This is a genomic window from Pantoea sp. NSTU24 (genome assembly GCF_050157905.1).
In the GTDB taxonomy this organism is placed as follows: domain Bacteria; phylum Pseudomonadota; class Gammaproteobacteria; order Enterobacterales; family Enterobacteriaceae; genus Pantoea.
The window spans coordinates 1,366,882-1,424,298 of the sequence record NZ_JBKIWZ010000001.1 but is presented as its reverse complement, the minus strand read 5'-3'; the positions used below and the strand labels follow the sequence as shown (position 1 = coordinate 1,424,298).

50 protein-coding genes and 2 pseudogenes (1 of these 52 only partly in view) are annotated in these 57,417 nt (G+C 57.1%); 30 read left to right on the top strand and 22 right to left on the bottom strand.

Annotated elements, in window-relative coordinates; translation table 11 throughout:
- Window positions 1–68: 68 nt before the first annotated feature.
- On the top strand, window positions 69–935 hold the full coding sequence (locus tag ACLHDD_RS06920; protein ID WP_009089985.1) for a crotonase/enoyl-CoA hydratase family protein: 867 nt from the start codon (window positions 69–71) through the stop codon (window positions 933–935).
- A gap of 12 nt (window positions 936–947) precedes the next feature.
- On the opposite strand, the gene pdeR is transcribed toward ACLHDD_RS06920, so the two are convergent.
- The 5 genes from pdeR to ACLHDD_RS06895 form a co-directional block, all read right to left on the bottom strand.
- Window positions 948–2,933, bottom strand: coding sequence for a cyclic di-GMP phosphodiesterase (pdeR, locus tag ACLHDD_RS06915; protein ID WP_427103508.1), 1,986 nt, complete (start codon window positions 2,931–2,933; stop codon window positions 948–950).
- A gap of 159 nt (window positions 2,934–3,092) precedes the next feature.
- Window positions 3,093–3,383, bottom strand: coding sequence for a YbdD/YjiX family protein (locus ACLHDD_RS06910; protein WP_427103507.1), 291 nt, complete (start codon window positions 3,381–3,383; stop codon window positions 3,093–3,095).
- Entirely contained in the window at window positions 3,376–5,445 is a 2,070-nt protein-coding gene (locus ACLHDD_RS06905) for a carbon starvation CstA family protein (RefSeq protein WP_427103506.1), read from the bottom strand. The genes ACLHDD_RS06910 and ACLHDD_RS06905 overlap by 8 nt, the downstream gene beginning before the upstream one ends.
- Window positions 5,446–5,646: 201 nt before the next feature.
- Window positions 5,647–7,581 (bottom strand): exoribonuclease II, encoded by a 1,935-nt coding sequence (locus ACLHDD_RS06900; RefSeq protein ID WP_427103505.1) that lies wholly within the window; start codon window positions 7,579–7,581, stop codon window positions 5,647–5,649.
- Window positions 7,582–7,692: 111 nt separating this feature from the next.
- Entirely contained in the window at window positions 7,693–9,996 is a 2,304-nt protein-coding gene (locus ACLHDD_RS06895) for an FdhF/YdeP family oxidoreductase (protein ID WP_427103504.1), read from the bottom strand.
- Window positions 9,997–10,252: 256 nt separating this feature from the next.
- Here ACLHDD_RS06895 and ACLHDD_RS06890 point away from each other — a divergent pair, with 256 nt between their 5' ends.
- From ACLHDD_RS06890 to ACLHDD_RS06880, 3 genes and pseudogenes are all read left to right on the top strand, one after another.
- A complete protein-coding gene (locus tag ACLHDD_RS06890) occupies window positions 10,253–11,839 on the top strand; it encodes a PTS transporter subunit EIIC (protein WP_427103503.1) in 1,587 nt (528 codons plus the stop codon).
- A gap of 163 nt (window positions 11,840–12,002) precedes the next feature.
- Window positions 12,003–13,547 (top strand): methyl-accepting chemotaxis protein, encoded by a 1,545-nt coding sequence (locus ACLHDD_RS06885; protein WP_427103502.1) that lies wholly within the window; start codon window positions 12,003–12,005, stop codon window positions 13,545–13,547.
- A 142-nt stretch (window positions 13,548–13,689) separates the two neighbouring features.
- A pseudogene (locus ACLHDD_RS06880) lies at window positions 13,690–14,423 on the top strand (YoaK family protein).
- 138 nt (window positions 14,424–14,561) lie between these two features.
- On the opposite strand, the gene ACLHDD_RS06875 reads toward ACLHDD_RS06880, so the two are convergent.
- Both ACLHDD_RS06875 and ACLHDD_RS06870 read right to left on the bottom strand, forming a co-directional pair.
- Window positions 14,562–15,032: an anti-virulence regulator CigR family protein gene (locus ACLHDD_RS06875; RefSeq protein WP_427103501.1), complete on the bottom strand. Its 471-nt coding sequence runs from the start codon at window positions 15,030–15,032 to the stop codon at window positions 14,562–14,564.
- Between the two features lie 332 nt (window positions 15,033–15,364).
- Window positions 15,365–15,571 carry a hypothetical protein gene (locus tag ACLHDD_RS06870; protein ID WP_313651432.1) on the bottom strand — a complete coding sequence of 69 codons (207 nt, stop codon included), beginning with the start codon at window positions 15,569–15,571 and terminating at the stop codon, window positions 15,365–15,367.
- A gap of 451 nt (window positions 15,572–16,022) precedes the next feature.
- On the opposite strand from ACLHDD_RS06870, the gene ACLHDD_RS06865 reads away from it, so the two are divergent.
- The 9 genes and pseudogenes from ACLHDD_RS06865 to ACLHDD_RS06825 all read left to right on the top strand — a co-directional run bounded on the left by ACLHDD_RS06865 (window position 16,023) and on the right by ACLHDD_RS06825 (window position 24,348).
- Window positions 16,023–16,982 (top strand): LysR family transcriptional regulator, encoded by a 960-nt coding sequence (locus tag ACLHDD_RS06865; RefSeq protein WP_427103500.1) that lies wholly within the window; start codon window positions 16,023–16,025, stop codon window positions 16,980–16,982.
- Between the two features lie 352 nt (window positions 16,983–17,334).
- Window positions 17,335–18,789 carry an NAD(P)-binding domain-containing protein gene (locus ACLHDD_RS06860; RefSeq protein WP_427103499.1) on the top strand — a complete coding sequence of 485 codons (1,455 nt, stop codon included), beginning with the start codon at window positions 17,335–17,337 and terminating at the stop codon, window positions 18,787–18,789.
- Window positions 18,786–19,267: pseudogene (locus tag ACLHDD_RS06855) on the top strand (CMD domain-containing protein). Before ACLHDD_RS06860 ends, ACLHDD_RS06855 begins: the two are co-directional and overlap by 4 nt.
- A complete protein-coding gene (locus ACLHDD_RS06850) occupies window positions 19,264–19,830 on the top strand; it encodes a peroxidase-related enzyme (RefSeq protein ID WP_427103498.1) in 567 nt (188 codons plus the stop codon). Before ACLHDD_RS06855 ends, ACLHDD_RS06850 begins: the two are co-directional and overlap by 4 nt.
- A gap of 9 nt (window positions 19,831–19,839) precedes the next feature.
- Window positions 19,840–20,577 (top strand): amino acid ABC transporter ATP-binding protein, encoded by a 738-nt coding sequence (locus tag ACLHDD_RS06845; RefSeq protein WP_427103497.1) that lies wholly within the window; start codon window positions 19,840–19,842, stop codon window positions 20,575–20,577.
- Between the two features lie 19 nt (window positions 20,578–20,596).
- Window positions 20,597–21,412: a transporter substrate-binding domain-containing protein gene (locus ACLHDD_RS06840; RefSeq protein WP_427103496.1), complete on the top strand. Its 816-nt coding sequence runs from the start codon at window positions 20,597–20,599 to the stop codon at window positions 21,410–21,412.
- Window positions 21,413–21,491: 79 nt separating this feature from the next.
- A complete protein-coding gene (locus ACLHDD_RS06835) occupies window positions 21,492–22,181 on the top strand; it encodes an amino acid ABC transporter permease (protein WP_427105183.1) in 690 nt (229 codons plus the stop codon).
- A 16-nt stretch (window positions 22,182–22,197) separates the two neighbouring features.
- Window positions 22,198–22,890, top strand: a complete 693-nt coding sequence (locus ACLHDD_RS06830) for an amino acid ABC transporter permease (RefSeq protein ID WP_427103495.1) — start codon at window positions 22,198–22,200, stop codon at window positions 22,888–22,890.
- A gap of 561 nt (window positions 22,891–23,451) precedes the next feature.
- Window positions 23,452–24,348, top strand: a complete 897-nt coding sequence (locus tag ACLHDD_RS06825; protein WP_427105182.1) for a LysR family transcriptional regulator — start codon at window positions 23,452–23,454, stop codon at window positions 24,346–24,348.
- Window positions 24,349–24,354: 6 nt separating this feature from the next.
- Here ACLHDD_RS06825 and ACLHDD_RS06820 read toward each other — a convergent pair whose 3' ends face one another.
- The 8 genes from ACLHDD_RS06820 to pspF all read right to left on the bottom strand — a co-directional run bounded on the left by ACLHDD_RS06820 (window position 24,355) and on the right by pspF (window position 33,271).
- The gene (locus ACLHDD_RS06820) at window positions 24,355–25,467 is read right to left on the bottom strand and encodes a CMD domain-containing protein (RefSeq protein WP_427103494.1); all 1,113 of its coding nucleotides are present in this window, start codon (window positions 25,465–25,467) and stop codon (window positions 24,355–24,357) included.
- A 215-nt stretch (window positions 25,468–25,682) separates the two neighbouring features.
- Window positions 25,683–26,471, bottom strand: a complete 789-nt coding sequence (gene fabI, locus ACLHDD_RS06815; protein ID WP_111139472.1) for an enoyl-ACP reductase FabI — start codon at window positions 26,469–26,471, stop codon at window positions 25,683–25,685.
- A gap of 140 nt (window positions 26,472–26,611) precedes the next feature.
- Complete coding sequence (gene sapF, locus ACLHDD_RS06810; protein WP_111139473.1) at window positions 26,612–27,415, bottom strand: putrescine export ABC transporter ATP-binding protein SapF; 804 nt, start codon at window positions 27,413–27,415, stop codon at window positions 26,612–26,614.
- A gap of 1 nt (window position 27,416) precedes the next feature.
- The gene (gene sapD / locus ACLHDD_RS06805) at window positions 27,417–28,412 is read right to left on the bottom strand and encodes a putrescine export ABC transporter ATP-binding protein SapD (protein WP_427103493.1); all 996 of its coding nucleotides are present in this window, start codon (window positions 28,410–28,412) and stop codon (window positions 27,417–27,419) included.
- Window positions 28,413–29,303: a putrescine export ABC transporter permease SapC gene (sapC, locus tag ACLHDD_RS06800; RefSeq protein ID WP_427103492.1), complete on the bottom strand. Its 891-nt coding sequence runs from the start codon at window positions 29,301–29,303 to the stop codon at window positions 28,413–28,415. It lies immediately after the preceding gene.
- Entirely contained in the window at window positions 29,290–30,255 is a 966-nt protein-coding gene (gene sapB / locus ACLHDD_RS06795) for a putrescine export ABC transporter permease SapB (RefSeq protein ID WP_427103491.1), read from the bottom strand. The genes sapC and sapB overlap by 14 nt, the downstream gene beginning before the upstream one ends.
- Window positions 30,256–31,878, bottom strand: coding sequence for an ABC transporter substrate-binding protein SapA (sapA, locus tag ACLHDD_RS06790; protein WP_427103490.1), 1,623 nt, complete (start codon window positions 31,876–31,878; stop codon window positions 30,256–30,258).
- Between the two features lie 391 nt (window positions 31,879–32,269).
- Window positions 32,270–33,271 (bottom strand): phage shock protein operon transcriptional activator, encoded by a 1,002-nt coding sequence (gene pspF, locus ACLHDD_RS06785; protein WP_427103489.1) that lies wholly within the window; start codon window positions 33,269–33,271, stop codon window positions 32,270–32,272.
- 165 nt (window positions 33,272–33,436) lie between these two features.
- Between pspF and pspA the strand changes: the two genes are divergently transcribed.
- The 6 genes from pspA to ACLHDD_RS06755 are packed head-to-tail and all read left to right on the top strand — an operon-like array spanning window position 33,437 to window position 37,451.
- Window positions 33,437–34,102 carry a phage shock protein PspA gene (pspA, locus tag ACLHDD_RS06780; protein WP_427103488.1) on the top strand — a complete coding sequence of 222 codons (666 nt, stop codon included), beginning with the start codon at window positions 33,437–33,439 and terminating at the stop codon, window positions 34,100–34,102.
- Between the two features lie 34 nt (window positions 34,103–34,136).
- On the top strand, window positions 34,137–34,364 hold the full coding sequence (gene pspB / locus ACLHDD_RS06775; RefSeq protein ID WP_427103487.1) for an envelope stress response membrane protein PspB: 228 nt from the start codon (window positions 34,137–34,139) through the stop codon (window positions 34,362–34,364).
- Window positions 34,364–34,714: an envelope stress response membrane protein PspC gene (pspC, locus tag ACLHDD_RS06770; RefSeq protein ID WP_427105181.1), complete on the top strand. Its 351-nt coding sequence runs from the start codon at window positions 34,364–34,366 to the stop codon at window positions 34,712–34,714. Before pspB ends, pspC begins: the two co-directional genes overlap by 1 nt.
- Before the next feature lie 52 nt (window positions 34,715–34,766).
- On the top strand, window positions 34,767–35,015 hold the full coding sequence (gene pspD, locus ACLHDD_RS06765; protein WP_427103486.1) for a phage shock protein PspD: 249 nt from the start codon (window positions 34,767–34,769) through the stop codon (window positions 35,013–35,015).
- Entirely contained in the window at window positions 34,996–36,393 is a 1,398-nt protein-coding gene (locus ACLHDD_RS06760) for a YcjX family protein (protein WP_427103485.1), read from the top strand. The genes pspD and ACLHDD_RS06760 overlap by 20 nt, the downstream gene beginning before the upstream one ends.
- On the top strand, window positions 36,390–37,451 hold the full coding sequence (locus ACLHDD_RS06755; RefSeq protein ID WP_427103484.1) for a YcjF family protein: 1,062 nt from the start codon (window positions 36,390–36,392) through the stop codon (window positions 37,449–37,451). Before ACLHDD_RS06760 ends, ACLHDD_RS06755 begins: the two co-directional genes overlap by 4 nt.
- A 43-nt stretch (window positions 37,452–37,494) precedes the next feature.
- Here ACLHDD_RS06755 and ACLHDD_RS06750 read toward each other — a convergent pair whose 3' ends face one another.
- Window positions 37,495–38,913: a hypothetical protein gene (locus ACLHDD_RS06750; RefSeq protein WP_427103483.1), complete on the bottom strand. Its 1,419-nt coding sequence runs from the start codon at window positions 38,911–38,913 to the stop codon at window positions 37,495–37,497.
- Window positions 38,914–39,196: 283 nt separating this feature from the next.
- Between ACLHDD_RS06750 and tyrR the strand changes: the two genes are divergently transcribed.
- On the top strand, window positions 39,197–40,762 hold the full coding sequence (tyrR, locus tag ACLHDD_RS06745) for a transcriptional regulator TyrR (protein WP_427103482.1): 1,566 nt from the start codon (window positions 39,197–39,199) through the stop codon (window positions 40,760–40,762).
- 299 nt (window positions 40,763–41,061) lie between these two features.
- Here tyrR and tpx read toward each other — a convergent pair whose 3' ends face one another.
- Entirely contained in the window at window positions 41,062–41,565 is a 504-nt protein-coding gene (gene tpx, locus ACLHDD_RS06740; protein WP_427103481.1) for a thiol peroxidase, read from the bottom strand.
- Window positions 41,566–41,708: 143 nt separating this feature from the next.
- Between tpx and ycjG the strand changes: the two genes are divergently transcribed.
- Window positions 41,709–42,692: an L-Ala-D/L-Glu epimerase gene (gene ycjG / locus ACLHDD_RS06735; protein WP_427103480.1), complete on the top strand. Its 984-nt coding sequence runs from the start codon at window positions 41,709–41,711 to the stop codon at window positions 42,690–42,692.
- Here ycjG and mpaA read toward each other — a convergent pair.
- Window positions 42,667–43,374 carry a murein tripeptide amidase MpaA gene (gene mpaA / locus ACLHDD_RS06730; protein WP_427103479.1) on the bottom strand — a complete coding sequence of 236 codons (708 nt, stop codon included), beginning with the start codon at window positions 43,372–43,374 and terminating at the stop codon, window positions 42,667–42,669. The genes ycjG and mpaA overlap by 26 nt on opposite strands.
- Before the next feature lie 152 nt (window positions 43,375–43,526).
- On the opposite strand from mpaA, the gene ACLHDD_RS06725 reads away from it, so the two are divergent.
- The 3 genes from ACLHDD_RS06725 (at window position 43,527) to ACLHDD_RS06715 (ending at window position 46,679) form a co-directional block, all read left to right on the top strand.
- Entirely contained in the window at window positions 43,527–45,146 is a 1,620-nt protein-coding gene (locus ACLHDD_RS06725; protein ID WP_427103478.1) for a peptide ABC transporter substrate-binding protein, read from the top strand.
- A gap of 118 nt (window positions 45,147–45,264) precedes the next feature.
- On the top strand, window positions 45,265–46,248 hold the full coding sequence (zntB, locus tag ACLHDD_RS06720) for a zinc transporter ZntB (RefSeq protein WP_427103477.1): 984 nt from the start codon (window positions 45,265–45,267) through the stop codon (window positions 46,246–46,248).
- A gap of 284 nt (window positions 46,249–46,532) precedes the next feature.
- Window positions 46,533–46,679, top strand: a complete 147-nt coding sequence (locus ACLHDD_RS06715; RefSeq protein ID WP_427103476.1) for a hypothetical protein — start codon at window positions 46,533–46,535, stop codon at window positions 46,677–46,679.
- 41 nt (window positions 46,680–46,720) lie between these two features.
- On the opposite strand, the gene ttcA is transcribed toward ACLHDD_RS06715, so the two are convergent.
- Window positions 46,721–47,656: a tRNA 2-thiocytidine(32) synthetase TtcA gene (gene ttcA, locus ACLHDD_RS06710; protein WP_427103475.1), complete on the bottom strand. Its 936-nt coding sequence runs from the start codon at window positions 47,654–47,656 to the stop codon at window positions 46,721–46,723.
- An 855-nt stretch (window positions 47,657–48,511) separates the two neighbouring features.
- On the opposite strand from ttcA, the gene ACLHDD_RS06705 reads away from it, so the two are divergent.
- Window positions 48,512–48,700 carry a hypothetical protein gene (locus ACLHDD_RS06705; RefSeq protein WP_427103474.1) on the top strand — a complete coding sequence of 63 codons (189 nt, stop codon included), beginning with the start codon at window positions 48,512–48,514 and terminating at the stop codon, window positions 48,698–48,700.
- 467 nt (window positions 48,701–49,167) lie between these two features.
- Here the strand turns inward: ACLHDD_RS06705 and ACLHDD_RS06700 are convergent, their stop codons facing one another.
- Window positions 49,168–49,824, bottom strand: coding sequence for an MgtC/SapB family protein (locus tag ACLHDD_RS06700; RefSeq protein ID WP_427103473.1), 657 nt, complete (start codon window positions 49,822–49,824; stop codon window positions 49,168–49,170).
- Between the two features lie 184 nt (window positions 49,825–50,008).
- Here ACLHDD_RS06700 and ACLHDD_RS06695 point away from each other — a divergent pair, with 184 nt between their 5' ends.
- Window positions 50,009–50,284, top strand: coding sequence for a putative hemolysin (locus ACLHDD_RS06695; protein WP_427103472.1), 276 nt, complete (start codon window positions 50,009–50,011; stop codon window positions 50,282–50,284).
- A gap of 31 nt (window positions 50,285–50,315) precedes the next feature.
- Here the strand turns inward: ACLHDD_RS06695 and ACLHDD_RS06690 are convergent, their stop codons facing one another.
- Window positions 50,316–51,308, bottom strand: coding sequence for a 2-hydroxyacid dehydrogenase (locus tag ACLHDD_RS06690; protein WP_427103471.1), 993 nt, complete (start codon window positions 51,306–51,308; stop codon window positions 50,316–50,318).
- 145 nt (window positions 51,309–51,453) lie between these two features.
- Between ACLHDD_RS06690 and ACLHDD_RS06685 the strand changes: the two genes are divergently transcribed.
- Genes ACLHDD_RS06685 through ACLHDD_RS06675 form a run of 3 tightly spaced genes read left to right on the top strand, consistent with a single transcriptional unit; the run spans window position 51,454 to window position 54,625 of the window.
- Window positions 51,454–54,084, top strand: coding sequence for a YdbH family protein (locus ACLHDD_RS06685; protein WP_427103470.1), 2,631 nt, complete (start codon window positions 51,454–51,456; stop codon window positions 54,082–54,084).
- Window positions 54,081–54,269 carry a YnbE family lipoprotein gene (locus tag ACLHDD_RS06680; protein WP_427103469.1) on the top strand — a complete coding sequence of 63 codons (189 nt, stop codon included), beginning with the start codon at window positions 54,081–54,083 and terminating at the stop codon, window positions 54,267–54,269. The genes ACLHDD_RS06685 and ACLHDD_RS06680 overlap by 4 nt, the downstream gene beginning before the upstream one ends.
- Window positions 54,270–54,280: 11 nt before the next feature.
- On the top strand, window positions 54,281–54,625 hold the full coding sequence (locus tag ACLHDD_RS06675) for a YdbL family protein (protein WP_427103468.1): 345 nt from the start codon (window positions 54,281–54,283) through the stop codon (window positions 54,623–54,625).
- 52 nt (window positions 54,626–54,677) lie between these two features.
- Here the strand turns inward: ACLHDD_RS06675 and ACLHDD_RS06670 are convergent, their stop codons facing one another.
- Window positions 54,678–55,277 carry an FMN-dependent NADH-azoreductase gene (locus ACLHDD_RS06670; RefSeq protein ID WP_427103467.1) on the bottom strand — a complete coding sequence of 200 codons (600 nt, stop codon included), beginning with the start codon at window positions 55,275–55,277 and terminating at the stop codon, window positions 54,678–54,680.
- Between the two features lie 256 nt (window positions 55,278–55,533).
- Between ACLHDD_RS06670 and hrpA the strand changes: the two genes are divergently transcribed.
- A protein-coding gene (hrpA, locus tag ACLHDD_RS06665) for an ATP-dependent RNA helicase HrpA (RefSeq protein ID WP_427103466.1) crosses the window boundary here: on the top strand, window positions 55,534–57,417 show its beginning. Its footprint extends 2,019 nt past the window's final position; 1,884 of the gene's 3,903 nt are visible here — the first part of the coding sequence; its start codon is at window positions 55,534–55,536; its stop codon lies off the right edge, out of view.

Genomic DNA, 57,417 nt, shown 5'->3' with positions numbered 1-57,417 from the left:
CTGTCCTCACTCTGCATTACGCTGATGTCGCGTATTTAACGCATCAAATATAAACAGAGGATGAGACAATGACAGTTATTAACCAACCAACCTGCAGATTATTTACTGAAGCTGGCAACACCACGCAGTTAGTCGCCTATTACGAAGAGGGGCGGCGTACCATGTGGATGATGTTACGTGCGCAGCCTCGCCCGAGCTTCAACCATGAGCTGATTGAGGAGATCATGAACCTGAGCTACGCCGCACAGCGTTCCGGTCTGCCAATCGACTTCTGGGTCACCGGATCGCTGGTGCCGCAGATGTTCAATGCGGGTGGCGATCTGCGCTTCTTCGTGGAGTGCATTCGCAACAACCGGCGTGAAGCACTGCGGGCTTATGCACGTGCCTGTGTGGACTGCATTCATTCGGCAGCCCGGGGCTTCGATACTGGCGCGGTAACGCTGGCCATGATCGAAGGCAGTGCGTTAGGCGGTGGATTTGAGGCGGCGCTGGCGCACCACTTTATTCTGGCGCAGAACAACGCGCGTATGGGCTTCCCGGAAATTGCATTCAACCTCTTCCCGGGCATGGGCGGTTACTCTCTGGTGGCGCGTCGTTCCGGCATGAAGCTGGCAGAGGAATTGATCTGTGAAGGGGAGTCGCACAGTGCAGAGTGGTATGAAACGCGCGGCCTGGTGGACAAAGTCTTCCAGCCGGGTGACAGCTATCGTGCCACACGCACTTTTATCGATACTTTACGGCCTAAACTCAACGGCGTCCGGGCGATGCTGAAAGCACGTCAGCGCGTACTGCAACTGTCGCGCGCTGAGCTGATGGATATCACGGAAGACTGGGTCGATTACGCGTTTACCCTCGAACCCAAAGATATTGCCTACATGGAACGCCTGGTCCAGCTGCAGAACCGCCACAGCGCATCACTGCGTAAAGCGGGTTAATCCGGAGTCGCGTTAAACGCGGGCAGGATGCTTAGCCAGCCAATGCCCAAATTGCTCCGCGGGCATTGGTTTTGCGTAATAGTAACCCTGTCGCCCGTCCACCCCACTTTTAAGGACAAAGGCTTCTTCATCCGGTGTTTCGATTCCCTCCGCAATAACCTGCAAATCGAGCGCCTTGGCCACGGCGACGATGGCACGAACGAGTGATTGTGAAACCGGTTGCTTATTGATATCGCGAATGAAGCTCTGGTCGAGCTTAATGGCATTGATCGGCACACGTGCCAGCTGAGAAAGCGAAGAGTAGCCGGTGCCGAAGTCATCCAGATGAACCTGAGCGCCCAGCTCCTGAAACTGCTTCATCAGCTTCAGTGCTTCAGTCTCATTTTCAATCAGGCAGCTCTCGGTCAGCTCGATATCGATAGGGCATTCCGTCAGGCTGGCCTCCTGCAGCGCCTGTTTCAGGTCGGTATAAATGCTCTGGTCGATCAGCTGGCGAGCCGAAACGTTGACGGCGACACGCAGAGAAATACCCTGCTGACGCCAGACGATAATCTGCTTCAGTACATTAAGCATGACCCAGCGTCCCAGTGGCACAATCAGCCCTGACTCTTCAGCATAGGGGATGAAATCAGCCGGCGACACCATGCCACGCTCAGGTGAGTTCCAGCGCACCAGCGCTTCGGCGCTGCGGACCTCTCCATCGCTGTCTACTTTCGGCTGATAATGTACCAGCAGGTGATCGAGTTCCAGCGCCTTGCGCAGGTTGGTATCCAGCCACAGGTACTCAAAAACCCGCTGATTCATCTCCGCCGCAAACACGCAGAATTTGCCGCGACCGTTCTCCTTCGCGTGATACATGGCGGTATCCGCATTGCGAATCAGGCTTTCCCGATCTTCACCATGCAGCGGCGCGTAGGCAATGCCAATGGAGCAACCGCTGTAGACTTCGATGAGGCCGATACGGAAAGGCTGGCGCAGGCGTTCAAGGATGCGGGATGACATTGCCTCCAGCGCCGCCTGGCTGGTGTGTTCCGCCAGCACTACAAACTCATCGCCACCCAATCGTCCCAGCGTCTGATCTTTGCCCAGACAGCTCAGAATAGCCAGGGAAACGGCCTGCAGTAGCTGATCGCCGAACATGTGACCGTAGGCGTCATTCACTTTTTTAAAATTGTCGAGGTCAAGATAGACCACACCAGTTTCATCGCTCTCTGACCGCTCCAGCGCCAGACTAATCTGCTGATGAATGGCGTTGCGATTCGGCAGGCCGGTCACCGTATCGGTGTTGGCCAGCACCCGTAACCGCTCCTGAGCACGTCGCTCTTCGGTGATGTCTGTACCTGAACAGATGAGGAAGATTTCATTTTTGCCACTGCCGCTGTGAACAAACTTATTACGAAACAGAAACAGTCGCTGTCCCTTTTTGGTTTTGACCCAACGCTCAACTTCATAGGAATTGCCGTCGCGAAAGAAACCCGCAATGTTGCGCCGCGACTGAGAGGCTTCCTGTTTCGTCATAAAGAGCTGAAAAACGTTTCGGCCAATCACCTCATGCTCATTCAGGCCGGTGTATTCCTCACTCAGACGGTTGAATCGCTGGATATTGCCGCGCTGGTCCAGAATGACAATCACCGAGTTGGCTTCAGAAACCACCTGTTCAGCGAAAGAGAGTCCCAGGGTTAAGTCGCGGGCCACTGCAGACGTGTCGCCCCAGGCGGAGGCGGTACCTGCCCAGGAGGACTGATTAACTTTACGTCCCACAAAATGCATAGGCACATCAATGCCCTGCAGCGTCATGGTCAGATTGATGCTTGAAGTAATGACCGGCATGGCACGGATCATAGCCGCCTGGCCAGGTGTCAGCGGCAGGGCAATATTGGTTTGTGATGACTCATCTTCGGCAAAATGCAACGCATCGCTGTCCGCGGTCAGACGCCAATGAGGGCTGGTTGTACCAAACAGGGTGTACAACAACGTTTGCCCTTGTTCATCGGTCATGGAAACTTCCTCCGGGAAGTGCTCTGCATACGTTATCTCATTATTTTAGCAACAGTATTCATCATCTCGCGCCAGCACAAGATGCAAATGAAATATATTTTCCTGTCCAGATAAGAATGGCACAAAAAAGCCCCGCCGATGCGGGGCTGTTAAGCGCGTTCAGCAGGGGCATTTTCCCAGTTTACCGGCTTGGCTGGGGAAACGCGCATCCAGGCAATAACGGTGGAAATCGCGTTCGTTCATCGGTAACTGATCAGGATGCTGCTGACGCATATACTGCAGGTATTTTTGATAATCCTGAACCCCGACCATTAAGCGGAAGCACTGTTGCAGACCGCGCCATAACCCCCGCCAGCTGAAGGCCCGGGATGCCGGCGTAGCAGCAGGATGGCAGCGGATAATCTGCCATTTTCCCTGCGGCCGCCGGACCTGATATATCGCATCAGACATGACGCACCGCCTTATTGCGCAGCGTCACTGAGGATTCCTGAACGGTCGGCCGATCGCTGCGCAGCGCCCGGCGAATGACAAAAAAGGCAGAAATCAGCATCGTAACCGCCACCAGCATAAAGAAGGCGCACAGTCCGGCGTTGATCTGATTGCTGAACACGATAGTCTGCATATCGGCCACGCTTTTGGCGGGCGCAATGATCACGCCTTCCTCCAGCCCTTTTCGGAACTTAGCGGCCTGCGCCAGGAAACCGATAGCCGGTTTTTCATGGAAGATTTTCTGCCAGCCCGCCGTCATCGAGGTGATAAACAACCAGACCGTCGGCAGGATGGTGACCCAGGCGTAACGCTGCTTCTTCATTTTGAACAGCACCACAGTGCCCAGAATCAGTGCCATTGAGGCCAGCATCTGATTGCCGATGCCAAACAGCGGCCACAGGGTGTTAATACCGCCCAGCGGATCGACGACGCCCTGATAAACAAAGAATCCCCAGCCTGCAACAGCGACAGTGGTGCCCGCCATATTGCCCAGCCAGGAGCGGTTATTTGCCAGAGAGGGCACAACCGTTCCCACCAGGTCCTGCACCATAAAGCGGCAGGCGCGGGTGCCGGCATCCACCGCGGTCAGGATAAACAGCGCTTCAAACAGAATAGCGAAGTGATACCAGAACGCCATCATCGCGCGGCTGTTGAAGATTTCGGTGATGATATGGGCCATACCCACCGCAAAGGTCGGCGCACCACCGGCCCGGGACAGAATCGAACCTTCACCCACATCGCGTGCAATACCACTCAGCATTTCGGGTGTTACGACAAAACCCCAGCCGTTGATGACCTGTGAAGCGCTTTCTACGGTGGTGCCAATCAGCGCGGCAGGCGAGTTCATGGCAAAGTAGATACCCGGATCCAGCACCGAGGCACAAATCAGTGCCATGATCGCGACAAAGGACTCCATCAGCATGGCACCATAGCCAATAAAGCGAATGTGGCTCTCACGCTCGACCAGTTTTGGTGTGGTGCCGCTGGAAACCAGCGCATGGAAGCCAGAAATCGCCCCGCAGGCGATCGTGATAAACAGGAACGGGAACATCGCACCAGCAAAGACCGGGCCGGTGCCGTCGATAAAGCGGGTAACGGCCGGCATCTTCAGCTCTGGCAGGGCGAAGACGATCCCCACGGCCAGACCGGCAATAACGCCGATTTTCAGGAAGGTCGACAGATAATCACGCGGAGCCAGTAACAACCAGACCGGCAGTACTGAGGCGATAAAACCATAGATGACCAGTACCCAGGTCAGCGACGTCCCTTTCAGTGTAAAGAAGGGGCCCCAGTAAGGATGCTGCGCGACGTCGCCACCATAGATAATCGCCGCCATCATCAGCACAAAACCAATCAGCGAGACCTCAGCGATTTTCCCCGGGCGGATAAAGCGCATGTAGACGCCCATAAACAGCGCGATAGGAATCGTGGCCGCAATGGTAAAGAGCCCCCACGGGCTGTTCGCCAGGGCTTTAACCACCACCAGCGCCAGCGCCGACAGAATAATGATCATCACGCCCAGCGCACCGAGCATGGTCACCACACCGGCAAACGGCCCCAGCTCCTGCCGGGCCATTTCGCCCAGCGATCGGCCATCGCGGCGGGTGGAGATAAACAGGATCAGGAAATCCTGCACCGCGCCCGCCAGCATGACGCCAACCAGAATCCAGATGGTGCCGGGCAGGAAGCCCATCTGCGCCGCCAGGATCGGACCAACCAGCGGCCCGGCTCCGGCTATCGCCGCAAAGTGGTGGCCAAACAGCACCCACTTATTTGTCGGGACATAATCGAGTCCATCGCTCAGTCGCTCGGCGGGTGTCATCCGGCGATCGTCAAGTTCGAAGATATTGCGGGCGATAAACAGGCTGTAGAAGCGGTAAGCGATGCTGTAACAGGCGACAGCGGCTATCACCAGCCAGACTGCGTTGACGTGTTCGCCGCGGCTGAGGGCCAGCATGGCGAAAGCGCCCGCGCCGATTAACGCCACCACTAACCAGATGACACTGGTTTTGACGTTTTTCATGACTAACTCCTTGTGAGGACCGAGAGGGAAGCGATCGAAAACAACGAGCTAAACTTAATGTAATGGAATGTAAGTGAAAGTTAATCAGTGGAGAAGTGTGAAGCGGGGTACAAATTTAACTTTTTTGCAATACTGTCAGGCGGGGAGCGGGCGGGATAACCAGCGTTATCCCGCCCGGAGCAGGGGGCAGTGACCTGCCGGTCAGGCGGCGGGACGCGCCACGACGCTGCGGGTTTCCATGCGGACTTCGGCGATAGTGACATCAATCACGTCAGTGACACGGTAAACTACGTCGCCTTTAATCTGCACGCTGCCGTTCTCCTGGCTGCAGACCAGCTCATCACGCACCGCGTGAATGAACGGTGCCGGGATAAAGGCCACCGCGCCATTTTCCAGCAGGCGAACGCGCATACCGCCGCGCGACACATCGATGATCTCGGCGCTGAAGCGACGATCGGTGGCCGCGAAAGGCGCCAGATAGCGCGCATAGAGCCAGTCACCCACATCGCGCTCTGCCATCCGGTTCAGACGGCGACGCTCACTCATCGTGATCGTGACGGCCTCATCCGGGCGGGAGGCCTGCTCGCCACGGATAATCGCTTTCAGCAGACGATGGTTCACCATATCGCCGAATTTACGAATCGGGGAGGTCCAGGTGGCGTACGCCTCCAGTCCCAGCCCGAAGTGCGGGCCTGGCTCGGTGCTGATCTCTGCAAAGGTCTGGAAACGGCGAATGCGGCTGTCCAGGAACGGGGTCGGCAGGGCGTCAAGTTCACGACGCAGCACGCGGAACCCTTCCAGCGTCGTAATCGCCTGCGCATCTGCCGTTACGCCGTGGCTGGCCAGAACGGCAGCCGCCTGCTCGGCATTAGTGGTGTCGAAACCGGCATGGACGTTGTAAATTCCGAAGCCGAGGCGATCGCGCAGAACCTGTGCCGCGCAGATGTTGGCCAGAATCATCGACTCTTCAACGATGCGGTTAGCGATGCGGCGCGGTTCAGCCACAATCTCCAGCACTTCACCTTGATCACCCAGCAGGAAGCGGTAGTCGGGACGATCTTTAAACACCAACGCGTGTGTCTGACGCCATTCGCTGCGCGCCAGGCAGAGGCGATGCAGCAGACGAATCTGCTCTGCAATTGCCTCGCTTTCCGGCTGCCAGCTGCCGCTGTTTTCCAGCCAGTCAGAGACATTGTCGTAGGCCAGCTTCGCTTTGGATTCAATCCAGGCGGCAAAAAACGTCACGTCATCGCCCAGTGAACCATCCGCTGCCACGGTCACACGGCAGGCAAGGGCCGGACGGCGCACATCAGGACGCAGCGAGCAGACATCATCAGAGAGCTCGCGCGGCAGCATCGGGATATTAAAACCTGGCAGGTAGTTGGTGAAGGCGCGCTGGGCAGCGACCTTATCAAGCTGACTGCCTTCAGCGACCCAGGCGGTAGGATCAGCGATAGCAATGGTCAGACGCAGGGAGCCATCTTCCAGCGCCTCTGCAAACAGTGCATCGTCCATATCCTGGGTGCTGGCGCTGTCGATGGTCACGAAACTGAGCGCGGTAAGATCTTCACGCGTCAGATTTTCGTCCAGCATCTCGCCAAAGCTGACGTCGGGCGCTTCACGCTCCAGGTTATGACGCGACAGCGTCACCCACCACGGTGCCAGGTGATCGTCGGCTTTGACAATAAAATCGGTGAGTTCGGCGTAAAAGCCGCGATCGCCTTTCAGCGGATGACGACGCATCTCTGCCACGGCCCAGTCGCCATTTTCGAATTGATGGCTGACATCGCGCGCCGGGCGACACTGAATCGCATCTTTCAGCAGGGGATGGTCCGGCACGATCGACAGGCGATCGTCTTTCTTCTGCACCCGGCCGACAAAGCGGCTCAGGAACGGCTCAACCAGGGTTTCCGGCTCAGCGCTCTCGCGATCTTTATCGCTGTGGATCACCGCAACAATACGATCGCCATGCATTACTTTCTTCATCTGCGGAGGCGGAATGAAGTAACTCTTCTGGGCATCGACTTCCAGGAAGCCGAAACCTTTTTCGGTGCCTTTAACGACGCCTTCAGCACGAGGCGTTTGCGAATGGAGCTTCTCTTTCAGCTGCGCGAGCAGCGGGTTATCCTGGAACATAATTTTTCGTTTCGTGGCCTGATTGCGGCTGACAGTTTTACGCGATTCGACGCCGCGCGGCAAGGCAAAAAGCCGGACGAGCCGGCTTTTCAGGACGCGGTGAGACCGCTGTCAGGCGATGCGCTGATCGGCCAGCGCCGATGACAGTTCCAGCTTCACCGGTACAGATTTAGACGTTGGTGTACCACTGCCGTCGCCGAAGCTGTTCAGCGGCACCAGCGGGTTGGTTTCCGGGTAATAGGCCGCCAGGTTACCGCGCGGAATATTGTAGGGAACCAGCTTAAAGCCGCTGACGCGACGGGTGATGCCATCGTTCCACAGCGTTTCGATGTCCACATTCTGGCCTTCCGTGAAGCCCAGATCGGCCATGTCGTCCGGGTTGATAAACACCACTTCACGCTGACCAAACACGCCACGATAACGGTCATCAAGGCCGTAAATGGTGGTGTTGTACTGATCGTGTGAGCGCAGCGTCTGCAGTGTGAAAGGCACTGCCTGATCAAGCGTCGGGAAGAGCGAATCCGGCAGGGATGAAGCGCAGAACTCCGCTTTCTGACTTGGCGTATTGAAGCGTAACTCCGCCGCCGCGTTACCCAGATAGAAGCCACCCGGAATATCGCATTTAGCGTTAAAGTCAGCAAAGCCCGGAATAGTGGCGGCGATATGCTCGCGGATCAGATTGTAATCACCCGCCAGTTCGCGCCATTTCACCTTGTCACTGCCAAGCACGGCTTCAGCGATACCGGCCACGATCGCCGTCTCTGAACGCTGTGTATCCGCCAGCGGGATGCCGATCCCTTCAGAGGCGTGCACCATGCTGAAAGAATCTTCGACCGTGATGAACTGATTGCCGGTCGCCTGCCGATCGCGCTCGGTACGGCCCAGCGTCGGCAGAATCAGCCCTTCGTGACCCGGCACCAGATGGCTGCGGTTCAGTTTAGTGCTGATATGCACGGTCAGGCCACAGCGTGACAGCGCCTCTTCAGTACGGGGTGAATCGGGTGCCGCCGCCGCCAGGTTGCCGCCCAGTGCGATCAGCACTTTGACTTCATCACGCAGCATCGCGTTTAGCGCCTCAACGGTATTGTGGCCTGGCGCGCGCGGTGGTTCGAAGCTGAAGTGGTTACCCAGCGCATCCAGGAAGGCCTTAGCCGGTTTCTCATCAATGCCCATCGTGCGGTTACCCTGCACGTTACTGTGCCCGCGCACCGGGCAGAGGCCAGCGCCTTTTTTGCCCAGCTGACCAAACAGCAGCTGCAGGTTAGTGATCTCCCGCACTGTATCGACCGAGTGCTTGTGCTGGGTAATCCCCATCGCCCACGTACAGATCACCCGGTCTGCGCTTTGATAGATAGCTGCGGCTTCGCGGATCTGCGCCTGTGTCAGGCCGGACTGCGCCACAATCTGCATCCAGCTGGTGTTATCCACGGCGTCGAGATAGGCCTCAATGCCGTGGGTTTTAGCGTTGATAAAGGTCTGGTCAAACAGGCCAGGTTCGCCCGCTGCCAGACGCGCGCGATGGGTCTCCAGCAGAGATTTCACCATTCCGCGCACCGCCGCCATATCTCCGCCCAGGTTCGGCTGGTAATAGGCCGAGCTGATGTTACCCGCTTTGGACGTGACGACTTCCAGCGGCTTCTGCGGATCGGCAAAGCGTTCCAGACCGCGCTCGCGCAGGGTATTAAAGGTGACGATCTTCGCACCGTGGTCGGCCGCATGACGCAGACTGTGCAGCATACGCGGATGGTTGGTGCCGGGGTTCTGCCCGAAGACAAAAATGGCATCAGCGTGATCGAAATCATCCAGACGAATGGTGCCCTTACCCACGCCGATACTGCGCTTCAGGCCGGTGCCGCTGGCTTCATGGCACATGTTAGAGCAGTCGGGGAAGTTATTGGTGCCCATCAGGCGACCGAACAGCTGATAGAGCCAGGAGGCTTCATTGCTGGCGCGGCCGGAGGTATAGAGCTCCATCTGATTCGGATGATCCATCGCACTGATGTGTTGTGCAATCAGAGCAAAAGCCGCATCCCAGCTGATCGGCTCGTAGTGATCGGTTTCGGCGTTGTAGCGCAGCGGATGGGTCAGACGGCCCTGATACTCCAGGAAGTAGTCGCTCTGCGTGTAGAGCGTGGTGACGCTGTGTTTAGCGAAGAAGTCAGGATCAACAACGCGGCGTGTCGCTTCCCAGGTGACCGCTTTGGCCCCGTTTTCGCAGAAACTGAAGGTACTTTTGTTGTCATCGCCCCAGGCGCAGCCCGGACAGTCAAACCCGCGGGCTTTGTTCATGCGCATCAGATTGCGCATATTTTTCAGAGCCGCTTTGCTGTCAAGAACGAAACGCGTGGTGGCTTCCAGTGATCCCCAACCGCCCGCAGCGGCGCGGTAAGGTTTTATTTGGCGTTTAAATTTCATAAGTGCAGGCTTTTATAATTGGCATTATTGTTTGGTGTTTGTTATCAGGTTATAGCCTGATGGTGAAAGGAAGTCTGCAGCTATCCTCAAATCTTGTCTAATTGATTGACATAATGGTGCGATAGCTGGCGTTTATCGTACAGGCGCCCGAAGTGTGATGCTGGTCAGACTTTGCCCGTTTTTAACCTGCTGATAACAGGAGTTCTCGCCACATCAGACACATACTTCCTGTTTGCATCCAGCGAGGCGTAATCCGATGAAACAGCTGACCAGCCAGATCCATGCGTTCGGCAAAGCATTAATGATGCCTATCTCAGTTATCGCGGCCGCAGGCATTTTTCTGGGGCTGGCGGCGGCGATGCAGAACCCGGCCGTCACCGGCGAAGCGTTTGCCCAGATGCAGGTACCGCAGTTAATCATTGGCTTTATCCGTAAAGTGGCCGGCGCGCTGTTTACTAATCTGCCGCTCTTCTTTGCCGTAGCGACCGCTATCGGACTGGCAAAGGCGGAAAAGCCGACCGCCGCTTTTGCCGCCGTGATTGGCTACATCGTCATGAATGTCGGCATCAGCGCCACCCTGGCGGCCAGTGGGATCACCGCTGCCACCACGACACCTGCCGCCCTGCAGCAGGCGGGACTGGACCAGACTGCCGCAATGATGATGTCGGCGGAATATATCAACATGCTGGGCATCTTTACCTACAACATGAGCGTGCTGGGCGGGGTAATCGCCGGACTGGTGACGGTGGTGCTGCACAATCGCTTTTACACACAGCAACTGCCCACGGCGATCAGTTTCTTCAGCGGACGGCGGTTTGTGCCGATTGTCACCGTGGTCTGCCTGCCGCTGGTCGGGGTACTGCTGGCGCTGATCTGGCCAACCATAGGCAGCGGCATCGCCTGGATAGGTCAGATGATCGGTAAAAGTGGCCAGTATGGTGCGTTTCTGCTGGGCACATTCGAGCGCATTCTGATCCCCACCGGCCTTCATCACATTCTGAATGAAACCGTGCGATTTACCCCCATCGGTGGCATGGCGGTCGTGGATGGCCAGACGGTGGTCGGCGCGCTGAACATCTTCAATGCCTCGCTGACGCATCCGGGATCAATTTCAGATGAGACGCTGCGTTCCGCCACGCAGTTTCTGGCTCAGGGTAAAATCCCCGTCATGATGTTTGGATTGCCCGCCGCGGCGCTGGCGATCTACCACACTGCGCGACCAGAGCATAAACAGCGGGTCAGGGCGCTGGTGATGGCCGGCGCGCTGACGTCGTTTACAACCGGCATTACAGAACCGCTGGAGTTCTGCTTTATCTTTGTTTCTCCCGTGCTCTATCTGCTGCATGCATTTCTCACCGGCCTGTCGTTTATGCTGATGTCGATGCTGCATCTGATGATTGGCAATGTGCAGGGCGGCATCATCGACCTGGTCGTATTCGGCATGCTGGGCGGCGCAAAAACGCACTGGTGGTGGACGCTGGCGCTGGGAGCAATCTATGCACCTGTTTACTACTCTGCATTCCGGCTGGTGATCACCCGAATGAATGTTGAGACGCCGGGCCGCGAATCGGAGGATGAAAAACCGCAGCAGGTGGCCGCTGATGAGCGCACCCAGGTCATTATCAGTGGATTAGGCGGGGAGGCCAACATTGAGGATGTCGATTGCTGCTTTACCCGGTTGCGGGTAAGGGTGAAAGCCATGAATGAGGTCGTCGATCAGACGCTGATGAGTACCGGTGCCAACGGGGTCAACCGCGTCAGTGACCATGACGTTCAGGTGATCTATGGCCCGCAGGTCGAGAAGATTGCAAGTGAGGTTAAACGTGCGCTGGGCGTGGCCTGAACCGGCCTGAATGCCTCGGCACGGGCCGCTGTCCGCGCCATTCTGCCGGACCTGACCGGCCTGTGCCGTTATGCTTAATGTAACTAAAGAAAGGGCGCCCCTAATGGGAGGCGTTTTTTTGCCGATATAGCGACACTGTCCTCTTTATTTTCGGAACGTTGTGATGTCGTTAAAAAAATCCTCCCTGATTATTTTCTCTTTTCTGCTGGTGCTGTTTCTGGCCAGCGTGGCGATCAGTACCTCCTTGTTGTTTCAGAGCAATCACTCCCTGAATGCGGTCAATAAAGAAATTCGCGTGGTGCTTTCGGTGATCGACCCGATCAACCACAGCCGTACGCTGCGTGTCCGCCTGATGGAATATATGAAAGAGACGGAAGGCAGCGATGCCAGCAATCCCGCCACGCTGGACAGCGTACGGACTGTCGCCGGTAAAGCGGATGCGGCCTTTGAGGCCTACATGAATGCTCCGCGCCTGCCGGGCGAAGAGGCGGACGCGGAGGCCTATCGTCAGGCTTATCAGGCGTATCGCCAGCAGGGACTGCAGCCGTTAATTGAGGCGGCAGAGGCACACGACCAGCTACGTTTTAAAAACCAGATCGCCACCGTGATTCGCCTTGATCGCCAGTATGAGATCATCCTGGACCGGGTGCTGGCGCAGCATGAGGCTTATGCCAGGAAACTGAACAGCGATGCGCAGAGCCACTTCTCGACGGGCGTCATGCTGCAGGGACTGTCGGGTGTGCTGTTCTTTGCCATCATTATCGCGATCTATCTCTTCATGAAACGTTATGTGCTGGCACCCCTTAACGATGCGCAGGCGCACTGCAAGCTGATTGCGGCAGGCGTACTGGATTCCGTGGTGCCGGTTAAGCCTGGCTCGCGCAGTGAAATCCAGTTGCTGATGGGATCGCTGGAGCAGATGCGCAGCGCGCTGACCGCCATCATTCTTCAGGTACGGGATTCCACCCGTTCCGTCTCTACCGCTTCGCAGGAGATTGCCGCAGGCAACATCGATCTGGCCTCGCGGACCGAGCAGCAGGCTGCGGCGCTGACCGAAACCGCGGCCAGCATGGAGCAGCTGGGTGCCACGGTGAAGCAGAATACTGAAAACGTTTTCGAAGCCTGCCGTCTGACCAGTGAAGCGGTGAAGAACGCAGAGAGTGGCGAAAAAGTGTCGCAGGACGTCGTGGTCTCTATGGGACTCATCAACACCAGTTCGAAGAAGATTGAGGAGATCACCACGGTCATCGACAGCATTGCTTTCCAGACCAACATTCTGGCGCTGAACGCCGCCGTCGAAGCGGCCCGCGCGGGCGAGCAGGGACGCGGTTTTGCAGTGGTCGCGGGCGAAGTGCGCAATCTGGCCCAGCGCAGCGCCACGGCCGCTAAAGAGATAGGGAGCCTGATTGCCGAATCGGTTTCAATCATCCGCACCGGCTCTGATCAGGTCAGCCGCACCGGCGAGGCGATGAATGCAATTATCTCCTCGGTCGGCCGTGTGAATGAGCTGATGGAACATATCTCAACCGCGTCGGATGAGCAGAGTCGGGGCATCGGTCAGATCGAACAGGCGGTGACCGAGATGGACGGTGTGACCCAGCAGAACTCGGCGCTGGTGCAGGAGTCAGCCGCCGCGTCCGCCTCGCTGGAGGAACAGGTGCAGTATCTGACGCAGTCGGTCGCCACGTTCCGTCTGGCAGGCCAGTAACCCTTACGTCTGAGCCTTAGCCGCGTGAGACCGGGCTGCGGTTTCACGTGGCAATAGCGTAATAAACGCGCAGGTTGATTCAGTAACTTGTGGCCGGGAAAGGATCGGCGTAAAACAGGGCTTTCATCGTTAAGGGGGCGTCATGCTAATCAGCACCGAAAGTGCCCGCAGCAGCAGCGCCGATACCCGTCTGGCCTGCACGCTGGCCGCCACCGCAGGCGCGCTGAACACCGCCGCCTTTGAGATCGTCGGCTTTTTTTCCGCTAATATGACCGGTAATGTTTCGCTGCTCTCCGATCAGCTGGCCAAAGCGAATGCGGGACCGGTCCTCTTTTTCTGTCTGTCGTGCTGCTTTTTATAGCGGGCTCCGCCTGTTCGACGCTGATCATTAATGCGGGGCAGCGCCGGAATATCCGCACCATTTATGCCTTTGTCATTCTCACTGAGGGTGCCGCGCTGATGATACTGGGGGGCGTGGTGCCGCTCTTTTCCCCTCGCGCTACGGGGGTGGTGTTAATTACCAGTTTGAGCTTTTTAATGGGCCTGCAAAATGCGGTCGTCACCCGAATCTCCAATGCCCGGGTACGTACAACCCACGTTTCCGGCACGGCGACGGATATCGGCATTGAGCTGGCAATGCTGTTTGAAGTGCTTCGGCGCAAAGCGTCACCTAAAGAGACGCCGCTCTATTTCAGCCGCCTTCGCCTGCACTCTCTCACACTGCTGGCGTTTCTTGCAGGCGGGGTTGCCGGAATAGGGCTTTACAGGCTGCTCGGTAATGACTTTCTGCTGCCGGTGGGGGGCGGATTAATCTGTCTGGCGCTGAAAACGATTTTCACCCGAGGGGGGAAACAAAAAGGCGAGGCGAGTGTTTAAGGCAGGCGTTCAGACTTTTCGCCCGGGAAGCGTCGCGGCCTCCTGACGATCGTTCACGCAGTAGCCGCGTCTGCTGACGTCACGCGGTTCACCTGAGGGACATCAGCAGGGGGCTTTCTGTTCAGTGGAGTACAGTCATCAGTCGAAGACACCGTTGATTACTGCGGTCACGATAGCCGTACTCAGGGCGATGAGAACTAAATCGTTACCCACAGCCCGCCACTCGTAGCCGGGATAATAGGGCAGTTCATTAACCATCGACGCCGGCAGGCTTTTCTTCGCGATGCCTGGCGGTAGCGGTTTACCTCGCGCAACATTTTTGGCAATGCCCGGCGGCAGGGATGGGTAACCGACCAGACCAGAGTTTACCGCAAGCGTTCGTGCCCGGGAGAAGGAAAGGTCCGCGCTGACACGATCAGGTTGGCCGTGGTTTTTACGTTCCTGTTGTCTCTCTTTCGGCTTATCGTCATGACGTCCCTGATTGCCGTGAGCACCCTTATTTTCATGATGGCCATTGCCATTGCCGGGATTTGCATAAACTGGCGAAGCAGAAACGGCGACACCCAGAACCAGCGCCACGAGTGAAACCAGAGGGCGATGCTTTTGCATGAGTCTGACTCCTCAGGATGAACGTATCACTTTTATTAATAGATTATGAACAGAAATCACGCCGGGGGGAAATGTGATCAGGCGCGATGAAAAAATGGCGCTGTGTGGCCAGACACGCCTCTGCAGCCTCCCGAATAGCCTGTTGCGCTGCAGGAAAGCGGTAAGGGCGTCTCTTCAGCCGGGATGGTCAGGTATCGCTATCTGGCCCCGCTTTCCTCCGCCGGTAGCCTGTCAGGGCCGGATATGCGCCGGCTAATGATCCGGCGGGGGCGGGAGCGCTGAGCAGCATACCAGACGCAAGGCTGGACGCATCAGGGCCAATGAACTGGCCGTCAGCTGATACGCTGACGCTGCTCACGACGATACTTATGATAATCTTCATCGCACTCAACAGAACAGAAAGCCGTATCAGCCACCACAGATTCATCTTTGCACCAGATGCACATGCCGTCGGGACTCACGACTTTTGGCTTACGTGCTGCCAGGGAGGCCGCAAGATGCGCCTCTTCACGCTCCTGAGCTAAATCTATCTCATCCATAAATAACCCTAACCTCTTCAAATTTTAATTATTAAAACATAAATCGTTATCTGCAAAAAATATTCATACGACAGAATAGCCTGATCGCTGCCGCAGCTTCAGCAGAGGGGGCCGCTTCGCAGAGAAAATCTGCCTGTTTGCGCATAACAGGATAGCGGCATCTGGCGATAAGGCGACACTTAAAATACTGGCGTCCCACAACGTCTGCCCCTGCACACCCTGTTTATGTGTGAAGAGAAGCAGTCGTTCACCCACTGCCCTGAAACATTACCCCTTAGCGTTATGTTTGCCTCAGGCGTCTGGTCTGGCGAGAAGCGGATACAGTGCACAATGGCGACCGCTGCGGTTTTTTCTCCTGGTGGCTAATTCGCTTAACTCTCTCTATGATGGCATTTTTTCCCGAGGTTTATCGGGGCCGATCAAATCAATGAGTCAGGAAAGTACCCTAGCGATGACTTTATTAAATGACCTCGATCTGCGTCAGCTGGAAGCTTTCTCAGCGGTAATTTCTGCGGGCAGCGTTACCGCAGCCGCTAAAGCGCTGAACCGTTCACAGCCCGCCGTTTCCCGTCTGATTCAGGAGCTGGAGCAGTCGCTGGGTTATCCCCTGTTTATTCGCAATGGTCCGCGCATTCATCCATCAGAAGAGGCGTTACAGCTGCATCAGTATGTGCAGAAGGCGCTGCTGTCATTGCAGCAGATCCGCTTACGTGCGCAGGAAATTGCCCACCAGCAGCATCGCCCACTCACTATTGCCGCAACCCCCGCGCTGGCTGCCGGATTGCTGCCGCAGGCACTGTCCATGCTGACGCTGCAAAACAAAGTACACATCATCAGTGAATCCGCCGTACAGATCGCACATGCGGTGATCACCGCCGAGGCCGATATCGGCTTATGCAGTCTGCCACTGGAGCATCATGCGGTAGATCTGCACTGGATTGGGCAGGCACACTGCGTGGTGGCGTTGCCGGAGGATGATGTGCTGGCAGCGAACAGTGAGCTGTCGCTGAGCCAGCTGGCAGGCCGTCGTCTGATTGCCCCGTGGAGCCCGCAGCGTCTGCGTGGACGCTATGAAAACGCGCTGAAGAAGGTCAAAGCACCGCTGCTGGAAACCATCGAAACTAACGCCTCGGCAAATATTCTGGGCTGTGTGCGGGCGGGATTAGGTGTAGCCATTCTCGAACCGGTTACGGGATGGGGGATGCCGCTTGCCGGTGTGGCGATCCGTCCGCTGCAGGAAGCGATCCCCTATTTTTTTGGCGTGATCACCCCTCAGGGCCGTCAGATTTCCGCTGCATCGCAGGCGCTGGTGGACGCGCTGGTGGAGGCCGCCGCGCAGCTTCTGCCAGGGTTTGAACGACTGGCTGCCAGTGAACATCCTCGCATTATGCGCATCATCAACCAGACCTGATTCCGCCTTATACTCCCGCGTCTTATTTCCGGCCAAAACCGAATCGGCCATTTCCTCGCGTTACCGGCAGGCGGATTTGGCTGAGCGTCTGGTCAATAATCTCTAAGAAATCAGTGCTTATATCGTTTGCTGCATAAGATATAAGAAATCCATTGGTCAGTGTCTGAGCGCAGATCTTGACTCCGGTCAGGGGCAGGTGGATTATGCGAAAACTTACTTCTTACTATGCGTTTTAATGATTGTTAGTGGTTAATTATGTTTTTTGTTAATGATGAAAACCACAGCAGTCCCGGCGTGTTTTAACGGTTTTCGCCTGCTCATGGGCGATCGCGGACATCAGGGAAATCTCGCTATGACGTATGCCGCCAAAGGTCTTGCCGCGCTGGAAGCTCAGCTTCAGCAGGATCTGGAATTTCTGGAACTGCCTGCCAAATCCTGGGTACCGGAACGCAGCTTTGAGCATGCACCGGTGCGCGATGTGGTGGTGATCGGCGCGGGTATGTGTGGCCTGGCCGCGCTGGCAAAGTTACGGCTGACCGGCATCAGCAACGTGGTGGCCTATGATGCTGCTCCTGCCGGACAGGAAGGGCCGTGGGTCACCTTCGCGCGCATGGAAACGCTGCGTTCGCCGAAAACGCTGCACGGCCCGGCTCTGGGTCTTGCGCAGTTGACTTTCCGCGCCTGGTTTACGGCACAGTGGGGCCATGAGGCCTGGCAGGCGCTGGACAAGATCCCCAAGGCGCAGTGGATGGATTACCTGATCTGGTATCGCTTTGTATTGAATCTGCCGGTGCAGAACAATGTGCGCGTCCGCAACATCGCGCAGGCTGGCGAGCTGATTGCGCTGGATCTGGATGGCGCCGAAACCGGCCGCGTCTATGCCCGCCGTCTGGTGCTGGCTACCGGGCGTTCAGGACTGGGTGGCTTTGCCGTACCGGATTTCCTGCAAGGCATCGATCGCCGCTTCTGGGCACATTCCGCCGATGATATCGACTTTGCAGCGTTACAGGGCAAACGTGTTGCGGTCATTGGCGCAGGGGCATCATCGATGGATAACGCAGCCACGGCACTGGAGCAGGGCGCGGCTGAGGTCGACCTGCTGATTCGTCGTAAGGCGATGCCGCGTATTAATAAGATGACAGGCATCAGCAGTCAGGGTGTGGTGCACGGTATGCATCACCTGCCGGACGCGTGGAAGTGGAAGTTCGTCGACTATACCGCGGCGACACAAACCCCGCCACCGCGTGCTTCCACCCTGCGCGTATCCCGTCATGATAATGCGCGTTTCTTCCTTGACTGTGGCATTAACGCCGTCCGGCAGGACGCGGAAGGCTTGCTGATTGAGACTACGCAGGGCGCACTGCGCTACGACTTTCTGATCGCCGCCACCGGCTTCACCAACGATTTTCATGGCCGCCCGGAGTTTGCTGCTATCGCACCGCATATCCGTAGCTGGTCCGACGGTCGCTATCAACCAGAGATGGGACCGGCGCGTCAGAACATGCTGGACGCGCCGGATCTTGGCCCATCGTTTGAGTTTCGCGAGTTGACGCCCGGTGCCTGCCCGATGCTGGCACACATCCACTGCTTTAACGATGCCGCGATGCTGACGCACGGCAAAGTCTCCGGTGATATCCCGGCCGTCAGTGCGGGAGCCGATCGTCTGGTGCGTGGCATTGCCGCCTCGCTGTTTGCCGAAGATGTTGAGCAGCATTTCGCCAGTCTGCACGCTTACGACACCCCGGAATTACAGGGCGATGAATGGGTGGATTCAACCCCAGCACTAAAACAGGAGAATGCACTTTGAGCGACGCTATAGATCAGGCAGCCGGTTTGTCCCCGACGAGGCGTTATACCAGACGCGCCGCCTGCGTCCCGAGTTTGTTGACGGCGCCGAAGCATGCCGACAGTCTGTGCTCACCCCGCAGGACGATCAGGGATTGTCCGCGGCGCTGCGCCTGGCGCTGGCGCAGCGCATGGCGGTCCTGAACGACGATGTCCCGCTGCAACAGGCTTATCAGGCGCAGCTGGCGGAACTGACTCCGTCTGAAACGCTGCTGGCACTGGCTGCTGGCAGCACCGTGACGGAAGAGCCGCTGGCCACCCTTGCCCATCATACCGACAGGGTAACCCGGCAACCTGACCAGGCGACTGAACAGCACATCCGCCTGCTGGAGCAGGCCGGCCTGACCGCTCCGCAGATTGTCGCGCTGTCAGAACTGATTGCGTTTGTTAACTTCCAGACCCGCGTTACGGCTGGCTTACGTCTGATGAGGTCCGCATGATTCCGTCGGTTAATCTCAAGCCGCTGCACTGGCATCCCTATATCACGCCAGTAGAGGTTGAACAGGCGACCCCAGCGCAGCTTGAGGCAATGAAAGTCACGCCATCTAACAAGAAAATTTCTGAGTATGTCCGCACGCTGGTTCACGATCCGGAGAGCTACACCGCCCGTACCGGATTGTTCAACGCAATTATGTATGTTGAAGCGGGGCTGGACCGTGCAGATCGTGAACTGGGCGCGCTGGGGGCGTCAATCGTTAACGGTTGCCGCTACTGTGCAGTGGTGCATGCGCGTCGTCATGCACAGCTGGCCAGCAGTGACGCAGTGGTCAGCGCGATCTACTTTGACAGAGCGGATGTATTGGGTGAACGCGACGCCGCGATCTATCACTTTGCCCGTCGTTTATCTGTCACGCCGTCCGAAGCCACCCCGGACGATGTCGCTGCGCTGCGCGCTGTCGGCATGAACGATCAGGAAATTATCGACCTGATCCACGCTATCGCCATCTTTGGCTGGGCCAATCGTCTGATGCATGTGCTTGGCCATGCTGACCTGAACAAATAAGGGCTGAGGATGTTAGAACTCAAGAATATTGCGCTGGCCTACGGCAGCAATCCGATCCTGAAAGGGGTCGATCTGACGGTAAAACGGGGCGATGTGGTGTCGATTATCGGGCCAAGCGGCACAGGTAAAACCACCTTACTGCGCTGCATTAATTATCTGGCGAAGCCGTCAGCCGGGACCATTCAGCTTGATCAGATCCGGATGGATTACCCGTCACCCGATAAAGCGGCAATCCAGGCGATCCGTCTGCGCACCGCGATGGTATTTCAGCAGTTCAACGTTTTTAAAAACATGACCGTGCTGGAAAATGTGATGGACCCGCTGATTGTCATACAGCGTAAAACGAAACAGCAGGCGCGCGACATCGCCCTGCAGGAGCTGGAGCGTGTGGGCCTCGGGGCAAAGCGCGATCACTATCCCTCACAGCTCTCGGGTGGCCAGTTGCAGCGTACCGGTATTGCCCGCGCACTGGCGGTGCGTCCGGATGTGATGCTGTTCGATGAACCGACCTCATCGCTCGATCCCGAGCTGGTGGGAGAGGTGCTTAAAGTCATTAAGGACGTGGCGTCATCCGGCATTACCTCGCTGCTGGTGACGCATGAGATGCAGTTCGCTAAAAGCATTTCGAATCGCATCGTGTTTATGGACCAGGGTGTGGTGGCTGCGCAGGGAACGCCTGCAGAGATGTTCGATAACCCGACGCTGCCACGCCTTGCCCAGTTCCTCAACTCAGAAAAAGTATTCTAATAATTAAGGAAACAGAGAGATGCCTGCAATCAAAACCTCATTACGTCGCCTGGCCGCACCCGGTATCATCGCACTGGCCCTTATCAGCGGTAATAGCTTTGCGGACGCCGTACGCACCATCAAAATTGCTACCGCCGCCGAATCCAAACCGCTGTCATGGGGCGCGATCGGTCATGAGCCAGAGGGGTATGAACCGGACGTGCTGAAAGCCATTAACGCGAAACTGCCACAGTACAAATTTGTCATGGAAGGTGCAGCGGACATCGCGCAGGAAACCGGTCTGGTGACCGGCAAATATGACATGGCAACAGGCGGCTATTATAAAGCGCCTGCACGCAGCAAACAGTTCCTGATCCCGGATGCCCCGATCGGTGCCAGCCTGATGAAGATTTACAGCCGCAGCGACAGCAATATCAACGGGATGAAAGATCTGGTTGGTAAAAATATCGTGCCGGTAACCGCAGGCGGGGGCGTCTATAAATTTGTTACTCAGTGGCAGCAGGATAACCCCAACGACAAAATCACCATCAAAGCGTCGAGCGCGGGGGTGCCTTATCCGGACCGTCTGAAAGAAGTACAGAATGGTAAATATGACGCGCTGATTCTGCCCTCAAACCTGGGTGAGCAGACGGTGATCGACAACCAGAAGCTGGCGATCAAAGCCAGTGAGCCGGTGGTCATTAACAACACCTACGTGCTGATCCACCGTTCTGCTGAAAACCAGGCGCTGAATGATGACATCACCAAAACCCTGAAGGCGCTGAAGGCGGACGGTACGCTGGATAAACTGGCGCAGAAATGGTTTGGCGAAGACGTTACGAAGTACATGAAGTAACAGATTCACTGCGCCCGGTACTGAGCCGGGCGCAGGCTATCCTTTTTAGCAGGAGTGTTTCCCCGTGAATCTATCTTCCATGATTCCAGAACTGCTGTCAGCGCTGCCTTTAACGCTCGGCATCATGTTTGTGGCAATGATTGCCGGCTTCTTTCTGGCGCTCATTGCGACCTGTTTCCGTGTGCGCCGGCTTCCCGTCCTCAGCCAGCTGGCCGATCTTTACGTTTCTTATGCGCGCAGCGTGCCCGTGGTACTGCAGCTGTTTGTCGCCTTCTACGGCATGCCCCTGATTACCGATAAGCTCGGCCTGGGTGACGTCTTCTCAGCCAATGTGGCGGCTATGATTGGCCTGAGCCTTTACCACGGCGGTTATCTGTCGGAAGTTATACGCCCGGCCTACCTGGCGGTAGAGCGGGGTCAGCACGATGCCACCGACAGCCTGGGTTACAGCTTCCGCCAGAAAATGCTGCGAGTTGTCGGCCCGCAGGCGGTGCATTTTGCTCTGCCGGGCTATGGCAATGCCATTATCTACCTGATTCATAATGTGGCGCTGGTGATGTATATCGGAGCCGCAGATGTGATGGCGACTGCACACCTGATTATGGAACGGGACTACAACCAGTATCAGTTCGGGACCTATCTGGTGCTGGCGGTGATCTATTCACTGCTGTGCGGTGTGGCCTGGCTGATTGTCCGCTTCTTTGAAAAACGTCATGCAAAGTACAGCTCAGGGTCTGCGCCGCGCGTGAAATTTACCACCAGCGTCTGAGAGAGGAAGAAAATCCATGTTTGATGCTGAGGTTTTGCTGCCCGACTTCTGGAGCATTCTGGATGCCGTGCCGGTGACGCTGCTGATGGCGGTGACGATATTTATCTGTTCGACACTGCTGGGCGGACTGTTTGCGTTTATTGAGCATCGCCGCATTCCGGTGCTGCGTCAGCTGGTCATCACCTATAAAATCGTTTTTAAAGGCGTACCGATGGTGGTGGTGATCTTCCTGGCCTATTACGGCCTGCCACCGGCGCTTCACGTTGTTGCCACGCTTTTTGGCATTGAGGTCAATGCCCATTCACTGCCGAATTGGGTGATCATCATTGTGGCACTGAGCGCCTGCGTGGCGGCGTTCCAGGCTGAAGTGTGGAAAGGGGCGCTGAACTCCTTCGACAGCGGCCAGTCGGATGCCGCCCTGTCGCTTGGCTACAGCAGCGGGCAGTTATTTCGTCGGGTAATGTTTCCGCAGATTATCGTGGCAGCTATCCCCGATCTGGCGAATGCGTTTATGGTCATCATGAAAGCCCTGTCGCTGGCGTTTGCCATCGAAGTCGTGGATATCTTTGCTCAGGCACAGTTAACCGCTGCCCTGAACTTCTACTATCTCGAAGCTTTCCTGATTGCGGTGGTGTTCTACATGGTGATTGCCTGGGTTGTCACCAAAATTGCCGACCGGATTGAGGCCGCGCTGCGCGTGCGCACCTGATCGTCAGCATGTTGTCTTAAACGGCAGCGCCGTGGGTGTCAGACCGGACAGTTGACGCGCTGCGCCGCCTTCCCGTAGCGGAATAACCCGCCTGAAGCCTCCGGTTTCCGGCGGGTTTTGTGCAGCCCCCCGGTTGCTGCCTGTCGCCATTCTCTCCTCACTCTTCTCTCTGATCCTGCACGCCCAGGCCATGACCTTATCCGCCTGATATCCTCTTCTGCCCGAACGCTGCCGGCGTGCCGCTCACTCCCTGAGGCAGGACACCGGGCCGGGAACGAATGACTCTGTTATCGGCTTCGCATCTGGGCAATCGGCGCTGAACGGCTGCTGTTTAAGATTGGGTGTCGTAATGAGCGTTCCACGGCGTCAGCGACTGTCGCAGATGCGCTTTGTGTGCTGGGGTGGCAGGTTACCCGCGCGGCAGTTTGAAGCAGGGTGATATTCGGCATACTATGAACGTCATCATAGTCGTTAAACGTATTAACGTATCCAGTACCCCGGTTGGCCATAAAAGATGGCTGGCTGAAAGATGAATCCTTACGTCACTGATGGTAAAAAAACATCGACATCAAACAATTGATTTACTTGTGTAATCTGGAGCGTGAACGCCATTTCGGGCGGGCCGCTGAAGCCAGCTTTGTCACACAGCCTACACTCTCAATGCGCCTGAAAAATCTGGAGCGCGAGCTGGGCCTGCCACTGATCAACCGCAGCAATAATTTCGCCGGCTTCACCCCAGAGGGGGATCGCGTGCTGGCATGGGCACGGGAGATCGTGTCCGTCTATCAGGGGCTCAAGCTGGAAGTTGAATCGCTGAAACATGGCGTGAACGGCACGCTGCGGGTGGGCGTAGTGCCGCAGTGCAGTATGGCTCTGCCGCTGCTATTGAAAGCGGTGCAGGCGCGTTATCCTCAGCTCGACTACCGGATTGCCGTTCTGAGCGCGGATCAGCTACTGGAAGCGCTGAACAGCCACACCGTAGACGTCGGCATCGGCTTTTTTGAAATGGCGACACTGCGGGAGCTTCATTTTCAGGCGGAGATGCTGGCAGATCAGGGTGTGGAGGCCATCTTTCATCCTGACCATTTTCCCATGCTGGCCGGGGAAACGCCGCTGTCGCTCGCTGAACTGGCGCAACAGCCCCTCTGCCTGGCCGAGCCCACACGTTACTTCCGTCGCTATCTCGATATGGCGTTTCGCGAAGCTGCGCTGGTGCCGAGAGTCATTGTGGAAAGCGCTTCAGTGATGCAGCTGATGCAATGTGCGCAGGTCGGCCTTGGATTACTGGTGTCGCCGGTCGGACATCTGCTGCCGGCTTCACTTCAGGGACTGCAGCAGCGCGCGATTACGTTGCCGCCCATGGCACGTCAGGCGGCGCTGGTCATTGCTGAACCCGGCCGGGCCACCCCACTGGCACAGCACTTCTTCGACGAGGCGCGTGCGCGGCTGCCGCTGTAACCGCGCTTATTGTGCTTCGCCAAGCGCATAGAACAGCCGACTGTTCCAGTTGCCGATGGCGACACGCTGGATCAGGGCGAATATGTCATCTGCATCCCAGCCTGCCGCCATCAGCGGTTGCAGGTGGGCTGCACTGACACGTTCGGGAGAGCGTGTGAGCTGCGCTGCCAGCGCAACAATCTGCTGCTGCTCGCCAGTGGCACCAGCCTCATCAACCCCATTAATCAATATTTCACTCCCCGGCAGCAGGCGGAATGCCCAGCGGCTGCCGAGAATGCGGGCCGCGGTTGCCTCCGCCAGGACAGGGTCCTGAGGCAGATGCTGACAGAGTTGCGTCCAGCCGCAGAGGGCGGACGGGTCGTGGGCCAGCAGCCATACGGCCTCCTGCATGCCCGGCAGTGTCTGGCAGCGTGTAATCGCCGCGAGCTGATCTGCGCTGGCATAGCGTAACTCCAGCGGCTTTAGCGCGGGCTGCCAGCGGCCAGGCTGGTCAAATCCGGTGGTGTCTGCATCGGGTGGTGCGGTACTGCCGGGCAGCCAGCGAACGGGCTGAGCCTGCAGCGCCTGCAGACCGGCCACCACCCGGGCCTGATAACTGACAAAACCGATCACCTGGTTCAGTGTCACAATATCGGGTTCCGTCAGGCCAACGGCATCCAGCGCTGCAATCGCGCTGGCGCTAATCAGCCCGGGCTGCATCGCCAGCTGGCGCGCATACTGTGTAATCTGCGTCAGACGATTATTGCTCTCGCGTGAAGAGTCGGGTCCGGGCAGGGGATTCAGTCGCGCAGCGTAGTGATTACACAACCGCTGCACCCCCGCGACCTGGGCCACCGTCAGCGCAATGCTGAGGCGATCATAAAGTGTTAACGTGTGAGTGAGTGAGGTTAAAACGCGATCGGGAAAAAGACGCTGCGCCAGATCGCGACCCGCCAGCAGGGCAGGGTTATGCCTCTTCAGCAGCGCCTGCATCTCAGCATCATCGGCGTGGCAGCCCAGCAGGAAACGATCGTCAATATAAGCGGCCTCGGGCACCAGCGGCGCGGCCTGAGAAGTACGTGGACTGGTCTGGCTCTCGTAAAACCAGTGGTTATGGCCCGGATAGCGGCGTTGTTCCATGATCAATCCTTTTGCAGATTCGGGTTCGGTATGCAGGCGACAGAATCTGAAAATGTGCATAAACCGAAGGGCAGGCTTATCGTCGCTGATGGCCAGGCTGGGGCAAAAGAATGATCGGTGATAATTAATAGCGTTACGGTATAACGGCAGGAAAATCAGGCAGGATGGGGGGCAGAAGGGAAGAAAAGGGCGAGTCAGGCTCGCCCTCCAGGCACTTATTTCAGTTCCAGCTCGTTCATCGCGGCAATGCTGAAGCCGCCATCAACGTGTACCACTTCACCAGTGATGCCGCCAGCCAGATCAGAGCAAAGGAACGCTGCTGAGTTGCCGACATCTTCGATGGTCACAGTACGGCGAATCGGGGTAACCGCTTCGCAGTGTGCCAGCATCTTACGGAAATCTTTGATGCCTGAGGCTGCCAGGGTGCGGATAGGACCCGCTGAGACGGCGTTAACACGCACACCTTCCGGACCCATGGCGTTGGCCATGTAACGCACGTTGGCTTCCAGAGACGCTTTCGCCAGACCCATTACGTTGTAGTTCGGGATCGCACGCTCAGCGCCCAGGTAAGAGAGCGTCAGCAGCGCAGAGTGCGGGTTCAGCATCTCGCGGCACTCTTTTGCCATCGCCACGAAGCTGTAGGCACTGATGTCATGCGCGATTTTGAAGCCTTCGCGGGTAACGGCGTTCACATAGTCGCCAACCAGCTGTTCGCCAGGAGCGAAACCGATAGAGTGAACGAAACCGTCAAATTTCGGCCAGGTTTTTGCCAGTTCAGTGAACAGAGATTTGATGCTCTCATCTTCGGCTACGTCACATGGCAGCACGATGTCTGAACCCAACTCTTTGGCAAACTCTTCCACACGACCTTTTAACTTGTCGTTCTGGTAGGTGAAAGCCAGCTCTGCGCCCTGTTTGTGCATCGCCTGTGCAATACCGTAGGCGATGGAAAGTTTACTGGCAACGCCAGTAATCAGAATGCGCTTACCGGAAAGAAAACCCATAGCTGTAATCCTTATGGTCATTGTAGTTGGCGGCCGCATGGTTAAAAAGTAAGCGACCGACGTTAATCGACGTGCGGATTCTAGCACGTCTCTCATAAATCAGGTAAATCGGCCCGCAATTTCCGCGATATGCGGCAAAATCAACGCTCGCGCCGCCAGGCTTCGGCACTTAACGCCTCGCCAAAGTGGCTGCTGATTAGCCGCCGGGTCAGATCGTGCAGCGGAGAGGCCAGTACGTCTGCGGTGCCGCCGCGTTCTACCACTTCGCCCTGATGCATCACCAGCACTTTGTCGCTGATGTGCTTCATCATCCCCAGATGCTGGGTCACATAGATGTAAGCGATGCCATGCTTTTCCTGCAGTTCCAGCATCAGATTCACCAGCTGGGAACGCATCGTCATATCCAGCGACGCCAGGGCTTCGTCGGCGACAATCACTTTAGGTTGCAGGATCAACGCACGCGCCAGGCCCAGACGCTGCTTCTGACCGGGTGCCAGCATGTGCGGATAGTATCCGGCGTGATCGCGCAGCAGTCCCACCTGGCGCAGGGTGGCGATGATACGCTTCTCGCGCGCCTCCGCGTCGAGGTCGGTATTCAGCCGCAGCGGAAACTCCAGGATCTGGCTGATACGCTGGCGCGGGTTCAGCGAGGTGGACGGGTCCTGAAAAATCATGCGGATGCGCTGGCTGCGATAGCCATAATCGCCGAAGGTCAGTGGATGATCGTCTATCAGAATCTCCCCTTCGGTGGGTGCAACCATGCCGCTGAGCATTTTCGCCAGCGTGGACTTGCCGGAGCCGTTTTCGCCGATGATCGCCAGCGTCTGACGCTCACGCAGGGTAAAACTGACTGATTTCACCGCCTCAACGTGCTGACGACGAAACAGGCCCGTGCGATAGCGAAAGGTTTTACTCAGATTACGCACTTCCAGCAGGGTCTCCATGCTACTGGCCCTCCATATTGAGCGGAAAATGACAGGCATAGAGGTGCGTCTTGCTGCCGGTCAGTCGGGGCGTTTCGATACATTTACGCTGCGCATAGGGGCAGCGCGGCCCCAGACGACAGCCAATCGGCAGGCTCTCCAGTGACGGAATCGCGCCCGACAGCGTATTCAGGCGGCTCTTGTGCGGCAGGGCGCGACCAAAATCGGGCATCGCCCGGATCAGCGCCTGGGTATAGGGATGGTGCGGCGTGCTCATTAAGTCTTCGCTTTGCGCGGTTTCCACCGTCTGACCGCAGTACATCACGTTAATGCGGTCAGCCCACTGGCTCATGGTGCGAAGATCGTGACTGATCAGCAGTATCGTGGTGTTGTTGTTCTGATTCAGCCGGCTCAGCAGGCGGAAAATCTGCGCCTGGGTCGTGGGCTCCATGGCGTTGGTGGGCTCATCGGCAATCAGCAGGCGCGGCTGGTTTGCCAGCGCGATGGCGATCATCACTTTCTGGCACTCGCCTTCAGTCAGCTCATAGGGAAAGCTGCGCATAATATCTTTATGATCTTTGATGCCGACGCGGTGGAGCAGTTCGATGGCGCGGGTTTTACGCCAGAACCAGAAACGTTTCAGCCAGGGCCCTTTGTAAGTCCAGCGCGGGATAACCTGCATCAGCTGACGACCGATGCGCTCTGAGGGATCAAGACAGGACTGCGGTTCCTGAAAAATCATCGACACGTTGTGTCCGATGATGCGGCGGCGCTCACGTGGCGTCAGGCGCAGAAGATCGACATCATCGAAGACCATGCGGTCGGCGGTAACGCGCCAGTTATCATTGGTTACACCGCAGATAGCCTTGGCCACCAGACTCTTACCGGAGCCGGACTCGCCCACCAGCCCGCGGACCTCGCCTTCGCCCAGTGTCAGATTTACGCGATCTACCGCCTTGACCGGCCCGTCAGCGGTCATAAATTCAATGGTCAGATTACGGATATCGAGTAACGGCATTTATTCCACTCCCGCTTCGACGGCGCGACGGATGCCGTCACCCAGCAGGTTAATAATTAACACGCTGACCATCAGTGCCACGCCGGGCAGCATTACGGTCCAGGGCGCGACGTAGATCAGCTCCAGCGAATCGCCCAGCATTGCACCCCATTCCGGGGAGGGTAGCTGGGCGCCCAGGTCGAGGAATCCCAGCGCCGCGATATCAAGAATCGCCATTGACAGCGCACGGGTGACCTCGGTGATCAGCATCGGTAAAATGTTCGGCATGATGGCATAGCGCAGAATGTTGCGCCCGCTGGCCCCATCCAGGCGTGCTGCCACCACATACTCTTTTTCCAGCTCGTCGTGAACAGCGCTGTAAATTTCACGCACCAGACGTGGTATCAGTGCCAGCCAGACCGCCAGCAGCGCATGCTCCAGCCGTGGCCCGAGAAACGCCACCACGATAATTGCCAGCAGCAGTGAAGGGATAGAGAGCAGGGTATCCAGCACATGGTTCATCACTGCCGAGCGGATCCCGTGCGTCATTCCGGCCAGTACGCCCAGTACCAGCGCACCCAGGGTGGCGAAAATCGTAACCAGAATTGCGGAGCCGACCGTCGGACCTGCGCCGCTCAGCAGGCGGCTCAGGACATCCCGCCCCAGATCGTCCGTTCCCAGGAAGAAGGAGACGTCGCCGTAGCGTGACCAGGAGGGCGGCAGCAGCTGATAGCCGAGAAACTGTTGATCGATGCCATAGGGCGCAAACAGCCCGCCAAAGAGGCAAAGCAGCAGCAGCGCGCCGAAGCCATACAGCCCGACCATGGAAATCGGCTTACTGTAGAAATGCTGCCAGCTCCGACGAAAAGCACCTGGCAGGCGTTTCTCGGCGTAGATATTATCGACGGGCATACCATTCCTTATGTTTCAGCGGATTCAGCGCCGCACCGATGACGTCAGAGATCACGTTAACCAGTATCACCAGCCCGCCGATCACCATCACACCGGCGGAGATCGCCGCGTAATCCTGCTGACGAATGGCATTGATCAGCCAGCGACCCAGACCAGGCCAGTTAAAGACCATCTCGGTGATCATCGCCAGCGTCAGCATGGTGGAAAACTGCAGGCCCAGACGTGGGATCACCGGCGGCACGGCATTGTGCAGGACATGGCGACGGATCACCGTGAAGCGCGACAGACCGCGCGTGGCGGCCGCTTTGACATAGTTCTTATCCATCACGTCGCTGGTGCTGTTACGCAGCAAGCGGATCACTTCCGTCGTCGGGGCCATCGCCAGCACCAGCACCGGCAGCACCAGGTGAGAGAGGGCGCTTATGATCATCTCGTGCCGCCATGGGGAAGGACTCAGCCAGGCGTCAATCAGCGCAAAGCCCGTGATATTCTTCACCGGATAGAGCAGATCGTGACGACCTGACACCGGCAGCCAGCCCAGGGTCAGGGAGAAGAAGAGCGTCAGCAGCAGTGCAAGCCAGAAAATCGGCGCAGAGAAGCCGATCAGCGCCAGTGCGCTGATGGTTTTGTCCTGCCATTTATTGCGCATGACGCCGGCACAGATGCCGAGCGGGATCCCCACCAGCAGGGCAAACAGAAAGGCCAGGATGCACAGCTCCATGGTCGCCGGGAAAACCTCGCGCAGCTGCAGGCCAATCTCCTGCCCGTTGGTACTGGAGACGCCGAAATCGAACTGCAGCATCCCTTTAAACCAGAACCACCAGGCGTCAGAGAGCGCGGCACCTTCCAGCGGCGCATTGGGGGTGAAATAGCTCAGGCTGAAGCTGACCAGCGACAGCAGAAACAGGGTAATGATCAGCAGCAGCAGACGCCGCAGAAGATAGATAATCACTTACTTTTCCTTATCGCTTTCACGATAAACCCCGGCAAACGACGCGTTGCCGAACGGACTCAGCACCAGCCCTTTAATGTCATGACGGAACGCCTGCAGCCGCAGCGAGGAGGCCAGCGGCAGCACCGGCAGCTCCTGCGCCAGCATCTGCTGTGCCTTGTCATAACTGTCGATGCGGCCAGCGAGCTGCTGGGACAACAGGGCATTCTGCAGCGTTTCATCGAACGCCGGTGAACACCAGTGGGCGTAGTTGGTCTGCGAGCGAATCGCCGCACAACTGAGCAGGGGCCGGAAGAAGCTGTCGGGATCGTTACTGTCCGTCGCCCAGCCCGCCAGCGTCAAATCGTGATTCATCGCCATCAGCTGCGCCTCCTGAAAACGCCCCTCTACCGGCACTATCGTCAGCCGGACGCCCACCTGCGCCAGGTCTGCCTGCAGCAGTTCGGCGGTTTTCAGCGGGCTGGGATTCCATGACTGCGAGGCGACCGGCACCACCAGCCGCAGATGCAGATCGCTGATCCCCAGTGCGGTCAGCGCCGCACGGGACTTCGCCGGATCGTAGCTGGTGATGCGCGCATCGTTGTCGTAGGCCCAGGAGGCGCGCGGCAGGATAGAGGCCGCCGTTTCGGCGGTGCCGTAATAGATGGACTCCATCAGGCGTTCATTGTTGATCGCCAGCGCCAGCGCGTGACGCACTTCCGGCCGGTCAAGCGGCGGTTTGCGGGTATTAAAAGCCAGATAGGCGACGTTCATACCGGGACGCAGCGTCATCCGCAGACGGGGATCGTCGCGCAGAATCGTCAGCTGACTGGCTGCCGGATAAGCCAGCACATCGCATTCGCCGGTCAGGAGTTTAGAGAGCCGTCCGGTGCCGCCCGAACCAAGATCGATAACGGCCTGTTGCAGACGCGGCACGCCCTTCCAGTAGTGCGGATTGCGCGCCAGCCGGATGTACTGACCAGTGCGATATTCGCTGAGCTGATAGGGGCCGGAGCCGACCGGCTGCCGATCCAGCTCTTCCTGCCGACCCTGCGCGGTGAGCTGATCGGCGTACTCTTTCGACAGTACAGGCGCATAGTGGGTCGCCATGTGCCAGAGAAATGAGGCATCCGGGCTGTTCAGCCTGAACTCCACCGTTCTGTTGTCAATTTTTCTGACGCTCTGCACGGAATCAGCGAACTGCAGGCTGTCAAAGTAGGGATAGTAACCGCCATTGACGTTATGCCAGGGATGATGCCTGTCAAACATCCTGGCAAAGCTGAACACCACATCATCAGCGTTCAGCGTGCGGGTCGGATGAAACTGATTAGTCTGCTGAAACTGCACGCCGCTGCGCAGATGAAAGCGATAAGTCGCGCCGTTATCGCGCACTTCCCAGCCCGACGCCAGGTCGGGTTTAAGGCGATAGGTGTAAGGATCAACGTCCAGCAGGCGGTCGTAAAGCTGCGCGGCCAGCGTATCAACCGTCAGTCCGCTGCTGGCCATCTGCGGGTTAAAGGTGTTGAGGGTGCCGCTGACACAATAGACAAAGCCGGTCTGGCGTATATCACCTGCCGGTGCCGACCATGCAGGGACACTTAAGGCACTGAGGCTCAGCAGCAGCGAATAGAGTAGTTTTGACATAGAACTCAACGATTTTGAGGCATTAGCCAGAGTGTATCGCAAAGCGGGCAGAGTCCCAAAACCTGCGACGACAGCCAGCCTGTTTTTCATCATTGTGGTCAGGAAAAGCACGCACAGAGGGTGTAGTAATGAGAAAAATTCTCAATTAAAGGTTTACAGATGATAATAGGAATGATTATTATTCGTTTGCGGTTCGACGGTGGCTCTGCCGGAGAAAAGCACGACATTGCTCACATTGCTTCCAGTATTGTTGCCCGCCCGATGGCGGGCTTTTTTTTGCCCGTATTTCGCAGGCTGTCGTCTCCCACCTACTCACCACGCCCTGGCCGCAGCCGGTACACATTGCTTAACCTGAGGGCAGCGGCAGGAAGGGCATGGCGGACCCCACCGTTCAGTTTTCAGCTTTGATATCGTGCTTTTTCATCATCGCGCGCAGCTGATGATAGGTGACACCGAGTAGTCCGGCGGCGCGGCGCTGGTTATAACGCGCCTGATGCAGGCTGGCCCCGACCAGGTCGCGCTCCTGCTGATTCTGCCACTGCCGGAGATCCAGCGGCAGTGCGGGCAGGGTGCTGCTCTCCGTCGCCTGGCTGGCGGGCAGAAGCGCGACCGGCGCCTGATGCGCCGCGAACGGGTTAATAATGACTTTATCCAGCGGCTGCTCGCTGCTGTTGTGACGATAGACTGACCGCTCCACCACGTTTTTCAGCTCACGAACGTTACCAGGCCAGTGATAGTCCAGCAGCGCCTGCTGCGCACGCGGCGTAAAGCCGGGAAAGAGCAGCAGGCCCAGCTCGCGACACATCTGGATAGCGAAATGTTCTGCCATCACCAGAATATCGCTGCGACGTTCGCGCAGAGGCGGTAACTGCACCACATCAAACGCCAGACGATCCAGCAGGTCAGCGCGGAATTTTCCTGCCGCCGCCAGCGCGGGCAGATCTTCATTCGTCGCGCAGACCAGCCGGACGTTCACCTGCAGGGAATGATTGCCACCGACGCGCTCCAGCTGGCCATACTCAATCACCCTGAGCAGCTTTTCCTGCACCAGCATCGGCGCGGTAGCCAGCTCATCCAGAAACAGTGTGCCACCATCCGCGCGCTCAAAACGCCCCAGATGGCGCTTCTGCGCGCCCGTAAAGGCGCCCGCCTCATGACCGAAGAGTTCGGAGTCCAGCAGATTCTCGTTCAGCGCTGCACAGTTCAGCGAGATAAACGGGCCCTGCCAGCGGTCAGAGAGGTAGTGCAGCCGGCTGGCGATGAGTTCTTTACCCGTTCCACGTTCGCCAGTGACCAGCACCGGTTTCTCCAGCGGAGCCAGTTTAGAAACCTGTTCCAGCACTTCCAGAAAATTGTTCGACTCACCGAGAAGATTATCGTTTGATCCTGTCATGATGAATTTCGCCACCCATTAATCATTTTGACTATCTTAGAACAAGCTGAAGATGCTGTAAAATTTCAAATTGATTGCATATCAGTGGGTTATAAAACTGGCACGCATCTTGTATTAACTGAGCAGAGTAACAGGGTTTTAAAACATCAAAAGAGGAACATCATTATGGGTATTTTTTCTCGTTTCGCCGATATCGTGAACGCCAACATCAACTCTCTGCTGGAGCGCGCGGAAGATCCGCAGAAGCTGGTCCGGCTGATGATTCAGGAGATGGAAGACACGTTAGTCGAAGTGCGCTCCACCTCTGCGCGGGCGCTGGCGGAAAAGAAACAGCTGTCACGCCGCATCGAGCAGGCTGAGATTCAGCAGGCTGAATGGCAGGAAAAAGCGGAGCTGGCACTGCGCAAAGATAAAGAAGATCTGGCCCGTTCTGCGCTGATCGAGAAACAGAAACTTACCGACCTGATCGCGTCGCTGAAACAGGAAGTCAGCCAGGTTGAAGAGACACTGGAGCGGATGAAAGGAGAGATTGGTGAGCTGGAGAAAAAACTCAGCGAAACCCGTGCCCGCCAGCAGGCGCTGACCCTGCGTCATCAGGCCGCTTCTTCTTCCCGCGATGTGCGTCGTCAGCTGGACAGCGGCAAAATCGATGAAGCGATGGCGCGGTTTGAGTCTTTCGAGCGCCGCATCGATCACATGGAAGCGGAAGCGGAAAGCCACGGTTTCGGCAAGCCTAAATCGCTGGACCAGCAGTTCACTGACCTGAAAGCAGACGATGAGATCAGTCAGCAGCTCAATGCGCTGAAAGCCAGAATGAACCGTAGTGAGTAACTGTCGACGTTGCGAAAGTGATTAAGGAGAGTCAATGAGCGCACTTTTTCTCGCCATACCCTTAACGATTTTTGTGCTGTTTGTCGCACCAATCTGGTTATGGCTGCATTACAGCAACAAGCGTAACGGCAGTTCGGAGCTGTCGCAAAGCGAAATCCAGCGTCTGCAGCGTGTCACCCAGGACGCGCAGCGGATGCGCGACCGGATAGAGGCGCTGGAGGCCATTCTGGACGCCGAACATCCGAACTGGAGGCAGCCATGATGATGAAGGGCCGTAAGCTGTGGCGTAAGCCCGCTGAAGGAAAACTGATGGGGGTCTGCGCAGGCCTGGCGGAGTATCTGGACATTCCGGTGCGTCTGCTGCGGGTTATCGTGGTGTTATCCCTGTTTTTTGGCCTGTTTCTATTTACCGTTATTGCCTATTTTGTACTGGGATTTGTGCTGGATGAGAAACCCGCCTCTGTGACAGAGGAGGCGCGCCAGCCCAGCGCCAGCGAACTGCTGAACAAGCTGGAAAACGCCCTGCAGCGCGACGAAGGCAGCGTGCGTGATATGGAACGCTATGTCACCTCTGAAACCTTCAGCGTGCGCAGCCGTTTCCGCCAGATGTAAAACGTTGTTGACGGGCCATTTCGGCCCGCTTGCCCACCCGATGGAGGTGTTGATGTCTTATTCGCGATCCACTGCTTTTCGTCACCGCGCGGGACCTGCATTGAAGTCGGCGGCGAAATTTATCATTATCAACGCCGTGACCTATGGTCCGGCTGGCGTTACCGGCTGGGCTGTGAAATCGGTAGCGCGACGCCCGTTACGGCTACTGCTGGCGGTGGCGCTGGAGCCACTGCTGAAGCGCGTCATGAACCGCATGGCGTCGCGTTTCATCAGGGAGAAAGATGAAAAGACTGCAAACTGAATTGATGGCGTTGATGAACCGTGGCGTTGATCGCCACCTGCGCTTAGCCGTAACCGGGTTAAGCCGCAGCGGAAAAACGGCGTTCATTACCTCACTGGTTAATCAGCTTTTAACCGTTCACAGCGGCGCACGTTTGCCGCTGTTTTCCGTGGTGCGGGATGAGCGCCTGTTGGGGGTTAAGCGGGTGCCGCAGCGCGACATGGGCACAGCGCGCTTTACCTATGATGAAGGGCTGGCGCAGCTTTACGGTGAGCCGCCCGCCTGGCCTACGCCGACCCGCGGCGTCAGCGAAATGCGTCTGGCGCTGCGCTATCGTCCGGGTGATTCTCTGCTACGCCACCTGAAAGAGACGGCGACACTTTATCTGGAGATTGTCGATTATCCCGGCGAATGGCTGCTTGATCTGCCGATGCTGGCCCAGGATTATGTTGCCTGGTCGCGGCAGATGAACGGGCTGTTGCAGGGCGACCGTGCGGAGTGGGCGAAGCCCTGGCGCGCGCTGTGCGAAAAGTTCGATCCGCTGGGGCCCGCCGACGAGACGCTGCTGGCGGAGATCGCTGCCGCCTGGACCGACTATCTGCACCGCTGTAAATCGGAAGGCCTGCACTTTATCCAGCCCGGCCGCTTTGTGCTGCCCGGCGATATGGCGGGGGCGCCCGCGCTGCAGTTCTTCCCGCTGCCAGCACTGGATGAGGCGCAGCTCGCCAGGCTGTCGCAGGCCGATAAAGGCAGCAACTTCAGTATGCTGCAGCAGCGGTTTAACTACTACTGCCAGCATGTGGTGAAAGGCTTTTATAAAAATCATTTTCTGCGATTCGATCGTCAGATCGTGCTGGTCGACTGCCTGCAGCCGCTGAACAGCGGCCCTCAGGCGTTTAACGATATGCGGCTGGCGCTGACCCAGCTGATGCAGAGCTTTCATTACGGGCAGCGTACGCTGTTCCGCCGTCTGTTTTCCCCGGTGATCGATAAAGTGCTGTTTGCGGCCACTAAGGCGGATCACATCACCAGCGACCAGCACGGCAATATGGTTTCTCTGCTGCAGCAGCTGGTACAGGATGCCTGGCAGAACGCCGCATTCGAAGGGATCAGCATGGATTGCATCGGCCTGGCGTCGGTGCAGGCGACGCAGAGCGGGCTGGTCGATCACCGTGGCGAGAAGATCCCGGCCCTGCGCGGCCACCGACTCACGGATGACGAACCGCTGACCGTCTATCCCGGCGAAGTACCGCCGCGCCTGCCGGGGCACGCTTTCTGGCAGCAGCAGGGTTTTCAGTTTGAACAGTTCCGGCCGCAGCAGCTTGATGTCGATCGTCCGCTGCCGCATATCCGCATGGATGCCGCGCTGGAATTCTTGTTAGGAGACAAATTACGATGAGTGAACCGCTGAAGCCGCGTATCGACTTTGCCCGTCCGCTGGATGAGAGCACGCACACGCCACTGCGTCCGGCACAGAGTTTTGACCCGGAAGCGCAGGCGGCGTTTCTGGCGGTGCCGGATGACGAGGTGGCCGTTGAAGAGGAGGGCGCGGGTGAGCGGGCGGTAGAAGCAGCGCTGAAACCCCGCCGCAGTCTGTGGCGCAAAATGGTCACCGCCGGCGCGCTGCTGTTTGGCGTCAGCGTCGTCGCGCAGGGCGTACAGTGGACGCATGATGCGTGGCTCACCCGCGACTGGTTTTCACTCGGCAGCGGCGTTGCGGGTGGCCTGATCGTGCTGGCGGGCGTCGGCGCGCTGACCGCCGAGTGGCGTCGCCTCTATCAGCTGCGTCAGCGCGCGGAAGAGCGGGACGTGGGCCGGGAACTGCTGCAGAGCCATGGCATCGGTAAAGGCCGCGCATTCTGTGAAAAGCTGGCACGGCAGGCGGAGCTGGACCAGGCCCATCCGGCGCTGCAGCGCTGGCACGCCTCGCTGCATGAAACCCACAATGACAGTGAAATCGTCCGGTTATATGCACAGCTGGTCCAGCCGGTGCTGGATCGCCAGGCGCGGCGTGAGATCAGCCGTCATGCGGCTGAATCCACGTTGATGATCGCGGTCAGTCCGCTGGCGCTGGTGGATATGGCCTTTATCGCCTGGCGCAACCTGCGTCTGGTGAATCGTATTGCGGCAATATACGGCATTGAGCTGGGCTACTTCAGCCGCATCCGGCTGTTCCGGCTGGTGCTGATCAATATGGCGTTTGCCGGTGCATCGGAACTGGTCAGAGAGGTGGGGATGGACTGGATGTCGCAGGATATCGCTGCGCGGCTTTCAACCCGTGCCGCACAAGGGATCGGCGCGGGACTGCTGACGGCGAGGCTGGGTATCAAAGCGATGGAACTCTGCCGTCCTCTGCCGTGGCTGGAGCAGGACAAACCGCGCCTCGGCGATTTCCGCCGCGAACTGCTTGGCCAGATGAAAGAGGCGTTACAGAAGGGCGGCAGTAAGTCAGCCTGATGCGTGGCTGAATAAATAAAGGCGGCCCGGCCGCCTTTATTTATTACTGTGGCTGGCGAAGCACCTGCCGCGAATCGATAGTGAGACACGCCCCGGGACAGGCCGCTTCATCAGTGATGACCGGATCCGCTGGGAGCGTGAAGGCCATGCCATTTTTTTCTCTGATAAAATGCGCCATACCGGCAAATGTCCATGACATGCTCAGTCCCAGCCCGCCAAAATCATCATATTTTCGTAAAGTCGCCACTTTCGGCAGGTACTCACCGGTCAGACGATAATAGAGCGCTCCCCTGAAATCTTTCGGAACCTGCTGAGTGATGGCCCGCTCCAGAAGCGCAAACTCTTTGCGCGCCGGAACAGCGTAACCGTCAATCAGATGATTAACTGACAGTGAGGTGGTGGCGATCACCAGCAGCGTATAAAACAGACGCTTCCATCTCAGCTTTTTGCTGATCTCAAACAGGCCGAGAATAAACGCGCTGGTGGTAATTAATGCGCCGGCAATCAGGGTGCGGTAAGCCGCCATGCTTTCACTGACAATCAGATTAGGCAGTGCAGCGATCAGCAGCAGCACAAACATCAGATAAAATTTGTCGTTGCCCGCCGCCTTAATCTTTCTGAGTCCCGCGCCAATAATGAGTGAGGAAATAATCACCGATACGGTTTTCGCACCGAGGTCGAAATTGCAGATAACGTTTTTCAGGTATTCGGTGAAAAACCATTTCAGCTTAACCGGAATATCGTAGCTGAAAGCCGCGCGCGGCAGCGTGTGGCCATAAAGCTGAACCGGAAGCACTTTAGAGGCGATCAGCGCAGCGAACATGCCTGCGCCCAGCACCAGTAGCGCGATGGCCGCCCGCCGTTTCTCAATTCTGCGCGCGGAGAAACAGAGGTCGAGCGCCGCAAAGAAGGTGAAACTCATCGCCGCAGGCTGATAAAGACAAAAAGCCAGCGTCAGCAGAATAACGGCGAAAACCGGCCTGGCGATGCCAGGCCGGGTTGAGAGGCGGTAGCTGGCGCCGGCCAGCAGAATGGCAGCAATATAGGGAAAGCAGGAAGCCCAGGCCACATATACCTGAAATGAGGGCAGCAGGCAGAGCAGCAGCGAAAAAGTAAGCCGCTGAGCCTGATTTTCAAACAAGGCATATTTCTCACACAGCGTATAAATATAAAAGCCGGTGCCGATCAGCAGAAGAATGGCAATGGAACGCAACAGCGCCAGTCGGGCGATGCTTTCAACCAGAAAAGAGGCGCTGTACTGAATAAGGCCATAGACCGGTCTGCCGGATAACGTATCCCAGTTTAAAATACTCAGCCTGTCGAAGTTCGCCCAGTAGAGATTGGTCCAGTCATCGGTATAAGCGTAATGCGTTAAGTAAGCGGGGCTGTATGCAATCAGCATAACGACGGCAAACAGCAAAAAAATGCGGCGGCGGGTCAGGCCGTTTTCAGTGGAGGTCATCCTTTATCCTTTTAAATCCGGGTAATGTTTTGCCGCGAAATGATCGAATTATTCGTGGCTTCCGGGACGGTTAATTTTGTCAGCGCGCGTTTTTCGCAAAATATAGCGAGGCCGGTTTTTGGTTTCCAGAGTGACATGCCTTCGCACCCGAACTTTTTTGCCTGTCCGGTATAAAAGCGCGTCAGTCACACCCCTACTGTCAACTTTTCCTGACAGATCCCTTTCTGCAGGCGCAGGAGTTAGCGTATTATCTTCCTATCTGAACCTGATTAAGGCGAACGCAATGCGTCTGGAAGTGTTCTGTCATGACCGTATTGGTCTGACGCGAGAACTGCTCGATCTGCTGGTAGCACGCAACATCGATTTACGTGGAATTGAAATCACGGCGCTGGGGCGCATCTACCTCAATTTTGCCGCACTGGAATTTGATGCCTTCAGCAATCTGATGGCGGAAATCAGGCGTACACCTGGCGTAACAGATGTGCGCACCGTCACGTACATGCCTTCGGAACGCGAACATCGGGCGCTTACGGCGCTACTGGTGGCAATGCCGGATCCGGTCTTCTCAGTTGACCTCAAAAGTAAGGTTGAGCTGGCTAATCCAGCCGCACAGAGCCTGTTTAATCTCGATGAAGAGAAGATGCGCAACTTCAGCGCAGGCAATCTGATCAACGGGTTTAACTTCATGCGCTGGCTGGAGAGCGATCGGGTTGAAGCCCAGGCGCAGCATGTTGTCATTGAAGGCCGCGATTTCCTGATGGAGGCCCGGCCGATCTATCTGCCAGGCGAAGAGGGCCAGGGTGACAGGCCGGTAGGTGCGATGGTGATGCTGAAATCAACAGCCCGTATGGGGCGCCAGCTGCAGAATCTGGTGGTGACGGACGATTCGGAGTTTGACCACATTATTGCGGTCACGCCGAAGATGCGTCAGGTGGTCGATCAGGCACGGAAACTGGCAATGCTGGATGCGCCTTTGCTGATCGTTGGCGATACCGGTACGGGCAAAGATATGCTGGCGCGCGCCTGCCATCTGCGCAGCGCCCGTGGCAAAAACCCCTTTCTGGCGCTGAACTGTGCCTCGCTTCCCGACGACGTCGCGGAAAGCGAACTGTTTGGTCATGCTGCGGGTGCCTATCCTAACGCGCTGGAAGGGAAGAAGGGCTTCTTCGAGCAGGCCAATGGCGGTTCAGTTCTGCTGGATGAAATCGGGGAGATGTCGCCAAGGATGCAGACCAAGCTGCTGCGTTTCCTGAATGATGGCACCTTCCGGCGCGTCGGCGAAGAGCATGAAGTGCATGTCAACGTGCGTGTCATCTGCGCCACTCAAAAGAACCTGATCGAGCTGGTGCAGCGCGGAGAGTTCCGCGAAGATCTCTTCTACCGGCTCAATGTGCTGACGCTGCAACTGCCGCCTCTGCGCGATCGTCCCCAGGACATCCTGCCGCTGACCGAAATGTTCGTTGCCCGTTTCGCCGATGAGCAGGGCATGGCGCGCCCGCGTCTCTCTCCGCAACTCAATGCATTTCTGACCCGCTACGCCTGGCCGGGCAATGTGCGTCAGTTGAAGAATTCGCTTTATCGCGCGCTGACCCAGCTGGAAGGCTATGAACTTCGGCCGCAGGATATTGTGCTGCCTGAACAGGCGCTGGATGTGGCGCTGGGCGATGAGGCGCTGGAAGGTACGCTGGATCAAATCACCAGCCGATTTGAGCGATCGATACTGACACGACTCTATCTTTCTTATCCCAGCACGCGAAAACTGGCAAAACGGCTTGGCGTGTCACATACCGCTATTGCGAATAAGCTACGTGAATATGGGCTGGGGCAGAAGCGCACAGAAAGCGAATAAGGTCAGGGCGAAAGGCAGACAGGCGAATCGTAGTCACCGTTCAGGGCAGGCTTATCTGATTCAGAGCAGGTCTGCTCAGAAAAGCGGGTCAGCATGCATAGATGCCGTAGCCGCGCTTGTGTGCCCGATGATATCCGACATTGTCGGGAAGTATCATCGGGCTGGCAGGGCGGACACGTCCCCGGTGTGTTCTCCGGGTGACGTCGTCCTCTTCCGACCCTGCAAACTGCATGTTACGTTTTATGGCTGCCGGAAGCTGGAAGTGAACAGCGCTCCGGATCATAAACCGGCTTTACCTGTTACTTCAGTGCAGCCAGCGCAGCATCATAATCCGGCTCAGTGGTGATTTCGTTGACCAGCTGGCTGTAAAGCACCTTATCGTTCTCATCCAGGACGATCACGGCACGTGCAGTCAGACCTTCCAGCGCACCGTCGGCAATTTCCACACCATAATCATACTTAAACTCTGAACCGCGCAGCGTCGACAGCGTCACCACGTTGCTTAAATTTTCTGCGCCACAGAAACGCGACTGGGCAAACGGCAGATCCGCAGAGATGCACAGTACTACCGTATTGTTGAGCTCGCTGGCGGCCTGATTGAATTTGCGGACTGATGAAGCACAGACGCCGGTATCGACGCTGGGGAAAATGTTCAGAATTTTGCGTTTTCCTGCATACTCAGAGAGCGCGACGTTAACCAGGTTCTTCGCGACCAGCGTAAAGGCTTTAGCTTTGTCGCCCGTCTGAGGAAACTGACCTGCAACCGGTACCGCGTTACCCTGAAAATGAACAGTCTGAGACATAGTGATTCCTTTTGATAAAAAAGATCTGACACAAAACGGTGAAAGATAGCCGTTGTTTATGACATAAATGTTAAGGGTTTACGAGTTCAATTGTGGAATTTAACGTGACGGTCTGTCACTGCATCACACATTGTGGAGTGGAAATGAGAACGGTAAAAAGTTATCCCGAAGCCTGGCCCTTGCATACGCCGTTTGTCATCGCCCGCGGAACCCGGACTGAAGCGAAAGTGGTGGTGGTTGAAATTGAGGAAGATGGCGTCAAAGGCGTTGGTGAAGCAACTCCTTATGCCCGCTACGGCGAAAGTGAAGCCTCGGTGCTGGCGCAGATTGCCGAAATCCTGCCTGCGCTGCAAAAGGGGATGACACGGGAGGCTCTGCAGCAGGCGCTGCCCGCTGGCGCGGCGCGAAACGCGATTGACAGCGCGCTATGGGATCTCACCGTACACCAGCAGAAAAGCAGCCTGTGGCAGCTGAATGGGGTGAACGCTCCAGCGGAGGTGGTGACGGCGCAGACCGTCAGCATTGATACGCCCGAAGCGATGGCCAGCAGCGCCCTGGCACTGTGGCAGCATGGCGCAACGCTGCTGAAAATTAAGCTGGACGATCATTTTATTACCGAGCGGCTGATGGCGATCCGCGCTGCCGTACCGGACGCAACGCTGATTGTTGATGCTAATGAATCCTGGCACGCGGAAGGGCTGGCCGCACGCTGTCAGCTACTGGCAGACCTCAATGTGGCGATGCTGGAACAACCCCTGCCAGCGGGTGAAGAGGCGGCGCTGGCGAACTTCATCCATCCGCTGCCCATCTGTGCTGATGAAAGCTGTCATACCCGCAGCAGCCTGGCGGCGCTGCGGGGACGCTATGAGATGGTCAATATTAAGCTGGATAAAGCGGGAGGGCTGACGGAAGCACTGGCGCTGGCTGACGCTGCGAAACAGGAGGGGTTTGCGATTATGCTCGGCTGTATGCTCTGCACCTCGCGGGCCATTCGCGCGGCCCTGCCACTGGTGCCGCAGGCGCGCTTCGCCGATCTCGACGGTCCGACCTGGCTGGCAGTGGATGCAGAACCGACGATAAACGTACGCAACGGTCAGCTGATTATTGCTGCCAGCGCAGCAGGTTAACCATCATTTCCAGATAGACCTCCGTAGCTTCATCGACCGACACCACCGGCATTTCAGCAGTCACGCAGGGCAGGCTAAGATCGCTGCACCAGCTACCAAATGAACCGGGTGTGTCATAGCCGACGCTGCTGACACGGGGAAGTCCAGTGTGTCTGGCCAGCCAGTCGCCAATCTCCACCTGACGGGGATCGTCAATGCAGCCCAGCGGTTCGTGCCAGGAGACGATCCAGCGCGGTTTCAGCTGATGAATCAGGGCGCAGAGCGCCTGGGTTTCCGGCTCGGAAGCCGGATGGGTGCCGGTGGAGAGCGCGACGTCGCGCGCATCTGCCGCACTGTTCCAGCGATAGACGGTGTCGCCTGGCTGCCAGTTCGCCGCCGGAAAATTACGGTTGAGATCGACCCCATTGGCGTTAGCGCGCAGCCCAAGCTGACAGCCATCGGGATTGACCGCCAGTACCACATGATGCCGTCGCATGCCCTCAGGCAGCGTTCGCAACGCGGCGGAGAGGGTCGCAATGGCCGCATTCTCATCACCGTGAGTACCGGCCAGAATAAGACCACTGTCGGCATTTCCCTGCGGGGCCGGAAACCACAGCAGCGGTGCGCCCAGAACCGAACGGCCATATTGCTGATACGAAACGTCCAGTTTGCCGCGCAGCGGACGCGGATGGAGTGGCGACATAGTGATTTCCTTAAGGCTGTTTTATTAAAAGTAGCGGAAAAGCCGGATACGGAAAATAGCTATTTATCGATCAGTCAGATGCGTTACAGTGCCCTGAACAAGCTGCATCGGCATCAGACTGATGCAGCGCCTCTTTGGGTATAGGAGTGAGCATGGTTAAGACCTTCCGCATGACGCTGGCAGCCATCAGCCTGAGCAGCCTTATCACGCCCGCCATGGCGGCGAATCCCCCCGCTGGCGCGCCGCTGGCTGAACAGCAGCAGATTGTCCGCCATATCAAAGATGAACCGGCGTCGCTCGATCCGCTCAAAGCCGTGGGGCTGCCCGAAATTCAGGTGATCCGCGACCTGTTTGAGGGCCTGACTAACCAGGACGCGCAGGGCAAAATCGTGCCGGGCGTGGCGCAGAGCTGGAGCAGCAGTGATAACAAAACCTGGATCTTCACGCTGCGGAATAACGCACGCTGGTCAAACGGCGAGCCGGTGACCGCCCGGGATTTTGTCTACAGCTGGCAGCGGCTTGTCGATCCTAAAAACAGTTCGGCCTTCGCCTGGTTCGCCGGATTAAGCGGAATTGAAAATGCCGCCGCGATCACCAAAGGTGACATGACGCCCGATAAGCTGGGCGTGGTGGCGCTGGATAACAGCCGCCTGAAGGTGACGCTGGACAGGCCGGTGCCGTGGTTCCCGGCGCTGGTGGCCAACGTTGCGCTCTTTCCCGTACCTGAGAAGGTCATTGCGCAGCAGGGCGACAGCTGGACAGCGCCGGGTAAACTGGTCGGCAACGGCGCTTACCAGCTCAGCGAGCGCGTCGTGAACGAAAAGATCGTCCTCACGCGCAATCCTCACTACTGGGATGATGCGCACTCGGTGCTGACAAAGGTCACGTTCGTTCCGATCAACGAGGAGTCGAGCGCCACTAAACGCTACCGCGCCAATGATATTGATATCACCGAATCTTTCCCCAAAGAGATGTATGGGTTGCTGAAGAAAACCCTGCCAGGCGAGGTCTATACACCCGATCAGCTGGGCACCTATTACTATGCGTTTAACACGCAGAAGGGGCCGACGGCCGATGTGCGGGTGCGTAAGGCGCTCTCCTGGTCTATCGACCGGAAGATTATCGCTGAGAAGGTGCTGGGCACCGGTGAAAAACCGGCCTGGCACTTTACCCCCGATGTCACGGCAGGTTTTAAGCCGCTGCCATCCTTCCTGCAGCAGCATGACCAGAACAGTTTGAACGCGCAGGCCAGGGCACTGCTGGCCGCCGCTGGCTATGGCCCCGGCAAACCGCTGAAGCTGAAACTGCTGTATAACACCTCTGAAAGCCATCAGAAAATTGCGATTGCCGTCGCCTCGATGTGGAAAAAGAACCTCGGGGTCGATGTGACGCTGGAAAATCAGGAGTGGAAAACCTACATCGACAGCCGCAACAGCGGGAACTTCGATGTTATCCGGGCCTCCTGGGTCGGCGATTACAACGAGCCATCGACCTTCCTGAACCTGCTGACCGCCGGCAACAGCAGTAACATCTCGCGCTTCAGCAATGCTGACTATGATGCCGTGCTGGCTAAAGCCAGCAGGGAGACCAGCAATGAGGCGCGCAACAGCGATTACAACCGTGCCGAACAGATTCTGGCGGATCAGGCACCGATTGCGCCTGTCTATCAGTACACCAATGGCCGCCTGATCAAACCCTGGGTCAAAGGCTATCCCATCACCAACCCTGAAGATGTCGCCTACAGCCGCGAGCTGTGGATCGAGAAGCACTAAGCGGCAGGTGACCGCCTGACCGGTCACCGCCCGACATCTTTCTATACAGCCCGGCGATTGCAACTCAACGCCGTCACGCTAGACTGTATCGTATTGATTTTAGTAGTGAGGCGATGGTGTGGACGTAATTAAAGGAAAAGCGTTGCAGGTGTCGGATGCCATAATTTCCTGCCAGCTGGATGGAAAGGGCGGGATGATCCCGATCGCGGAAGATGAGGTGATTCAGTGTGAACAGCCCTGCTGGCTGCATCTGAACTACACCCACCGCAAAAGCGCGGAGTGGCTGCAGTCAACGCCGCAAATCCCGGATACGGTGCGCGATGCGTTAGCGGGCGACAGTATGCGCCCCCGTGTCAGCCGGCTGGGCGACGGTTTTATGATCGTGCTGCGCAGCGTCAATCACAACAGCGATGCGCGTCGCGATCAGCTGGTGGTAATGCGGGTCTTCATCAACGACAAGCTCATCGTCTCGACACGGCGGCGTAAAGTCACTGCGGTCGATGAAGTATTAACGGACCTGCAGAACGGCAACGGCCCGATTGACTGCGGCAGCTGGCTGGTGGATGTCTGTGATGCCCTGACCGATCACACCAGCGAATTTATTGAAGAGCTGCATGACAAAATCATTGAGCTGGAAGATGCGTTGCTGGACCAGCGGATGCCTGCACGGGGCGAACTCGGCCTGCTGCGCAAACAGCTGATCGTAATGCGGCGCTACATGGCGCCGCAGCGGGATGTGTATGCCCGGCTGGCCAGCGAAAAGCTTGGCTGGATGGATGACAGCGAACGCCGCCGGATGCAGGAGATCGCCGATCGTCTGGGTCGCGGACTGGATGACCTGGATGCGGGCGTGGCACGCACCGCAATCCTTGCCGATGAGGTCGCCTCCGCGATGGCGGAATCAATGAATCGCCGCACCTATACGATGTCCCTGATGGCGATGATTTTTCTCCCCGCGACTTTCCTGACGGGGCTGTTCGGCGTTAACCTGGGCGGGATCCCCGGCGGCGACTGGCACTATGGCTTCCCGCTGTTCTGTCTGCTGCTGGTCGCGCTGGCGCTGGGTGTGGCGGGTTATCTGCGTAAACGGCGCTGGCTTTAGTCGGGCAGGGCGAAAAGGCCGGAAAACCGGATTAAACAGGCAAAAGCTGATCGATATCAAGAATCTGAAACCGAACCTGAGGCAAACTCTCTTCCGCAGGTGAATGCAACGTCAAGCGATGGGCGTTGCGCTCCATATTGTCTGACTTTTTATTTTCAGAATTATTGCATAGCACAATTAATTCGAACCATGCCGGCCAGTGCGCCGGCTTTTTTTGATCCGCCTGGCTGTGAGACGGTTTCTTACCTAAGCTTAAACTCCATTCGTAAGAAAAGGAGTACGGCATGAGCGCGATTTTCAACAGCGAGCCGATCCCGACGGATCCCACCCCGATTCCTGACCCGATTCCTCATCCTCAGCCGCAGCCCGATCCGCCAGCCGATCCGGAATTTCCACCAATCATGGATCCGCCACCACACCGCAACATATAAAAAAGGGCGTGCTCTGAGCACGCCCTTAACCGATCTGGCGCTTATTTTATCTGAAGCACATCCAGACGCGCGCTGATATCCGGCGCGTCTTCGTCATCGTCGCGCCAGCCTGCGGGCTGAGCGGGCAATGTTTCACGGTCGAATGCCAGATCACCACCATCCACAACGGCATCGCCGTGTTTAATGCCTTTAAAATCGAACAGGCTGATATCCGCCAGGTGCGATGGCACGACATTCTGCATCGCGCTGAACATGGTTTCGATACGGCCCGGATAACGTTTATCCCAGTCGCGCAGCATATCGGCTACCACCTGACGCTGCAGATTTGGTTGCGAACCACAGAGGTTGCAGGGAATGATCGGGAACTGGCGCGCTTCCGAGAAGCGAATAATATCCTTCTCGCGGCAGTAGGCCAGCGGACGGATCACAATCTGCTTGCCGTCGTCGCTCATCAGTTTTGGCGGCATGCCTTTCATCTTCCCGCCATAGAACATGTTCAGGAACAGGGTCTGCAGGATGTCATCACGATGATGGCCGAGCGCAATCTTGGTACAGCCCAGTTCGGTGGCTACGCGATAGAGAATGCCACGGCGCAGTCGCGAGCAGAGTGAACAGGTGGTTTTACCTTCCGGAATCTTCTCTTTGACGATGGAATAGGTATCTTCTTCGATAATCCGGTATTCAACGCCCTGTGCCTCAAGATACTGCGGCAGGATATGCTCCGGGAAACCCGGCTGCTTCTGGTCGAGGTTAACCGCAATCAGACTGAAGCTGACGGGCGCACTCTTTTGCAGACTGCGCAGGATTTCCAGCATGGTGTAGCTGTCTTTGCCGCCAGACAGGCAGACCATGATACGGTCGCCTTCTTCAATCATATTAAAATCGGCGATCGCTTCGCCGACATGACGACGCAGTCGTTTCTGCAGTTTGTTAAGGTTGTACTGTTCTTTCTTGTCAACCGTCTGATTATCTTGCATTTTTACCTATCTCTGAATCCAGAAAGCACTGCGGAAAGGCAGACCATGTCGCGCCTCCAGCCAGACACTTCACTGCGGTGTCACGAATATGCAGCGTATGGTACGGATTGTTGCCGCGAATGCCAGTACCGGAGTGAATATTCAGCGGAAAAGGCCGTTGTCCGCCGGCAGGGCAGGACACGAGCACAGCCGGATTAAATGCCCGGTCTCACCTTATCCGGCAGTTTTAACCGGGCAGAAGGGCGTACGGGTATTGCCGTGCGACGCATCAGCGAGCAGACACTTTCTGCCACGGGCAATCGTTTCATCATTCTGAGTTGAACAGGCGGGGGCGCGGCCTGAAGAACAGGGACCCGCACGTCATCGTCCTTTGCCGCATAGCCCGCGACCATAAAAATAACAGCGGCTGGTAACAGATGTTTCATCACAACGTCCCGGCAAATAAAAAAAGCAGCCGCCCGGGTAAATCAATCCGGCTTAAACGGCATCGGGTTGCTTTAAAAACTGACTTTCGTCAGGTTAATTAATCAGAGCAAAGCCGGAAATAAAAACAGGGCTGATTATTTAGCCGGGGTTTCTCTGAAAACAGGCTGCTGTTGAATAAAGGTTAAGCCTCAGGGAGTAGAATAAGGCGCGCGTTTGCATTCCCCCTCAATCTTCAACCCTGTCAGTCAGTTAAATTTATTAATTTTCAATCAGAAGAGTTATGGTTGCAACTTCATCAGATTAGCCGGTGTCATGCAAAAACGGCAGGGCGGGCCATATTCGTAAACAGCCATGCAGACGGCAGGCTGCCCTGCGCTTAGGGCATCGCACATTTCAATAATACAGCCGGACGGTGAACCCGTTAAATAAATGGCTATTAAGGCAAACAAAACGTCAGGCGTTATGAAATATTTTTCTGATATTCAAAAAATAAAAAAGTACGGTATCCGCTTTATGGCGATGCTGACTCTCTTTGCACTTTGCTATGTTACGCTGATGTATTGTGCCGTGATGTTGCTGGTCAACCGACACGGCCTGCTTCATTTTCTGCTGCACTGAACGCAAGGCATTCAGCCGCAGGCGTTAACAATCCAGCGACAGACATGATGCAAAAAATGCCTGAAGGTTTCCAGTAAACCTTTCGCACCTTTGCCAGCCAGACACTGTCCGGTTTCCATCGCCTGATCCAGAATAGTCTGAGCATCGGAAATTATTATGATGGCTGCCACACCTGTAATTGCAACAAAGAGCAGTATGCTCAACCGCGGCAGACTGCTTTTGCGTATGGCAACGGGCAGAACATTGTCAGAATGCATAGTGCGATAGTCCATTAATCGCTGATAAATGATAACGGAAATTAATTATCACGGATTATGGCATGCATTGCCAGCAGACTCTATGTCTGAGATCAGGCAGATGGGCGTCCGGATGACAATCAGCCATTACAGAGAAACAGCAGGCGGTGATGGATACCGCCCGCGGTGAGCTTCAGGGTTCACGACGTAACACGCGGGGAAAAACCGGGATTACATCATTTCCAGCGACTGAACGCCTTTGATCTCCATGACCTTGTCATACAGATGGACATCGCTGGAGCGGCGGGAAAGCGTGACCTGAACGCTCAGTTCGCACAGGCCGCTCTCGGCATCGCGGTTTATTACCGTGACATTACCGTAGCGAATGCCTTCCCGCTGCATGACCAGCAGCACCAGCGGTACACTTTTTGGTTTCAGGAACACCAGCAGGGTATGATGTTTGCCAATCAGCAGATGGCTCAGGCGGCGGAAAACCTCCAGCACCAGCAGCGCGAGTACCGTGCCATAAATCCCGATTTCATACATACCGCTCCCGATCACCAGCCCGATGGCGGCAGTGACCCACAAGCCCGCCGCGGTGGTCAATCCCTTCACCACCTGTTTCTGAATCATGATGGTGCCTGCACCCAAAAACCCCATGCCGCTCACGACCTGCGCGGCAATACGGCTGGGATCGAGGGCGACGTGGTCGCTGCTCAGCATGTCGGCGAAGCCATACTTTGACACCAGCATAAACATTGCACTGCCAATACCGACCAGAATATGGGTACGCAGGCCCGCCTCTTTAGCGCGCATCTGACGCTCAAGGCCGATCAGGCCGCCAAGAATCCCGGCCAGGGCAATGCGAATCAGCATATCCATTAACATGGCTTTTCTCCGAATTATTCAGGGCTAAAAAAAGGTGACAGTTCAGTCATAACAGGTAAACAAGATAATTCTGCTTGCAAATGACGCCGCAGAATTTTGTAAAAAGCTGTTTCTCCTCTCGACCCCTTGTGCTGCCTGGCATATCCTGAGCCAGCCTTTAACCCCTATTCCCGGAGTCCGTCTGATGAAAGCAGCCCCCTTTTTGCTGGCCGGTGCCGCGTTATTACTCTCTGCCTGCAGCAGCCACAGTGATGATAATGAGCCACCGCAACAAGCCACCGCCGCCCATATCCAGCCTCGGGTTGTGATGTCTTCCCTGGCAGAAAGCAACTGTGCCAGTGCGGGCGGGACCCTGGCGTTTTCGCATCAGCTGGATGGTTCACGGGTAGGGATGTGCCAGTTAGTCAATGGCCGCCGCTGCGATGAACAGGCGCTGATTGGCGGGAACTGCGCACGCTGATAAGCAGGCCGGATTGCGCCGGCCCGCATACTCAGGCCGGGAGCCGGTTCGGGCACGCTTCGCCACGGTCCAGCTGGCTGAGATTATTCAGTGTGGTTTCTGAAATGGCGGTCAGCGCTTCCGCGGTTAAAAAGGCCTGATGGCCGGTAAATAACACGTTATGACACGCCGACAGACGGCGGAAGATATCGTCCTGAATCACATCGTTGGACTTATCTTCAAAGAACAGATCCCGCTCGTTCTCATAAACATCCATGCCGAGCGCACCAATTTTCTGCTGTTTCAGCGCGTCAATCGCCGCCTGTGAATCAATCAGACCGCCCCGGCTGGTGTTGATAATCATGACGCCATCGCGCATCTGCTTAAACGCCGCCGCGTTGAGCAAATGATGATTTTCCGGCGTCATCGGGCAGTGCAGCGTGATAACGTGCGATTCTGCAAACAGCGTCTTCAGATCGACATACTCAGCACCCAATGCACGCGCCTCCTCGCTCGGATAGGGGTCAAAGGCCAGCAGCCGCATACCAAACCCTTTCAGAATTCGCATTGTCGCCAGCCCGATTTTTCCGGTGCCGATTACGCCTGCCGTTTTCTGATACATGTTGAATCCGGTCAGGCCGTCGAGGGAGAAGTTCGCATCACGGGTACGCTGATAAGCACGATGAATGCGGCGGTTCAGGGTCATCATCAGGCCGATAGTGTGTTCGGCCACGGCTTCCGGTGAGTAAGCCGGTACCCGCACCACCTCCAGGCCCAGCTCTTTCGCCGCCGCCAGATCGACATTATTGAAACCGGCACAGCGCAGCGCGATAGCTTTTACACCCAGTCCCGCCAGCTCCTCCAGCACCGGACGACTGCCGTCATCATTCACAAAAATGCAGACGGCATCGCAACCCACTGCGGTTTTGGCCGTGTTCTCACTGAGTAAAAAGTCAAAAAAGAGCAGCTCAAAACCAAACTGCTGATTAACCTGCTCAAGGTATTTCTGATCGTAATGTTTGGTGCTGTAAACCGCGATCTTCATTGTTATGCTCCTGCAGAGTGATAAACCAAGGATAACGTTTTCTGGCTGACTTTGCTGAAAGAGCTGACCGGCGTCTGGCGCAGACCTTCACCTCCGGCAGATTACATGCCATCATTCCTGTCAGGATATTGTAAGGAAAAGGATTATGGCTTCTATGCCACGGATTTTCCGGCGACGGCTGGCGGCGATTCTGGCGCTGATTCTGCTGCTGCTCGGCCTGATACTGACTGTAACCCAATGGCTGCCGCGGCTGGCCGGTATCTGGCTGCCTGCTGAAACCCGTATTGAGCTTTCCGGTGCGCCGCGCTGGCGCGACGGTGGTCTTTGGCTGCCGCAGGTTCGCTATCTTACAAAGGATTGCTCACTGGCCACCGTCAAAGCGGTGTCGTTGGGCTGGCATCAGTCGCGCTGGAAACTGAATGCGGCGGAGCTGATGCTGGACAGCGCCTGTCTGCAAAAACTGCCCGCCAGTGAACCGGACGCAGCCGCCCCGAAAACCCTGGCGGAATGGCAGGCGATGCTGCCCGGCGCCGACGTACATCTGGGCAAAGTGATCGTTACGCCGTGGCAGACCTATGCAGGCGAACTGGATCTGACGCTGGAAAAAGATCGCCAGCAGCTGATGTATCAGGGCGAGAATCTGCAGGTGGCGGCAACCCTGACCGGCCAGCAGCTGGCCGTGACGCACCTGATGTTTACCCATCCCGCACTGCCCGAACCGATCACCCTCAGGGGCGATTTGAAATTGCCTGCCTTCGCCACAGATCTGCCGGTGCAGGGCGAAGTGGCGGGGAAGTTCGCGCTGGCAGCGCTGCCGCATCCCCTGCAGGTCACGCTTCACTGGCGGCAGCAGCAGGGAGAACTGCGTGTGGCGATGGCGGAACAGGCGAAGCCGCTGCTCCGCTTACCGTGGCAGCTAAACCGTGATCAGATTCAGATTCAGCAGGGGGAATACTTCTGGCCGTTTGCGACCCAGCCGCTGTCCGGGTTCGTTAACCTGACGCTGGATAACTGGCAGGCAGGCCTGGAAAACAGCCAGATCACAGGCCGAATCAACCTGCTGACTCAGGGACGCGGTGGCAAGGGCAACGTAGTCCTCGGCGTCGGGCCCGGCAACCTCAGCCTGACAGAGAGCAGTCTGCCGTTTCAGATCACAGGCGAAAGCAAACTGGCCGATCTGCAACTCTACGGCTCTGTGCCGGGCCGGCTCAGCGGCTCCCTGCTGGATCCTCAGCTGGTGCTGCAGCCCAAATCGCTGCTGCGCCTGAAAGGCCGGATCCTGTCAACGCTGGAGGTGGATGAAGCACGCTGGCCGCTGGCGGGCGTGCGGCTCTCGTCGCAGGGTATCGATGGGCGTCTGCAGGCGATTCTCACCGCACACAATGCCGATTTTGGCCGTTTCCGGCTTCATCTTGATGGCCGCGCAACCGACTTCTGGCCTGACAAAGGGGAATGGAACTGGCGCTACTGGGGCGGCGGCGAGATGCTGCCGCTGCAGGCGCGCTGGGATGTGAAAGGCACCGGCGGCTGGCACGATACCCTGATTCATCTGGACACGCTTTCCACCGGTTTTAACCAGCTGGCCTACGGCAGTGTCAACGTCGCCACACCGCGTCTGACGCTCACGGAACCGGTTAACTGGCAGCGCGATGTGGCGCAGCCCTCGTTTCAGGGGCATTTCCGCCTGCAGGCGGGCGAAACCCGCTTCAGCTATGGCGGTCGTCTGGCCGCGTCGACCCTCGACTTTGAGGCTAAGGGCCGCGACCCCGGTGCTTTTCTCTGGCGTGGCGAGTTAAAGGCTGGTCGGGTCGGGCCGCTGCGCGTCAATGGCCGCTGGGATGGCGAAAGGCTGCGTGGTCAGGCCTGGTGGCCCTCCCAGTCGCTGACGGTTTTTCAGCCGTTGCTCAGTCCTGATATGAAAATGCAGATCCAGGATGGCAGATTAGAGGCACAGGTCGCCTTTTCCGCCGCGCCGGATCAGGGATTCCAGGCCGTAGGCCACTGGACGGTCAGGCAGGGCAGCGTCTGGACGCCCGACAGTCAGGTCAACGGTATCGACTTCTCGCTACCGTTCCGCTTTAAGGCGGCTCAGTGGCAGTTCGGGCAGCACGGCCCGGTATCGCTGCGGATCGCCGAGGTGAAAAACCAGTTCGCGATGCAGAATATTCGCGCTGACCTGCAGGGCAGCTGGCCGTGGTCCGACGATGCGCCGCTGACGCTGCAGGATGTCAGCCTCGAACTGCTGGGCGGCCAGATTTCGCTGCCCGCGCTGCGCATGCCACAGCATGACCCCGCCCGTGTGACACTGCGTCACATCAGTCTGAGCAAGCTGGTGACGGCGCTGAAGCCGAAGCAGTTTGCCATGTCGGGTAACGTCAACGGTGAACTTCCACTGTGGCTGAATAACCCACGCTGGCTGGTGGAGAAAGGGTGGATCGCCAACAGCGGTGCGCTGACTTTCCGGCTGGACAAGGATATGGCCGATGCGATTACCCGTAACAACGTCGCGACGGGTGCCGCGCTGGACTGGCTGCGTTATATGGAGATCTCCCGTAGCTGGGCCACGATTAACCTGGATAACCTCGGCGACCTCACTATGGAGGCGCAGGTGCAGGGCGTCAGTCGCTTCAGCAATCGTCGTCAGACGGTTAACCTTAATTATCATCACCAGGAAAATCTGTTTCAGCTCTGGCGCAGCCTGCGCTTCGGCGATAATTTGCAATCCTGGCTAGAGCAACATGCGACATTGCCCTCGAATAAGGACACTTCACCATGAGCCTGAAGGCCCTACTGGTTATGGCAGCCGGACTGCTGAGCATCGGCTGTGTGCCGCGTATTGAAGTCACGGCCCCCAAAGATCCCATCACCATCAACATGAACGTCAGAATCGAGCACGAGATTCATATCAAAGCCGATAAGGATGTCGAAGCGTTACTGAAAAACCAGAGCGGTCTGTTTTGAGGAGAGCAACGATGAAACGCATGAGCGTGGCGCTTTTACTCGCCCTGACGATGGCGCAGCCTGCCTGGGCGCTGACGCTGGACCAGGCGCGGCAATCGGGTCGGGTGGGGGAAACGCTCTCCGGCTATCTGGCCGCCCGGGCGCAGGATCCTGAAACCCTGGCGCTGGTACAGCGCATCAATGCCGGGCGTCAGCAACAGTACCAGCGACTGGCGGACCAGCATCATCTTTCGGTAGCCGATGTGGCGGGGATCGCCGGGCAGAAGCTGGTGAGCCGTGCAGCTGTGGGCGAATATGTTCGCGGCATCAACGGACAGTGGCTAAAAAAAGAGATCGACAGCGACATATCGCCATAAAAAAACCGGGCGCGAGGCCCGGTTTTTTACTGTGTCATCCTGAGAGGAGAGGTTACGCAGTAACGATCTGTGCGATAGCGTCTTTGGCTTCTGCGGTGGCTTTAGTGGCCACTTCAGGACCGTAAGCGATACCTTCAGCGAAGACGAATTCGACGTCGGTGATGCCGATAAAGCCCAGGAACAGCTTCACGTAAGGGGTCAGCAGGTCAGACGGGGTATCTTTATGGATGCCGCCACGGCTGGAGATGACCACAGCCTTTTTGCCTGTCACCAGGCCTTCCGGGCCAGCTTCGGTGTAGCGGAAAGTCACGCCAGCACGGGCGATCAGGTCAAAGTAGTTTTTCAGCTGGGTCGGAATGTTGAAGTTATACATTGGCGCGGCAATCACCACTTCGTCATGCGCCTGCAGTTCTGCAATCAGTTCATCAGAAAGGTTCAGTGCGTCCTGCTGACGGGAAGAGAGCGGCGTTTCGGAAGGACGCATCGCACCCACTAACTCACCATCCAGAACCGGAATCGGGTTAGCGGCCAGGTCACGAATGGTCACTTCTTTACCCTGCGCCTTCGCCTGTTCAGCGTAGAAGTCAGCAAGCTGGCTTGACTGTGAGTAACCTGCAAGGATGCTTGATTTCAGAACTAAAACTTTGCTCATGGTAATTTCCTGTCTGTTACGCGGAAGACTTTCCGCTCAATGGGTTACACTCTACGGTTATCGCTGGCGCGGTGAAAGCGCAATATTTCGAGAGCTATGTTCGAATTTATTGAATAAGCGTCACCGTGCCCGGCCGCCGGAACGTTCCGGAATGTGCTATGATTCGCGCAATTATTTCATCGATTCAGCTGGTTATCCCGGCTTGCAGGACGCGGTTTTACGCTGCGGCACTGTCTGAGTAAGGTATGTCACTATTATGTCATCTTCCGAGATCTCCCCACTGGCAGCGCTCTGGTCACAGCTCGACGGCCTGATGCTGCGCGATCGTCAGCGTCTGCAGCGCCGTCTGCAGGGGGCCCGAAAAGTAAAAAACCCTGAAGCACAGCAGGGCATTGCGCAGGAGCTGGAGCAGGAATTTATTGCCGCCGGTCAGCGGGTGGCACAGCGGCGAGCTGCCACCCCAGCCATCACGTTTCCGGATAACCTGCCGGTCAGCCAGAAGCAGCAGGATATCGCTGAGGCGATTCGCGATCACCAGGTGGTGATTGTGGCCGGTGAAACCGGCTCAGGCAAAACCACCCAGCTGCCGAAAATCTGTCTGGCGCTGGGGCGCGGCGTTACTGGTCTGATTGGCCACACGCAGCCACGTCGTCTGGCGGCGCGTACCGTGGCGAACCGCATTGCCGATGAGCTGGGCACCTCGCTGGGCGGCTGTGTCGGCTATAAAGTGCGCTTTAACGACCAGGTCAGCGATCTGACACAGGTCAAGCTTATGACCGACGGTATTCTGCTGGCCGAGATCCAGCAGGACCGCCTGCTGATGCAGTATGACACCATCATCATCGATGAAGCGCACGAGCGCAGCCTGAATATCGATTTCCTGCTCGGTTATCTGCGTGAGCTACTGCCACGCCGTCCTGACCTGAAAGTCATCATCACTTCTGCGACCATCGATCCGCAGCGTTTTTCGCGTCACTTTAATCATGCGCCAGTGATCGAAGTATCGGGCCGGACCTATCCGGTCGAGGTGCGCTATCGGCCAGTGGTTGACGAGGCGGATGATGGCGATCGTGACCAGCTGCAGGCGATTTTCGATGCGGTGGATGAGCTGGGGCGTGAGAGCCATGGCGACATCCTGATTTTCATGAGCGGCGAACGCGAAATCCGTGACACCGCCGATGCGCTGAATAAGCGCGACCTGCCGCACACCGAGGTGCTGCCGCTCTATGCCCGCCTGTCGAACGCCGAACAGAACCGGGTGTTCCAGTCGCACAGCGGCCGACGTATTGTGCTGGCGACCAACGTCGCCGAGACCTCGCTGACGGTGCCCGGCATCAAATATGTGATCGACCCCGGCACGGCGCGCATCAGCCGCTACAGCTTCCGCACCAAGGTGCAGCGCCTGCCCATTGAACCGATCTCCCAGGCTTCGGCTAATCAGCGAAAAGGACGCTGTGGCCGTGTTTCAGACGGCATCTGTATCCGTCTCTATGCGGAAGATGATTTCCTGAGTCGTCCGGCATTTACCGATCCTGAAATTCTGCGCACCAATCTGGCGTCGGTAATCCTGCAGATGACCTCGCTGGGACTGGGTGATATTGCAGCCTTCCCGTTTGTGGAAGCGCCTGATAAGCGCAACATTCAGGACGGCGTCCGTCTGCTGGAAGAGCTGGGCGCCCTGACGCTCAACGAAGAAACCGGCCACTATAAGCTTACCGGCTCCGGGCGTCAGTTGTCGCAGCTGCCGGTCGACCCCCGTCTGGCGCGGATGGTACTGGAAGCGCAGAAATATGGCTGTGTGCGCGAAGTGATGATTATCACTGCGGGCCTGTCGATTCAGGATCCGCGCGAGCGTCCGGCAGAAAAGAAGCAGGCTTCCGATGAGAAGCATCGCCGCTTTGCCGATAAAGATTCTGACTTCCTGGCCTATGTGAACCTCTGGAACTATCTGGCGGAGCAGCAGAAAGCGCTGTCCGGTAATCTCTTCCGCCGTCAGTGCAAAAGCGACTTCCTTAACTACCTGCGCGTCAGGGAGTGGCAGGACATCTATACGCAACTGCGCCAGGTGGTGCGTGAGCTGGGGATCCCGGTCAACAGCGAACCGGCGGAACTGCAACCTGTTCACTGCGCGCTGCTGAGC

Coding starts and splice junctions, on each gene's coding strand:
- sapC (WP_427103492.1), bottom strand. CDS start 29,303: ATGCCCGTCGATAATATCTACGCCGAGAAACGCCTGCCAGGTGCTTTT.
- ACLHDD_RS06690 (WP_427103471.1), bottom strand. CDS start 51,308: ATGAAGATCGCGGTTTACAGCACCAAACATTACGATCAGAAATACCTT.
- ACLHDD_RS06850 (WP_427103498.1), top strand. CDS start 19,264: ATGATTCCGTCGGTTAATCTCAAGCCGCTGCACTGGCATCCCTATATC.
- ACLHDD_RS06750 (WP_427103483.1), bottom strand. CDS start 38,913: ATGACCTCCACTGAAAACGGCCTGACCCGCCGCCGCATTTTTTTGCTG.
- sapD (WP_427103493.1), bottom strand. CDS start 28,412: ATGCCGTTACTCGATATCCGTAATCTGACCATTGAATTTATGACCGCT.
- ACLHDD_RS06760 (WP_427103485.1), top strand. CDS start 34,996: ATGAAAAGACTGCAAACTGAATTGATGGCGTTGATGAACCGTGGCGTT.
- pspD (WP_427103486.1), top strand. CDS start 34,767: ATGTCTTATTCGCGATCCACTGCTTTTCGTCACCGCGCGGGACCTGCA.
- ACLHDD_RS06675 (WP_427103468.1), top strand. CDS start 54,281: ATGAAACGCATGAGCGTGGCGCTTTTACTCGCCCTGACGATGGCGCAG.
- fabI (WP_111139472.1), bottom strand. CDS start 26,471: ATGGGTTTTCTTTCCGGTAAGCGCATTCTGATTACTGGCGTTGCCAGT.
- ACLHDD_RS06695 (WP_427103472.1), top strand. CDS start 50,009: ATGAAAGCAGCCCCCTTTTTGCTGGCCGGTGCCGCGTTATTACTCTCT.
- ACLHDD_RS06875 (WP_427103501.1), bottom strand. CDS start 15,032: ATGCAAAAGCATCGCCCTCTGGTTTCACTCGTGGCGCTGGTTCTGGGT.
- ACLHDD_RS06840 (WP_427103496.1), top strand. CDS start 20,597: ATGCCTGCAATCAAAACCTCATTACGTCGCCTGGCCGCACCCGGTATC.
- tyrR (WP_427103482.1), top strand. CDS start 39,197: ATGCGTCTGGAAGTGTTCTGTCATGACCGTATTGGTCTGACGCGAGAA.
- pspA (WP_427103488.1), top strand. CDS start 33,437: ATGGGTATTTTTTCTCGTTTCGCCGATATCGTGAACGCCAACATCAAC.
- ACLHDD_RS06725 (WP_427103478.1), top strand. CDS start 43,527: ATGGTTAAGACCTTCCGCATGACGCTGGCAGCCATCAGCCTGAGCAGC.
- ACLHDD_RS06870 (WP_313651432.1), bottom strand. CDS start 15,571: ATGGATGAGATAGATTTAGCTCAGGAGCGTGAAGAGGCGCATCTTGCG.
- pspC (WP_427105181.1), top strand. CDS start 34,364: ATGATGAAGGGCCGTAAGCTGTGGCGTAAGCCCGCTGAAGGAAAACTG.
- ACLHDD_RS06860 (WP_427103499.1), top strand. CDS start 17,335: ATGACGTATGCCGCCAAAGGTCTTGCCGCGCTGGAAGCTCAGCTTCAG.
- ACLHDD_RS06865 (WP_427103500.1), top strand. CDS start 16,023: ATGACTTTATTAAATGACCTCGATCTGCGTCAGCTGGAAGCTTTCTCA.
- ACLHDD_RS06755 (WP_427103484.1), top strand. CDS start 36,390: ATGAGTGAACCGCTGAAGCCGCGTATCGACTTTGCCCGTCCGCTGGAT.
- ACLHDD_RS06670 (WP_427103467.1), bottom strand. CDS start 55,277: ATGAGCAAAGTTTTAGTTCTGAAATCAAGCATCCTTGCAGGTTACTCA.
- tpx (WP_427103481.1), bottom strand. CDS start 41,565: ATGTCTCAGACTGTTCATTTTCAGGGTAACGCGGTACCGGTTGCAGGT.
- ycjG (WP_427103480.1), top strand. CDS start 41,709: ATGAGAACGGTAAAAAGTTATCCCGAAGCCTGGCCCTTGCATACGCCG.
- ACLHDD_RS06910 (WP_427103507.1), bottom strand. CDS start 3,383: ATGTCTGATGCGATATATCAGGTCCGGCGGCCGCAGGGAAAATGGCAG.
- pspB (WP_427103487.1), top strand. CDS start 34,137: ATGAGCGCACTTTTTCTCGCCATACCCTTAACGATTTTTGTGCTGTTT.
- ACLHDD_RS06920 (WP_009089985.1), top strand. CDS start 69: ATGACAGTTATTAACCAACCAACCTGCAGATTATTTACTGAAGCTGGC.
- ACLHDD_RS06905 (WP_427103506.1), bottom strand. CDS start 5,445: ATGAAAAACGTCAAAACCAGTGTCATCTGGTTAGTGGTGGCGTTAATC.
- ACLHDD_RS06890 (WP_427103503.1), top strand. CDS start 10,253: ATGAAACAGCTGACCAGCCAGATCCATGCGTTCGGCAAAGCATTAATG.
- ACLHDD_RS06705 (WP_427103474.1), top strand. CDS start 48,512: ATGGCTATTAAGGCAAACAAAACGTCAGGCGTTATGAAATATTTTTCT.
- ACLHDD_RS06900 (WP_427103505.1), bottom strand. CDS start 7,581: ATGTTCCAGGATAACCCGCTGCTCGCGCAGCTGAAAGAGAAGCTCCAT.
- ACLHDD_RS06685 (WP_427103470.1), top strand. CDS start 51,454: ATGGCTTCTATGCCACGGATTTTCCGGCGACGGCTGGCGGCGATTCTG.
- pspF (WP_427103489.1), bottom strand. CDS start 33,271: ATGACAGGATCAAACGATAATCTTCTCGGTGAGTCGAACAATTTTCTG.
- mpaA (WP_427103479.1), bottom strand. CDS start 43,374: ATGTCGCCACTCCATCCGCGTCCGCTGCGCGGCAAACTGGACGTTTCG.
- ACLHDD_RS06680 (WP_427103469.1), top strand. CDS start 54,081: ATGAGCCTGAAGGCCCTACTGGTTATGGCAGCCGGACTGCTGAGCATC.
- ACLHDD_RS06895 (WP_427103504.1), bottom strand. CDS start 9,996: ATGAAATTTAAACGCCAAATAAAACCTTACCGCGCCGCTGCGGGCGGT.
- ACLHDD_RS06830 (WP_427103495.1), top strand. CDS start 22,198: ATGTTTGATGCTGAGGTTTTGCTGCCCGACTTCTGGAGCATTCTGGAT.
- ACLHDD_RS06715 (WP_427103476.1), top strand. CDS start 46,533: ATGAGCGCGATTTTCAACAGCGAGCCGATCCCGACGGATCCCACCCCG.
- pdeR (WP_427103508.1), bottom strand. CDS start 2,933: ATGACCGATGAACAAGGGCAAACGTTGTTGTACACCCTGTTTGGTACA.
- ACLHDD_RS06845 (WP_427103497.1), top strand. CDS start 19,840: ATGTTAGAACTCAAGAATATTGCGCTGGCCTACGGCAGCAATCCGATC.
- ACLHDD_RS06835 (WP_427105183.1), top strand. CDS start 21,492: ATGATTCCAGAACTGCTGTCAGCGCTGCCTTTAACGCTCGGCATCATG.
- ACLHDD_RS06700 (WP_427103473.1), bottom strand. CDS start 49,824: ATGTTAATGGATATGCTGATTCGCATTGCCCTGGCCGGGATTCTTGGC.
- sapA (WP_427103490.1), bottom strand. CDS start 31,878: ATGTCAAAACTACTCTATTCGCTGCTGCTGAGCCTCAGTGCCTTAAGT.
- ACLHDD_RS06885 (WP_427103502.1), top strand. CDS start 12,003: ATGTCGTTAAAAAAATCCTCCCTGATTATTTTCTCTTTTCTGCTGGTG.
- ACLHDD_RS06820 (WP_427103494.1), bottom strand. CDS start 25,467: ATGGAACAACGCCGCTATCCGGGCCATAACCACTGGTTTTACGAGAGC.
- sapF (WP_111139473.1), bottom strand. CDS start 27,415: ATGGAGACCCTGCTGGAAGTGCGTAATCTGAGTAAAACCTTTCGCTAT.
- ttcA (WP_427103475.1), bottom strand. CDS start 47,656: ATGCAAGATAATCAGACGGTTGACAAGAAAGAACAGTACAACCTTAAC.